The sequence below is a fragment of the Agrobacterium sp. OT33 genome, from assembly GCF_017313365.1.
Classification (GTDB): Bacteria; Pseudomonadota; Alphaproteobacteria; order Rhizobiales; family Rhizobiaceae; genus Agrobacterium; species Agrobacterium rhizogenes_A.
On sequence record NZ_JAFLMZ010000005.1, the window covers coordinates 1 to 57,671 of the forward strand.

Annotated in this window: 38 protein-coding genes, 12 pseudogenes and 1 other annotated feature (1 of these 51 running past the window's edge); of the genes and pseudogenes, 12 read left to right on the forward strand and 38 right to left on the reverse strand. The window is 56.2% G+C overall.

Annotated elements, in window-relative coordinates; translation table 11 throughout:
* The first annotated feature begins 304 nt into the window (after nucleotides 1–304).
* The 4 genes and pseudogenes from JZX88_RS12995 to JZX88_RS13010 form a co-directional block, all read left to right on the forward strand.
* Entirely contained in the window at nucleotides 305–1,453 is a 1,149-nt protein-coding gene (locus JZX88_RS12995) for an adenylate/guanylate cyclase domain-containing protein (protein WP_236771893.1), read from the forward strand.
* Nucleotides 1,454–2,180: 727 nt separating this feature from the next.
* A pseudogene (locus JZX88_RS13000) lies at nucleotides 2,181–2,414 on the forward strand (DDE-type integrase/transposase/recombinase); the annotation flags it as partial.
* Between the two features lie 195 nt (nucleotides 2,415–2,609).
* Entirely contained in the window at nucleotides 2,610–3,656 is a 1,047-nt protein-coding gene (locus JZX88_RS13005) for an IS110 family transposase (protein ID WP_206913827.1), read from the forward strand.
* Nucleotides 3,657–3,704: 48 nt separating this feature from the next.
* Nucleotides 3,705–3,818 (forward strand): annotated as a pseudogene (locus tag JZX88_RS13010) (IS3 family transposase); the annotation flags it as partial.
* 122 nt (nucleotides 3,819–3,940) lie between these two features.
* Here the strand turns inward: JZX88_RS13010 and JZX88_RS13015 are convergent.
* From JZX88_RS13015 to JZX88_RS13045, 7 genes are all read right to left on the reverse strand, one after another.
* Nucleotides 3,941–4,768, reverse strand: coding sequence for an ABC transporter ATP-binding protein (locus JZX88_RS13015; RefSeq protein WP_206913828.1), 828 nt, complete (start codon nucleotides 4,766–4,768; stop codon nucleotides 3,941–3,943).
* Nucleotides 4,765–5,790, reverse strand: a complete 1,026-nt coding sequence (locus tag JZX88_RS13020) for an iron chelate uptake ABC transporter family permease subunit (protein ID WP_077767867.1) — start codon at nucleotides 5,788–5,790, stop codon at nucleotides 4,765–4,767. The genes JZX88_RS13015 and JZX88_RS13020 overlap by 4 nt, the downstream gene beginning before the upstream one ends.
* 11 nt (nucleotides 5,791–5,801) lie before the next feature.
* Nucleotides 5,802–6,806, reverse strand: coding sequence for an iron ABC transporter permease (locus JZX88_RS13025; RefSeq protein WP_065116741.1), 1,005 nt, complete (start codon nucleotides 6,804–6,806; stop codon nucleotides 5,802–5,804).
* On the reverse strand, nucleotides 6,803–7,729 hold the full coding sequence (locus JZX88_RS13030) for an ABC transporter substrate-binding protein (protein ID WP_077767869.1): 927 nt from the start codon (nucleotides 7,727–7,729) through the stop codon (nucleotides 6,803–6,805). The genes JZX88_RS13025 and JZX88_RS13030 overlap by 4 nt, the downstream gene beginning before the upstream one ends.
* Nucleotides 7,730–7,745: 16 nt before the next feature.
* Complete coding sequence (locus JZX88_RS13035) at nucleotides 7,746–10,235, reverse strand: TonB-dependent receptor (protein WP_206913829.1); 2,490 nt, start codon at nucleotides 10,233–10,235, stop codon at nucleotides 7,746–7,748.
* 142 nt (nucleotides 10,236–10,377) lie between these two features.
* A complete protein-coding gene (locus JZX88_RS13040; protein WP_065116744.1) occupies nucleotides 10,378–11,304 on the reverse strand; it encodes a FecR family protein in 927 nt (308 codons plus the stop codon).
* A gap of 113 nt (nucleotides 11,305–11,417) precedes the next feature.
* A complete protein-coding gene (locus JZX88_RS13045) occupies nucleotides 11,418–11,924 on the reverse strand; it encodes an RNA polymerase sigma factor (protein ID WP_236771874.1) in 507 nt (168 codons plus the stop codon).
* Nucleotides 11,925–12,342: 418 nt separating this feature from the next.
* Between JZX88_RS13045 and JZX88_RS13050 the strand changes: the two are divergent.
* Nucleotides 12,343–12,914, forward strand: a pseudogene (locus JZX88_RS13050) (transposase); the annotation flags it as partial.
* Nucleotides 12,624–12,740 (forward strand) — a sequence feature (AL1L pseudoknot). Its footprint overlaps the pseudogene before it by 117 nt.
* A 118-nt stretch (nucleotides 12,915–13,032) precedes the next feature.
* On the opposite strand, the gene istB reads toward JZX88_RS13050, so the two are convergent.
* From istB to JZX88_RS13070, 4 genes and pseudogenes are all read right to left on the reverse strand, one after another.
* The gene (istB, locus tag JZX88_RS13055; RefSeq protein WP_065116746.1) at nucleotides 13,033–13,767 is read right to left on the reverse strand and encodes an IS21-like element helper ATPase IstB; all 735 of its coding nucleotides are present in this window, start codon (nucleotides 13,765–13,767) and stop codon (nucleotides 13,033–13,035) included.
* Nucleotides 13,700–15,268: pseudogene (gene istA / locus JZX88_RS13060) on the reverse strand (IS21 family transposase). The gene istB and the pseudogene istA overlap by 68 nt, the downstream one beginning before the upstream one ends.
* A gap of 114 nt (nucleotides 15,269–15,382) precedes the next feature.
* Nucleotides 15,383–15,673: pseudogene (locus tag JZX88_RS13065) on the reverse strand (DUF1612 domain-containing protein); the annotation flags it as partial.
* Between the two features lie 220 nt (nucleotides 15,674–15,893).
* Nucleotides 15,894–16,381, reverse strand: a pseudogene (locus tag JZX88_RS13070) (transposase); the annotation flags it as partial.
* 212 nt (nucleotides 16,382–16,593) lie between these two features.
* On the opposite strand from JZX88_RS13070, the gene JZX88_RS13075 reads away from it, so the two are divergent.
* The gene (locus JZX88_RS13075; RefSeq protein ID WP_065116748.1) at nucleotides 16,594–17,196 is read left to right on the forward strand and encodes a hypothetical protein; all 603 of its coding nucleotides are present in this window, start codon (nucleotides 16,594–16,596) and stop codon (nucleotides 17,194–17,196) included.
* A 27-nt stretch (nucleotides 17,197–17,223) separates the two neighbouring features.
* Here JZX88_RS13075 and JZX88_RS13080 read toward each other — a convergent pair whose 3' ends face one another.
* From JZX88_RS13080 to JZX88_RS13125, 10 genes and pseudogenes are all read right to left on the reverse strand, one after another.
* Nucleotides 17,224–17,934 carry a hypothetical protein gene (locus tag JZX88_RS13080; RefSeq protein ID WP_065116749.1) on the reverse strand — a complete coding sequence of 237 codons (711 nt, stop codon included), beginning with the start codon at nucleotides 17,932–17,934 and terminating at the stop codon, nucleotides 17,224–17,226.
* Nucleotides 17,935–18,057: 123 nt separating this feature from the next.
* Nucleotides 18,058–19,209, reverse strand: a pseudogene (locus tag JZX88_RS13085) (RHE_PE00001 family protein).
* Between the two features lie 473 nt (nucleotides 19,210–19,682).
* A complete protein-coding gene (locus tag JZX88_RS13090; RefSeq protein WP_065116750.1) occupies nucleotides 19,683–22,079 on the reverse strand; it encodes an aldehyde dehydrogenase family protein in 2,397 nt (798 codons plus the stop codon).
* A gap of 11 nt (nucleotides 22,080–22,090) precedes the next feature.
* Complete coding sequence (gene deoC / locus JZX88_RS13095; RefSeq protein WP_065117094.1) at nucleotides 22,091–23,050, reverse strand: deoxyribose-phosphate aldolase; 960 nt, start codon at nucleotides 23,048–23,050, stop codon at nucleotides 22,091–22,093.
* Between the two features lie 19 nt (nucleotides 23,051–23,069).
* A complete protein-coding gene (gene rbsK / locus JZX88_RS13100; protein WP_065116751.1) occupies nucleotides 23,070–24,008 on the reverse strand; it encodes a ribokinase in 939 nt (312 codons plus the stop codon).
* A gap of 25 nt (nucleotides 24,009–24,033) precedes the next feature.
* A complete protein-coding gene (locus JZX88_RS13105) occupies nucleotides 24,034–25,116 on the reverse strand; it encodes an aldose 1-epimerase family protein (RefSeq protein ID WP_065117095.1) in 1,083 nt (360 codons plus the stop codon).
* Between the two features lie 4 nt (nucleotides 25,117–25,120).
* Nucleotides 25,121–26,119, reverse strand: coding sequence for an ABC transporter permease (locus tag JZX88_RS13110; RefSeq protein ID WP_065116752.1), 999 nt, complete (start codon nucleotides 26,117–26,119; stop codon nucleotides 25,121–25,123).
* A 14-nt stretch (nucleotides 26,120–26,133) separates the two neighbouring features.
* A complete protein-coding gene (locus tag JZX88_RS13115) occupies nucleotides 26,134–27,111 on the reverse strand; it encodes an ABC transporter permease (protein ID WP_065116753.1) in 978 nt (325 codons plus the stop codon).
* A gap of 13 nt (nucleotides 27,112–27,124) precedes the next feature.
* The gene (locus JZX88_RS13120; protein WP_065116754.1) at nucleotides 27,125–28,624 is read right to left on the reverse strand and encodes a sugar ABC transporter ATP-binding protein; all 1,500 of its coding nucleotides are present in this window, start codon (nucleotides 28,622–28,624) and stop codon (nucleotides 27,125–27,127) included.
* A gap of 73 nt (nucleotides 28,625–28,697) precedes the next feature.
* Complete coding sequence (locus JZX88_RS13125) at nucleotides 28,698–29,744, reverse strand: autoinducer 2 ABC transporter substrate-binding protein (protein ID WP_065116755.1); 1,047 nt, start codon at nucleotides 29,742–29,744, stop codon at nucleotides 28,698–28,700.
* Between the two features lie 337 nt (nucleotides 29,745–30,081).
* Between JZX88_RS13125 and JZX88_RS13130 the strand changes: the two genes are divergently transcribed.
* A complete protein-coding gene (locus JZX88_RS13130; RefSeq protein ID WP_065117096.1) occupies nucleotides 30,082–30,813 on the forward strand; it encodes a DeoR/GlpR family DNA-binding transcription regulator in 732 nt (243 codons plus the stop codon).
* Between the two features lie 48 nt (nucleotides 30,814–30,861).
* Nucleotides 30,862–30,998 (forward strand): annotated as a pseudogene (locus JZX88_RS26110) (histidine phosphatase family protein); the annotation flags it as partial.
* A gap of 330 nt (nucleotides 30,999–31,328) precedes the next feature.
* Here the strand turns inward: JZX88_RS26110 and JZX88_RS13135 are convergent.
* The 7 genes and pseudogenes from JZX88_RS13135 to JZX88_RS26115 all read right to left on the reverse strand — a co-directional run.
* On the reverse strand, nucleotides 31,329–31,829 hold the full coding sequence (locus JZX88_RS13135; RefSeq protein WP_246753477.1) for a hypothetical protein: 501 nt from the start codon (nucleotides 31,827–31,829) through the stop codon (nucleotides 31,329–31,331).
* Between the two features lie 294 nt (nucleotides 31,830–32,123).
* A complete protein-coding gene (locus JZX88_RS13140; protein WP_206913831.1) occupies nucleotides 32,124–32,801 on the reverse strand; it encodes an ROK family protein in 678 nt (225 codons plus the stop codon).
* Between the two features lie 32 nt (nucleotides 32,802–32,833).
* On the reverse strand, nucleotides 32,834–34,219 hold the full coding sequence (gene zwf / locus JZX88_RS13145; RefSeq protein ID WP_206913832.1) for a glucose-6-phosphate dehydrogenase: 1,386 nt from the start codon (nucleotides 34,217–34,219) through the stop codon (nucleotides 32,834–32,836).
* Nucleotides 34,216–35,220 carry a phosphogluconate dehydrogenase (NAD(+)-dependent, decarboxylating) gene (gene gnd / locus JZX88_RS13150; RefSeq protein WP_206913833.1) on the reverse strand — a complete coding sequence of 335 codons (1,005 nt, stop codon included), beginning with the start codon at nucleotides 35,218–35,220 and terminating at the stop codon, nucleotides 34,216–34,218. The genes zwf and gnd overlap by 4 nt, the downstream gene beginning before the upstream one ends.
* Nucleotides 35,221–35,256: 36 nt before the next feature.
* Nucleotides 35,257–37,659 (reverse strand): annotated as a pseudogene (locus tag JZX88_RS13155) (glucan 1,4-alpha-glucosidase).
* Nucleotides 37,660–38,173: 514 nt separating this feature from the next.
* Nucleotides 38,174–38,392: pseudogene (locus tag JZX88_RS13160) on the reverse strand (type VI immunity family protein); the annotation flags it as partial.
* A gap of 12 nt (nucleotides 38,393–38,404) precedes the next feature.
* A pseudogene (locus tag JZX88_RS26115) lies at nucleotides 38,405–38,584 on the reverse strand (IS110 family transposase); the annotation flags it as partial.
* Between the two features lie 312 nt (nucleotides 38,585–38,896).
* Between JZX88_RS26115 and JZX88_RS13165 the strand changes: the two are divergent.
* Nucleotides 38,897–40,105 (forward strand): MFS transporter, encoded by a 1,209-nt coding sequence (locus JZX88_RS13165; protein ID WP_206913834.1) that lies wholly within the window; start codon nucleotides 38,897–38,899, stop codon nucleotides 40,103–40,105.
* Nucleotides 40,106–41,539: 1,434 nt separating this feature from the next.
* Here JZX88_RS13165 and JZX88_RS13170 read toward each other — a convergent pair.
* On the reverse strand, nucleotides 41,540–42,556 hold the full coding sequence (locus JZX88_RS13170) for a porin (protein WP_110760519.1): 1,017 nt from the start codon (nucleotides 42,554–42,556) through the stop codon (nucleotides 41,540–41,542).
* Between the two features lie 198 nt (nucleotides 42,557–42,754).
* The gene (locus tag JZX88_RS26295) at nucleotides 42,755–42,907 is read right to left on the reverse strand and encodes a glycosyl hydrolase 108 family protein (RefSeq protein ID WP_206913835.1); all 153 of its coding nucleotides are present in this window, start codon (nucleotides 42,905–42,907) and stop codon (nucleotides 42,755–42,757) included.
* 370 nt (nucleotides 42,908–43,277) lie between these two features.
* Between JZX88_RS26295 and JZX88_RS13180 the strand changes: the two genes are divergently transcribed.
* From JZX88_RS13180 to JZX88_RS13190, 3 genes are all read left to right on the forward strand, one after another.
* Nucleotides 43,278–43,523 (forward strand): hypothetical protein, encoded by a 246-nt coding sequence (locus tag JZX88_RS13180; RefSeq protein WP_206913836.1) that lies wholly within the window; start codon nucleotides 43,278–43,280, stop codon nucleotides 43,521–43,523.
* Between the two features lie 265 nt (nucleotides 43,524–43,788).
* The gene (locus tag JZX88_RS13185) at nucleotides 43,789–45,069 is read left to right on the forward strand and encodes a tetratricopeptide repeat protein (protein WP_206913837.1); all 1,281 of its coding nucleotides are present in this window, start codon (nucleotides 43,789–43,791) and stop codon (nucleotides 45,067–45,069) included.
* Between the two features lie 138 nt (nucleotides 45,070–45,207).
* The gene (locus tag JZX88_RS13190; RefSeq protein ID WP_206913838.1) at nucleotides 45,208–48,699 is read left to right on the forward strand and encodes an HAD family hydrolase; all 3,492 of its coding nucleotides are present in this window, start codon (nucleotides 45,208–45,210) and stop codon (nucleotides 48,697–48,699) included.
* 222 nt (nucleotides 48,700–48,921) lie between these two features.
* Here JZX88_RS13190 and JZX88_RS13195 read toward each other — a convergent pair.
* The 8 genes and pseudogenes from JZX88_RS13195 to JZX88_RS13230 all read right to left on the reverse strand — a co-directional run.
* Nucleotides 48,922–49,110, reverse strand: a pseudogene (locus tag JZX88_RS13195) (IS21 family transposase); the annotation flags it as partial.
* Nucleotides 49,111–49,416: 306 nt separating this feature from the next.
* Entirely contained in the window at nucleotides 49,417–50,724 is a 1,308-nt protein-coding gene (locus JZX88_RS13200; protein ID WP_246753478.1) for a capsular polysaccharide biosynthesis protein, read from the reverse strand.
* Nucleotides 50,725–50,727: 3 nt separating this feature from the next.
* Nucleotides 50,728–52,011 (reverse strand): RkpR, polysaccharide export protein, encoded by a 1,284-nt coding sequence (locus tag JZX88_RS13205; RefSeq protein WP_206913839.1) that lies wholly within the window; start codon nucleotides 52,009–52,011, stop codon nucleotides 50,728–50,730.
* Nucleotides 52,008–52,673 carry an ABC transporter ATP-binding protein gene (locus tag JZX88_RS13210; RefSeq protein ID WP_206913840.1) on the reverse strand — a complete coding sequence of 222 codons (666 nt, stop codon included), beginning with the start codon at nucleotides 52,671–52,673 and terminating at the stop codon, nucleotides 52,008–52,010. The genes JZX88_RS13205 and JZX88_RS13210 overlap by 4 nt, the downstream gene beginning before the upstream one ends.
* Complete coding sequence (locus tag JZX88_RS13215) at nucleotides 52,670–53,440, reverse strand: ABC transporter permease (RefSeq protein ID WP_206913841.1); 771 nt, start codon at nucleotides 53,438–53,440, stop codon at nucleotides 52,670–52,672. The genes JZX88_RS13210 and JZX88_RS13215 overlap by 4 nt, the downstream gene beginning before the upstream one ends.
* Before the next feature lie 127 nt (nucleotides 53,441–53,567).
* A complete protein-coding gene (locus JZX88_RS13220) occupies nucleotides 53,568–54,929 on the reverse strand; it encodes a polysaccharide biosynthesis/export family protein (RefSeq protein ID WP_371741122.1) in 1,362 nt (453 codons plus the stop codon).
* A gap of 2 nt (nucleotides 54,930–54,931) precedes the next feature.
* Nucleotides 54,932–56,242, reverse strand: a complete 1,311-nt coding sequence (locus tag JZX88_RS13225; protein ID WP_206913842.1) for a capsule biosynthesis protein — start codon at nucleotides 56,240–56,242, stop codon at nucleotides 54,932–54,934.
* On the reverse strand, nucleotides 56,239–57,671 hold the 3' portion of the coding sequence (locus JZX88_RS13230; RefSeq protein ID WP_206913843.1) for an LTA synthase family protein. Its footprint extends 163 nt past the window's final position; only the last 1,433 of its 1,596 coding nucleotides appear in the window; the start codon falls outside the window, past its right edge; the stop codon is at nucleotides 56,239–56,241. Before JZX88_RS13230 ends, JZX88_RS13225 begins: the two co-directional genes overlap by 4 nt.

Here is a 57,671-nt window from a genome sequence, read left to right on the forward strand (position 1 = left end):
AATTGCAGGAAGGCGCGAAAGTGCAATTCGTCGCCGAGCGGGTGAACGGCAAGCTGACCGTGACGCAGCTGAAATAACAGCAGCGATGTGATGGGACGCATCCAATCGTGAACACGTCCCATACTCGCGCCAAGCGGTCGGCGAGGAACACCAACTCACTTTTTTCTGTTCGGAGACGAAGAATATTACATCACCTTTGAATCCCTTGGCCCCTCAATGGGACACCGCTCGCAAAGTCCGTTCAATCTTTTTGCGTTTCGTTGCTTTCGTCATTTTACTCACCAACTTCATCCTCGGAGGCAGTATGGGAGCCGAACGCACCCCCCTCGCCGTCCCCGTCATCTATTTTACGATCAGCATCGCCTTAGTCGCAGCAACACGATTATTACCCAATCGTACATGGCTTAAAATCGTCTTCGTAGTTTTTGACGCTACCTTGATGACGTTAGTTCTCTACGCACATATCCTGAGCAGGCAAGCCAGCGAAAACCACAATCTTACAACCACCGGCCTGGTCATTGCGTTTATCCTGCTCACCCAGGTGGCCCTTGAACTTGATCGTAAACTGATCGTTATTTTCTCTGGACTTGTTCTTACTTCCTGGGTCGCCATGCTTGCGACCATCGCAGTCAGACACCGCACGGGTGATACCGCCTCCGTCATTGGATCGTTTTTTAATCGTGACCTTGGTCTGACAGTTAGCTTCGCATTCGCCGCCTTCGCAATTTACCTACTAGCGAGGGATCATGACCACACGCGCAAAGAAGGCCTCAGAGCCGACAAGCGACGCCTTAACCTTTCCGGGTTTTTCTCCCCACTTGTTGTTGAGCAACTTCAAGAGACGGGTAGCAATCTTGGCCTTGAACGCCGCGATGCAGCGATCATGTTCATAGATTTGCGTGATTTCACCCGTTTCGCAGAAACTGCATCTGCTGATGAACTGACCTTCACCCTCACAAAGTATCGTCAACTAGTCTCCCGAACAATCATCGAATATGGCGGGACCATAGACAAATTCATCGGAGACGGCGTTATGGTAGTCTTTGGACAACCACAGCCCAGCAAGTACGATGCAGATCGCGCAATTGCATGTGCCCTGGAACTAGTGAACGTATTAAGCAACTGGAGGAACTACTGCCTGGACAATGGCTATCCTTCCTTGGAAGCTGGCATCGGCCTGCACTACGGAACCGTGATCAGCGGTGTTTTGGATAGTGGCTGCCATAATGAGTTTACAGTCGTTGGCGACGCCGTCAATGTCGCTGAGCGGTTGGAATCTCTTGCAAAATCTCTCGGAGCGCTGCTTGTCGTTTCGTGCGATCTAATGCTTCGATTGAGGGTACCAATTCCTCCGGCCGAGTGGCTCTCACAAAGTTCTGTTGCCTTACCGGGGCGACGACTATTGATTAACGTCAGATACATTTGCCGCTTGCCGTACCAAAAATACCCGTAAAAGTTACGGTATGATCCAAGTAAACGACGCAGGCTCCATATGAATAGATGGTGTGGTTGTCGCTCTACCCACCCGACACGTTCTGTCAGAGGATAGTCGAGTTAAATCCAATGGGTGGAAGGATGGCAGCATGGCATACAACACGATGATTGGGATCGATCTGGCGAAGAACGTTTTCCAGGTTCATGGAACTTTGCTTTCCGGAGAGGTCAAGTTTCGGCGGAAGCTATCCCGGCAGCATTTTCGTAGATTTATGGCCGGGCAAGGCGCTTCGATCGTCGTGATGGAGGCGTGCGGGAGTGCTCATTACTGGTCACGCGAGATGACGAAACTCGGTCATGCAGTACGGCTGATAGCGCCACAGTGCGTGCGTCCATTAGGGTCCCGGAACCGGGCAAGGCGAAACCTGGCTCGTGTTTGGTCGCAATGAACGCGGCGGCCCTGTCGGGAAAGCGCTGCAACGGCTTGTCTCAAGCCCCAAGGCGCAATTCCGGTGGCGCAATCCGGAGGGAAACCCATACATCTTCCGGCTTGAAGACCGCAGTACCGTCACATCAAACTATCATGACGTTGCTATGGCCATGGGCCAAGCTTGAATAGAGAGCCGTATGCGCTGAAAGGTGCACGTACGGTTCGGGGAGGAGAAGCGCATCCGCGCTTCTTACTCCACTCCGGACCTGTGAGGGCTTCGCGTATCTGGCCCACGCGACAAATGCTTCGCATTTGCGCTGTTGTCATCGATCTCTATTCCCGCCGGGTGACCGATTGGGCAATGCAGAGCCGCCAAACCACCGACGTCGTGCTGCAGGCTCTGCTCATGGCGGCGTGGCGGCGCAAGCGGAAGAACAAGGTGCTGATCCACTCGGATCACGGCTCGCAGTTCACCAGCATGGACTGGGCCTCGTTCCTCAAGCACCACAATCTGGTTCATTCGATGAGCCGACGCGGCAACTGCCATGACTGTGAATGTGCTATAGCAGCCTGATGGCCTGACCCATGCTATGATTGATCGCGTGTCATTGCGTTGACGTGTCGTCCATCAGGTTGCCCCGGCAGCGGGCGAGACGTGACTTCATAGGAGCTTGACGGTCAGCGTACCATCACAGTCCTGCCCTCTTCGATCGGTGCCCGGGCTATTTTAACCGAAGGGCACCCAATGGATCATATCATCGTCGGCGTCGATACCCACAAGGCCAACCATGTTGCCGTTGCCATCAATGCACACGGCGCTCGTTTAGGCACCATCACTATACCAGCGACACGAAAAGGATACTCGAGCTTGGAGACCTGGGCATCCAGGCTCAGCCATATCAAGGCATTCGGCATAGAGGGGACCGGCTCCTATGGAGCAGGTTTGTCCCGGGAACTGTTGGCTCAAGGACATACGGTTCTCGATGTGATGCGCCCCAACCGACAAATCCGCTACCTTCACGGCAAATCCGACAGTCTCGATGCCGAAAGCGCAGCGCGTTCGGTTCTGAATGGTCAAGCCACAGCTTTGGCGAAAGCTCAAACAGGGTCATCGGAAATGATCAGGCATATCAAAGTCGCCCGCGACAGCGCTGTAAAGGCCAAGTCGCAGGCAATGATCACTTTGCGAACGTTGATAATAAACGCACCGTCCGATCTGCGTGATGCGCTCGACCAGATCAAAGGGCCAATCGCCTTGATCCGTCACATCGCCGCGTTTCGACCAGGCGAGATTTTATCGCCGAGTTCGTCGGCAAAAGTTGCCATGCGGGCCATCGCCCGTCGTTGGTTGATGCTGCACGAGGAAATTGCGGAACACGAGTGTGAGCTCGAACGCATGGTGATCAGCAAAGCTCCTGCATTGATGAAGTCGTTCGGCATATCAACGATAACCGTCGCCGAGATGTTGATCCTGATCGGTGACAATCCCGAACGCATCAAATCGGAATCTGCCTTGGCAAAAATGTGCGGTGTATGCCCAATTCCGGCCTCCAGCGGCAAGACCAACCGAATGCGCCTCAATCGAGGCGGCAATCGACAGGCTAATGCCGCCATTTATCGTGTTGCGGTCGTTCGAATGCGTGATGACGACAGAACGAAAACATACGCGGCGCGTCGAACTGCGGAAGGCAAAACCAGGCGGGAAATCGTTCGATGCCTAAAACGATATATCATCAGGGAGATATATCGCCATCTCTGCACGCCATCTGTTTCCCAGTTCTCTGGGCCTTGACAGATATAGGAGCATCAACGCAGTGGCCGAGACCTTCTTCAACCTTCTGAAGCTCGCCAGGACGTGTTCGATTACATCGAGATGTTCTACAACCCGAAACGCAAACACGTCAGAAACAGAATGCTGTCTCCGGTCGAGTTCGAGAAGCAGCAGAAAATTTAACACGAGGGGTGTCTACCAAACTCGGGGCTATTCAAAAAGACAAATAACAATCACCTGATTGACGACATATAAATTCCGATCAACGCTGCTTCAACGACCTGCTTTTCGCAAGGGCGATGAACTTAAGTGCTGCCGAGCTCATCGCCTATGGAAGGGCCACTCGTCGGTGCTCTGGGCAGGATGACCGGGGTCTGATAGTCTGGATCCGGCATGATGGCGCACCTCAATCCGAAGACGCGTTCGATTGTCGTTTCCGTCAGTATGTCCCAGGGTTTACCCTGCTCGACGACCGTTCCACGATGGACGATGGTTAAATGGCTTGCGTAGCGCGCGGCAAGGGTCAAGTCATGCATCACGGCGATAATCGTTCTGTTGGCGGTGATCAGGCCCCTGCAAATTTCAAGCATCTCGATCTGGTGGGCAAGATCGAGATAGGTGGTTGGTTCGTCCAGTAGAAGAATATCGGTTCCTTGGGCGAGAAGCATCGCCAGAGACACTCTTTGCCTTTGCCCGCCCGAGAGCTGGTTAACCGGCCGCAGCGCGAAGGGCCCGATGGACGTGACGGATATGGCCTCTTCCACGGCTGCCTCATCAGCGCAAGACCAGAGACGGAACCAACCGTGGTGGGGATGACGGCCGCGCCGAACCAGTTCCAGCGCTGTTGCTCCGTCGGGGAATTGCGCCTGTTGCGGCAGGAGGCCGACCCTTTTTGCGAAAGCGCGGCGCTCGAGGTGCACAACATCGGTCCCGTCGAGAAACGCGTGTCCCGAGGACGGGGACAGCAGCCTCGCCAGACAGCGCAGCAAGGTCGATTTGCCCGATGCATTCGGCCCGATAATCGCAGAAAAGGCTCCGCGTGGAAAACGCACATTGACGTCGCGCAAAACCGGGGTGCGGCCGGGTGCAGCAAAAAGGGCTTCGGTATGAATGGCAGGGCAAGAGGCGTTCATGCCGCTGCTCCTTTACCGTTTCTCCTGATCCACAACAGTGCGACGAAATAAATGCCTCCCAATGCGGCAGTCATTGCCCCCGCAGGTATAATGCGGGGCAGGAACAGAATTCGGCCGGCAATGTCGCTGCTGAGCAAAAACACGGCGCCGGACAGGCAGGAGGCGAAGAGCGGGATCGAAGCGCTGCCAGTCAGCCAAAAGGCAATCCTTGGTGCAATCAATGCCACGAACCCGACTGGACCGGCCACGAAGGTTGCCACCGCCGTCAGAGCCAGTCCGATAACGGCGATCTTCAGTTGCGTTGCCGCAACGTTTTCTCCCAGGCTGGCGGCCCTGTCCTCTCCCAGTTCGAGGATATGCAAGGGGCGTGCACAGGCCAGCGCCGCAGGCACAAGCAGGCACAGCATCAGCAGGCTCAGGTAAAGTCTGGTCCCATCTGCCCCGTTCAGTGATCCTGCTTTCCAGTTGGCGGCCGCGAGTGCCATATCGAGTTGTACGGTCATGACGACCCAGTCGTTCAATGCCATGAAGAACGCACCGATCGCTATGCCGATCAGAATAATGCGCTCCGTGTCGGTATTGCGGGGGGTGGCAAGACCATAGACGAACCCACCCGCAAGCATTCCTCCTGCCAGGCTTGCGATGGCGATCATCACCTGGGAGGCCCCCGCGAGCATGGCCAGCAGCGCGCCTGTGAAGGCGCCGGAATCGAAACCGAGAATGTCGGGGCTTCCGAGCGGATTACGCAGCAAGGTCTGGAACAGTGCGCCAGCCATGCCGAGCGCCATTCCGGCGAGGATTGCGGCAGCAACGCGTGGTGTGCGCCATTCAAGGACAACGAGCTTGATAGATGGGTCACCTTCGCCTGACAGAGCGATCACCACCTGCCGCAGGCTGGTCGGAAGCGTCCCCGTAGCCAACGCCACAATGGTCAGGCCAAGGCCCGCAGCGATAAAAAAGGTGCTCCATCCCGCTCTGCGCAGGGGGACCGGTGAAAAATGCCTCTCCGCAGGCTGCCGCATCGGTCCGTCCTCTAGGCCTGGCGCGTGGGCTGTCGCCGGCGCGCCATGAAAATGAGAAATGGTGCACCCAGCAAGGCGATCACCACGCTTATGGGGATCTCGTTCGGTGCGATGACAGTGCGTGCTATCGCATCCGCCAGAATGACCAGCTCGGCGCCGATGAAGGCCGTAACAGCGAGTGTGGCGCCTTCACCAGCCTGCACCGCCCGTCGTGCGATGTGCGGGGCGGCAAGTCCGATGAAGGCGATGGGACCGCTGGCTGCCGTGGCACCTCCCGCCAGCAACATCACAGTTATGAGGCTTATGAATCTCGTTCGGTGGACGGAAACGCCAAGCGATGCCGCCCGGTCGTCGCCGAGGGCGATCAGGCCGATCCGTGGCGCAATCCACAGTGCCACTAGAAAGCCGGGAACGAACACCCAGAGCGAGGCGAGAACGTTTTTCGCTGTTGCCGCCGCTAGCGATGCAGCGCGCCAGTTGCGGACCAGATCGAAACGGTCCGGATCGGTCAGGGCGATGGCCTGTGTCAGGCCAAAGCAGAAGGCGCCGACGGCGATGCCGGCCAGCGTGAGGCGCATCGGCGTGGGAAGGCCTGCCAGAGCCTGTACGGTAAAGGCGGCAAGACCCGCACCGATGGCAGCGAGCCAGAAAGGCGAGGAAATGATGTCGGTTCCCAGAGTTCCTGTTCCGATGATGATCGCCAGCCCGGCGCCGGCATTGAGACCAAGCAGGCCGGGATCGCCGAGAGGGTTACGGGTGACGGATTGTATGATGCCACCGGAAACGGCCAGGGCAGCTCCCACCAGTGTGGCAAGCGTGACGCGTGGCAGCCTGATATCCCAGAAGATCAGACTTGCCTCATCGTCGGCCCGGCCGCGTATTGCGTCGAAGACGGTCCCGAAAGGCATATGGCGGGCTCCGGTGGAAAGACCAAGTAGGACCGTTGCTGACAGAATGAGGCCGCAGCACAGAACGATCAGGATCACACGCAGTCTACTGCCGGCAAGTGGCGTCATTGCGGTTGCGCTCTCGCGAAAAGGCGGCGCCAGCCCTCGGCCAAGTACCGTGCCGTGTAAAGTGAACCGAACACGCAGTTTCCATTGATGAGATGAACGTGACCCGCGCAGACGGCGGGCAACCTTTGCCATAATGGCTCGGCGGATAACTGGTTTGCGCCGCCATTCCCAAAATCGATTAGCAGAATGGCGTCGACATCGCCTAAGACCTCGCCGAAACATTCCAGTGCCACCTCGCCATAGGGGCCGAGCCGGTCTGCGCCGATCTCCTGTCCGCCGAGTTCCGATAGCACCTGTGCCGGCATGACAAGACCGTAGCCGGTACCCTGGCTGCAAACCATCGCGCGTCGCTTGACCGTATCGTAATAGAGTGCGGCAAAACGCTGGAGCGACAGCGTATCGGCATGTTGATTGCGGATATCCAAGATCAGTCTGTCGTGTTCGCTGAGGCGCTGCTGCACGAGTTGTGTCTTGCCGAGCCAGTTGCCGAGGTCCTGCAGATTAACCTGCCAGCTATGAAGATGACTGGAGGGCAGAACAGGCGCGATGGACGACAACCGGATCAACGGCCACCAGTCAGAATTTGGTGAGGAGTCCGGACACAAAATCAGGTCCGGTGCCAGCGTTAGGATCTGTTCGAGGTCCGGCGGAGCCGTCAGCATCGGCACGTTGTCGGGCACGGGAACCCAAGGTCGCGCCCGGCTGTGGCTGTAACCGGCTATCGGCAGATCGAGAGCCAGCGCCAATTCCAGGCTGATCCGGGAATCGACCGCAAGTACGCGCTGCGGACTTGCGGGGATGTCCACGCGACCCAGAGATGTTTCCACCCTTCGTCGCCAGTCCGAGGCAGGCAATGCTGCTGCCGCAGGCAGGGCCATGGATGCGCCAGCCGCCAGAAATGCGCGCCGCGAAAAGTGAGACATCAGAAATTCGACCCGATCAAAACTTGAAGGTGGTTGAAATGGTCAGGGCACGAGATGCACTGGGGTACAGAAGATTGAATCCCGGGAATGTGCTCCAATAGGCCTCGTTGAAAGCGTTGGTGAGATTCGCCTGGAAGACGATGGGCTGGGCATTCTCCCGCTCCCAGGTATAGCGTGCGCCAAAGTCGAAGGTGTTCCATCCGGACATTTTCTGCAGATTGGCGGCATCGACATAAGATGAACCCGTGGAATTCATCCGTGCCGACAGGGTCAGGTTCGGAAGGAACTCGGGATCCCATTCGGCTCCCAGCGTGACGGTGTAATCCGGCGCGCCGGCAGCCTTCTTACCGTCATAGAGACCATTCGCCGTCTTTGTCGTCTCCGCGTCAAGAAGAACAAGCCCGCCCAGAACACGAAGCGACGACGTGATTTCGCCTGCCACGTTAAATTCAATGCCGCGATAAACCGTTTCGCCATCGGCCTTGAAAGTGTTGTTGACACTGTCGGCGACGCCGGAAGCCTGTGTGGTCTGGAAAATACTCAGTGTGGTGAGAATGTCGCCCCAGTCAACCTTCACGCCGGCCTCGTATTGTTCCGTAACATAGGGTGAAAGCGCCTCGCCGCCATTCGAATAGGTGTCGGGCACGGTTTGGCCGGCGCTGAGACCTTCTATGTAGCTCGCATATATTGTGGTGTTGTCCCATGGCTTCACTGACAGGCCGATGACGGGCGTCAGCGCATCACTTTCGTAGGAGCCCGTTTTCGCTCCTGTCACGATGTTGAAATTGTCGACCTCGACATATTGCTTGCGTAACCCGAGCGTCAGTTGCAGTCGTTCATCGAATGCGGAAAGAGTATCGGACAGTGCAATGCTGGTGAAGGTCGTTTCACTTTGCAGTCCAATCGGCGTGTCGATGATGGTTGGCGCCGGTGCAAAGACGGGGTTATAGATGTTGGACTGCGTTACCGACAAGACCCGGGTGGTCGCAGAACTCCGGTCGGCGCGGTAGCCGTTCACGGAAAGCGTGACGTCATGGGACACCGGGCCGGTGTCGAAATTGGCGCGCAAGCCTGCTTCTGCGGACCGGCGGTCTATATCGATCAGATATCGCCGACCTGTCGCGGTGAAATCACCATTCGGCAGAAGACCGGTTCCTGCCTCTACCGCCTGATTCCAATCCATGGAACTCAGGCCGCCCTTTGCGTAAATCGAGAGCTGATCGGAAATGTCAAATTCCGTCGAAACAGCAGCATAGCGGTCGGTGAAATCGCTGTAGTTCCAGGGTGATACCCAGCCTTCCTGAGGTTTTGGCGGGCGTGCCAGCGGAACGCCGGGCGCTGCTATTACCGTATTGCTCATCCGCTCGGTATCGAGCACCTGCTGACCCAGATCCACGGCAAAACGGAAGTGTTCCCCCCTGTAGTCCAGCGCGAGTGTTCCGTTGGACAATTCCTGCGCCTGGTCTGAAATCGATGTATCGCCGTTGCGATAAAGGATATTGGCACGCGCGCCCCACTCCTTGCCGTCGCCGAAACGGCGGCCGATATCCAGATGCCCGCCAAACTGGCTGTCGGTTGTGTAGGTACTTGTAAATTGTGTGAGCGGCTCATCTTCGGCGCGTTTGGGCACGAGATTGATCACGCCTCCGACCCCGCTTGGCGAAAGGCCACCGAGAAAAGCGCCCGGCCCCTTGAGGATCTCGACACGCTCTATGCCCGCAAGTGTGGTCTGGCTGTTGGGCGCCACACCGAACAGTCCGTTATAAGCGAGTGCACCATTGCCAACCTGCACGCCGCGGATGATGAAATAATTGCCGTTGCCGACGTTGGTCGGCTCTACGTTGCGGATGGCGGGATCGTTCTTCACAACATCTGCAACGGATTGTGCGTTCTGGTTCTCAATCAGTTTCGACGTATAGTTCGTAACAGTGAATGGCGTACTCATCACGTCACGATTGCCGAGAACACCGAGCGCTCCGCCGGTTGCGATCTGACCGCCGGCGTAGACGGGCGGCGAATTCCAGTTGTTGATACGTTCGATCAGGATAGGGTCAAGCAGCGTCGAGCCATCCGCACTGACGCCGCCATTGCCGGCCTGCGCGTTTGATCCGGTGATGGTTACGGTGCTGCCGTTGATCCGGTGGTTGAGGCCTGATCCGGTGAGCAGCTGCGCGATTGCCTCGTTACGGGTAAACGAGCCCCGGACGCCTGGAGAGTTCTTCCCCCGTGCGAGATTGGCGTCGAGGAAAAGCTGGGTACCGGTTGCGCTGGAATAAGCGACCAGCGCCCTTGAAAGCGACTGGGACGGGATATCGAACGAAATCCTGCGTTCACGTGCGGTCGTTTGTGTGGATTGTGCATGTGCCGGTAGTAAATGAACTGCTGAGGCGACGATGAGTGCCGCGCTGAGCATCAGGGACCGGGTAAGGAAGGATTTCCGCAGCCGTCGGGCAGGTGCGGAATTATCCATATCCTTACGGTGTCCCGGGATGTATTCGTTCTGCATCGCGCCGCCCCTGTGTCCGAAAACCCGCCTGACGGGTTTAGTTTTCGCTCGAGGGTCGCTCTTCGCTGTTGCCCTCATAATGTTAGACACCTGGGAAGACCGAGCTAATGATCGGTGTGCTGCATTTTTCTGAATTTTTTGTCTATCGGCGATAGATGACCGTTACGTAGCCATTTGCGTTTAAAATCCTGAGCGGCAAGGTTTCCGCGATTGTTTGCAACGCGATTTCGGTATGCCTTGTGTCAAAGATGGCCGTGACTGGAACGTCGCCGATCGATCGGTCCATCAGAATGATACGGCCGCGGCGGTAGCGTTCCAGTTCGGCAAGTACCCGCCACAGTGGAACATCCTCGAAAACGATCCGGTCCCGGCGCCAAGCCTGAACGGTGGCCGCATCTGCCTGTGTCAGCGGCCGGATGCCATCGGCGCCATAATCGAGCTGCCATCCGGACTGGACCACGACGTCATCCGCTCCGGGCGCCTGAACCACGACAGCATGTTCGATAACCGATACCGTTACCATATCCGGCATGATCTTGACGTCGAATTCGGTTCCGAGCGCCCGTATGCGACCGCTCTCTGCCTGAACAACAAATGGCCTGTTGATGTCAGCAGCCACCCTGAAGAAAGCCTGGCCGCGATGCAGGATGAGACGTCGTTCACTGCCGGAATATAGCATCGAAAGGGCGGAATAGCCGCCGAGTTCAACAGTGCTGCCGTCAGGCAGGGTGAATGAGTGACGTTCGGCGACATCAGTTCGGAAATCCGCAAACAGGTCTGCATGGGTATAAAGATATGCGACCGGTGCTCCAATCAGTACCGCCAGACCGCCAAGCAGGGCGCCGCGCCTGCCGATTGTCCCCGCCTGCCGCCGCTCGAACTCCGGTTTCACCATATCGAAGCGATCCCACAATGCCTGGGCGCGATCATAAGCACTGCGGTGAGACGGATGGGCGGCCAGCCATGTCTCGAAATCAAGCCAGTCCCTCTCGCTGACCTGCTCGTCCTTCATTTGGACGAACCATTCCAGCGCCTCCATGTAGATTGGATCAGTTTCGTCGTCCTGCATAGCAGCCTGTCGTTTCCCGATTTTATCTATCCATCTGTTGGGTCGGTTTCACGGCTTCGGATCACCAGTAACCTATAGGGCAGATGAGGAAGCGAAACCAATGGAAGCTGCGGTTATTCCGCACGCAGGCGACGATCGAGTTCCGCCATGGCCGCAACCACCTGCGTAATCACGGTGTTGCGGGAAATGTCCATGTGCCGGGCGATTTCGTCATAGGAGAGACCCTCGATCCTGTTGAGCACGAAAGCCTGCCTCCGACGCGAAGGCAACTGCGCGATAGCCTTGAGAAGCCTGCGGAGCTCGCTGCGATAAAGAGCAATCATCTCCGGTGAGGGCTTCGTATCCGGTATATCGTCCGTCACGGCGCCGGCAATCTCCATCTCTGCCCGCCGGCCTGAGTCCCTGAGGTAATTGAGGGCCAGATTTCGCACCGCCTGCGTGACATAGGCCGCGTTATGGGGTCTGGAACTGCCGCCGGAGCCGAGGATGTTCGTAAACACCTGTTGGACCAGATCTTCGGCCGTATCGGGATTGCGGACTATGCGCCGCACGAATGAGCGAAGCCGATCGTATTCAGTCTCGTAGAGCGTCGTCATGTCCAGCACGGGGCGGTCATCCAATACAGATTTCGCCGGTTCTATATCAACAAAACATGATAATTCAAGTCATCTTATTGTTATCGGCCGACCCAAGCGGTATGTCGCTCAATTTGGGAATTCTTCGGTTCCGGTTGCGTCCGATATTTTGTGCTGTGCTCCAATCGCCAGCTGATGAACACAATAACCAGTGCGCGCCCCGACCGCGATGCTCGCAAATTATAGGCTGCCATGAACATTCAAACGTATGGAAATCAAGATAATCCGCAACCACCCGACGTGGCCTTGACGATCGGCAGATAATATCAATGCTTCAGAGGCCGATCAGGAGGATGAATGTTGTCCCACGACTAAGAAGCACATAGTCACGATCACACGGCCGGAGCGAATGAACCGCACCGGGTTTGCCGGAGGCTCCAACTTCTGAGAGAGTGGAGCCGATATGAGCAAGACAACGAACAAGTTTTCACCTGAAGTCCGCCAACGCGCCATCCGCATGGTGCTGGATCACGAGGCAGAGCACCCGTCGCGGTGGGCAGCCGTTTCATCTATTGCGGGCAAGATCGGTTGCTCGCCAGCCACGCTGCATGAATGGGTAAAGAAGACAGAGGTCGACAGCGGCAAACGAGCAGGCTTGCCGAGCGACGCGGCCGAGAAGATGAAGGCTCTTGAGCGGGAGAACCGCGAGCTTCGTCAGGCCAACGAGATTTTGCGCAAGGCGTCGGCCTATTTCGCGATGGCGGAGCTCGACCGCCCCTTCAAACGATGATCTCGTTCATTGACGAACACCGTAGCGTGTTCGGGGTCGAGCCGATCTGCAGGCTTTTGCCGATTGCCCCATCAACCTACTACGAGAACGTCGCCAAGCGCCTGGATGTGGACCGCTTGTCGATCCGCGCCCGCAGCGATATCAGCCTGAAGATAGAGATAAGGCGTGTCTTCGAGCAGAACTTTCGCGTCTATGGCGTTCGCAAGGTCTGGCGGCAATTGCAGCGGGAGGGCTTCGACGCTGCCTGTCAATCGGTGTCGTAACGGGACCCCTTCCTCTGGTTGCCTTGGGTCAGCGCGCGTAGGCCCGGAGCTTTCCATTTAGCGCAGGGCCTTCGGGCGCGGGTTGTTTGTCTTTTCGGCTTTAGCTTTGAGAGCGGTTCTTGAAGCGCCAGGATTCATTTCCGGTTTCGATGATCTCGCAATGATGAGTGAGCCTGTCGAGGAGAGCGGCGGTCATCTTTGCGTCTCCGAAGACGGCTGGCCATTCGCCGAAGGCCAGGTTCGTTGAGACGATGATCGAGGTGCGCTCGTAGAGCCTGCTGATGAGATGGAAGAGAAGCTGTCCGCCGGCCTGTGCGAAGGGCAGATATCCCAGTTCGTCCATGATGACGAAGTCGAGCCTGGAGATGAAGTCGGCGAGCCGTCCCTGCTTGCCGTTGCGTGCTTCTGTTTCGAGCCGATTGACGAGATCGACGACATTGTAAAAGCGTCCGCGCATGCCGTTGCGGATCAGGGCGCGGGCGAGCGCTATGGACAGATGGGACTTTCCCGTTCCGGTCCCGCCGACCAGCACGACGTTATGCTGCTCAGTGAGGAATGCGCCTGTCGCGAGTTGACGCACCAGCCCTTCGTTGACGGGCGTGCCGGTGAAGTGGAAGTCGTCGATGTCCTTGGCCAGCGGCAGCTTGGCCAGCGTGATCTGGTATTTGATCGAGCGCGCCTGCTTCTCGGATATCTCGGACTGAAGCAGGTCACCGACGATCTTCGGCGGTTCATGCTGGCGCTTGATGCTGGAGGCCATGATCTCGTCATAGGCGGTGCGCATGCCGTAAAGCTTCAGCGAGCCCATCATGTCGAGGATGTGAGAACGTTCCATGTCAGCTTGCCCTCCTTAGGCTATCGTAACGGGCGCAGTCGGCTAAGGGCTCAAGGGTCAGGCGAAGCGCGTCGGGGATGGAAAGAATGGCGGCCGGCTGCGGGTCACGCTTACGGGCCAGAATGTTGATGATGACGGCGGATGAGAACACACCCTCATCGAGCGCCTCCTGGCAGGCCGCCTCGACGGCAAGAAGACTATCGATGCCGACGCATTCGAGGATCGACACCATCTGCCGATCACCGTCATGCATGGCCTTGAGCTTGCGGCGCACCTTCTCCATGGCCGCCGGCAGAACCCAGTCGTGGAATGGCGCACCGTTCCTCAGCGCACCCGGCTTGCGGGAAAGAACCGGCACGTAATGCCATGGGTTATAGATTGTCTCGCCACGACCGAAGCAGCGCTTGTGCCGGCCGATCTCGACGCCGTTTTGCCGGATGACGATGTGATCGGCATAGGCGTGGACTTCGGCCGGACGACCGACCGCGGTGGAGACCACCGAGTACTTGTTGTTGTCAAAACGCACGAGGCAGGTCTTGCCGATCGCAGCCTGCATGGCATGGAAACCATCGAACTTGCTAGGGTAGCTGACCAGGTGCGGCCGCTCTGCTTCAAATATCTCCCAGATCGTGTGCTGCTGTTGGTCGACATGCTTATGGGCGCGAGCATGAGCGATGCACCTGTCCAGCAGCCAGCCATTCAACTCGTCATAGGATTTGAAGCGCAGCCGTGGCGTGAAGAAGCGTTCGCGCACCAGGCCGACCTGATTCTCGACCTGCCCCTTCTCCCAGCCGGACGCCGGTGTGCAGGCCACCGGCTCGACAAGGAAATGGCTGCACATCTGAAGGAAGCGGCGATTATATTGCCGGTCCTTGCCAACAAAGACCGTCTCCACAGCCGTCTTCATATTGTCGTAGATACCGCGTGTGCAGGCCTCCCCGAAGAAGCCGAACGCCCGGTCATGCGCGTCGAAGACCATCTCCTGGCTCTCGCGGGGATAGGCCCTAATGTACATCATCCGGCTGTGGCAGAGCCGGACATGCGCCACCTTCACCGGCGTCGTCACGCCGTTCAAAACAACGATCTCGTGGCTCCAGTCGAACTGGTAGGCCTCGCCCGGCGCGTAGTAGAGCGGAACATAGGCTTGCGCCGTCACCGCCCCGCGCTCTTTCGACCAGGTCCTCGCATAGCGCCGGACGGTGTCGTAACCGCCTTCGTAGCCGAGATCGCGTAAATCCTCATATATCCGGATAAGCGTTAGCCGTTCGCGGGAAGACTTCGCCTCATTGGCAAGAAGTAAACCGTCGAGTTGATCGCGCCAGGGACCAAGCTTCGGCTGAGGCTGGCGGTGCCGTTCATATTTGAACGCCGTTTCGTCTGAACGCAAAACCTTGCGAACCACCTTGCGCGATATGCCAAGCTCCCGGCAGATCGCCTTGATCGACCTACCCTGAACATGGGAAAGCCGCCGTATCTTTAAAATTGTCTCCACAACAAGCATCCAAATAAAAAGCCTCCGATAAAACCGGAGGCTGTTGTAACCCCATTGTCAGAAGGGGTCCCGTTTGGACGCCGATCACCCCGCTAACGGGGTCCTTATTCCATGCCGAAGCACAGCCAAGATCAGCCGATCGTGCTCTTTCAGCCCAATCTCGGCCGTTGAAATCAAGCCCTGGGCGATGACAAGCAATCGGATCTCGCGATTGCGATGCCGGCGCCGATCGCCAGGGATGGTCTTGAGCCCGAGATTGATCGCGGCGAGATGGGCTCCGGTGGTAACGCCCAACTGCCGGAGGATCGAGGAGGCAAGCAACCAGCCAAGCCAGGGCCCGTGCTGCAGGCCGGAAATCTCGTTCCAAGTATCGAGGGCGACGATCGCCTGCAGCACCGCCGGCAGGTTTTCGGCCTAGCGCAATCGAGAAGCTGCGTTGGCATACTGCGACGTTGTATATCCCTCGAACATATGGCATGGCCGCGCCGGCGGCCTGCCCGCTTTGCACCTGAGGATTTTGGAATTTGTGTTTTATGACGGGGATTTAGCGCTTGATCGCAGTGCTATGGCGTATTGGATCGTAGTTTTAGGCTACTGCCGGATAGCATGTCGTGCTGTGGAGTGGTTGCGGGGGCCAGCCTTCGCGCTTGATAAGGATATGCACACGCCTGTAGCCGTAGCGTACCCGCGTCTGGCAGATGTCCTTGATCTTCAGCTTTAGTTCGGCCTGCTCACCGCGCCTAGACTTGTAGATATAGAGCGACCGGTCGACTTTCAACACCGAGCATGCACGCCGGATCGAAACCTTCCAATCCACTTTCAACGTGTCGACAAGCTTGCGCCTGCGGGCAGGCCTCAAAGCTTTTTTGAAAGCACATCCTGCAGCATGGCCTTGTCCAGCGACAGGTCCGCCACGATCCGCTTCAGCTTGGCATTCTCCTCCTCGAGCTGCCGCAGACGCTTCATCTCCGAGGGCATCAGACCGGCGTATTTTTTGCGCCAGTTGTAAAACGTTGCATCCGAAATGCCCGCCTTGCGGCACACCTCACCGATCGGCGTTCCATCCTCTGCCTGCTTCAAAACAAACGCGATCTGCGCTTCCGAGAACTTGGACGCTTTCATCGAATTCTCCTCTTCTTCCCATCAGGGATCATAAGTGGAAAATTCCAGTTCAAAATGGCCTAATTTGTTGGGGGCACGTCAAATGCCAAACGACAAACATCAAGCCGACGGCAGCAACAAATCCACACGCGGATGTAATTTATAAATCTATATTTACTTGTTAGAGAAATCGCGCGTAGAAGATGAATAGATTCAGTGGGCGGGCGAGGCAGATGGGCACATACACTTTCGCAAAAAGGTCGGTCGAGTATTCTGCCAGAGCCTTGGCTCGTATTTCGATTCATCATTCGGCTGTAATGGCCTACCGGTCGATCGGATACGTTGCCGCTCTTGCGACGACGGTGGTGCTCTTTAGCCTTTACACCGGGATCGCACGGCCAAGGACTTGGTGCCACGTTCCCAATTTCAGATTGGGTTACTTCTGGTATGATTTATCCCCGTATGTGCTCGTCACATCTTTGATCGTGGGGATTTTTGTGTCTTCATTTCAGGTTCTGCGAGCTGATGCCAACATAGGCCATAGATTTACTGTCCTCACCTTGATCTATGCGATGTCGTCCGTCGTTTTCGCGCTCATTTATTTCTCGTTCGGTATCACGATTGACGGCGGGGAAAATGCAGGACAGGTCACGCCCCACGCTTCTGATTATTTGTATTTCTCGCTCATGAATTCACTAACCTTTCATGAGGCAAAAGGCTTTGTTGAGTGCGATAGCCTGCGATTTATCGTGTTCTTTCAGAAAATCTGCGGACCGCTGTTTGGCTTCTTCTATTTGAATCTGGCAACAGAAAGCATTAGTGGTCGGAACTCATGATCGGACCTACGACGATGTGCCACTTCATCAGAAGTAGCGACCTACAATATTATCTCGTGCCTCAACCTCTTGAGAATTCAAGAACCACACGTCCTCCATTCTAACCGTCCCCAACGTTTCACTCTCAACGGACCCAACTAACGTGTTGACGCCATAGCCGATGTCCTCTTCAGAGAAGTTGGTATCAATTGACGTTATCTTTAAGTCAGAGACCGACCTGAACTCGTCAGGCGAGAACTTGGCATCCCCATTGTCGATCCAGAAACCGACCCCATCCAGCTCAACTCCATCGATCACGCCGTTCTCATTGGCGTCGAGAGCTTGGATCCTTACGAACCCATTTTCGACGGATCCGTCTATGCTATCTCCAAACAGCCATGTTCCATCTATGTCTCGAGGTGGCGTTCCCCTGCGGATATCTAGAACGAAAGCATCAGTGTTTACTTTCACCCAATCAATCTGATCGAGCTCTCCATCGCCATTGATATCGAAGGATACATACTTCCCCACTGAAAAAACCGTATAAAGCTTCTGTCGAGATTGAGTATGCCCCGTGATGTCTATCCGGCCGTTACCATTGAGATCAATTATCAATGGGCAGTCGCCCGCTCTGGCGATTGTCTGCTTCACTGTCGAGACGTAGATCACAATCAAGACAATAGGCATAAGCACAGTTAGTTTCAGGACCAACCGGTCCAGAGAATTAGTGAAGCCAATTCGGCCCGCTTTTACATGCATACCCAGACCCCCATCTTAGTTGTACGAAAGAGATCTGCATTTTGCCGTTCCAGTCAAGTATTTTGACTATTCTCCTCAAAAATGGCTTTGGCGACTTGGATCCTCTCCGATAACCTGAATCCATCAGAACAGCACATGGGTTTCGTTATAGGATTCCCCCGCTCGAAACCTCCCCCTCCCCGTCATCTCGCGCAGGCCCAACTCCGTCACGATCCGCCGCGCCGCCTGCGGCGTGACCTCGAGCGTTTTCGCTACCATCCCGGCCGACACCAGCGGTTTTGCCATAACCAGCTCAACCAGCTCCGGCAGTTTTGATGACGTTCGCCGCCCCTCCAGCTTCCGCTCGAACATTTTTCGCGCCAAGACCAGCCGGCCATGTTCCTTCATGCCGATCTCGGCGGCCGCCAGCAAACCACGGGCGATAGCAAGGAGCCGGGTTTCGCGGGCGCGATGGCGGCGCCGGTCCACGGGAATGGTTTTCAGGCCAAGATTGATGGCGCAGAGATGGGCGCCTGACGTGATGCCAGCCTCGCGCAGGATCGACGCGACCAGCAGCCGGCCGAGCTAGGGCGCATGTTGAAGCACGGACAGTTCGTTCCAGGCATCGAGGGCAACGCTCGCTTGCAGCACCGCCGGCAGGTCTTGCACCTGCCGTAACACGCCGCGCCATTCGTCCAGCCGCTCATCCTCATCCCAGTCGAGATCATAGATCATCGAATCTTTTTCGACCCCGCCGCCGCGGCCAGGTCTTGTCGCGCTTGCGATCGCCGCATCCGATCGGGCCAGCAGCGCATCGATTGCGGCATAGTCGACGCCGGGTAAATCTTTTTCCTCGTCACCATCATCCCCCACCCCTTCCGCGTCGATCGCCACCGCCGGCCGAGCAACCCCGACCGTCGTCGCCTCGTCCCCGCCGCCCGACCCAATCTCCGAGGTTTTCCGCAGCGAGCGGATGCCGTCGGCAGAGAGGACCCACTCCGGGGATTGGTCGGCGATCCGCCGGCGGGTACGCAGAACGTCGCGGGCAATGGTGAGCTCATGGGTGGGCGTGCGGATGTCGCGGGTGGCGTCGTGGAGGACGAGGTCTTCGAGGTGAACGAGTTCGCCGTCGATCCAGAGTGAGGCGCAGGCGTCTGCAAAGTTTTGACGCTCGAGGAAGCCGGCGCCGACGGGCGAGCGAGAAATTCGCCCGTCGAGACGCGTCAAAGCGAGACCGGCGTCGAAAGCTGGGTGCATCAGGGCTGTCATGCTGATTTTCGAAAAATCGTAAGCCATTGAAATCGTGGTAAATGATTTACTAAATGAAATCTATCTAAATATTGTATTTCGCCACACGGTACGGTTTTACGTTGCTTTAACAATCATCGATAATTCTTCAATATCAATAATAGATATTTATTTCACTATAATATTATTATAATTATATATCGCCGACTGAAAGCGAAATTTTTACTTTACACTCTCCATTCTAGATAAATTCGATCCGAAAATATATTCTCATCATCCAGCACCCATTTGCGAATCCCTCCTTTGAAGCCCAAGCATTCCTGAACATAATCGCGTGGAGAAGAACTCAGTTTGTCTATCGCTATTGCTTGAGTTCGCGTCTCGACCATCCTCCCAGCGCCCCGAGTGACGGCAATAGCGCGGAGGCGCGTCCGCAGGATTGATCGCACGCATAAAACCTTACGGGGGCCGCCTGGCCTCCGCAGACAAACTTGTCAGTTGTTGATCCGCCAAGATGCCGATCAGGCTCCGTAGGGCACCCAGATGTTCTTCACTTGTATGGCCCTGCGCAAATAGTCACGGCCCTGCCCTTGTGTACGGTCAAGCCAATCGGGCTGACGCCCGTTATTGACCCAAGTAGCCTTCAGGTTGCCCGCAGACGCCCGCTCTACCATCGCGCTTCCATCAGCCGAACCGAAATACCAGATTGCTGCAACGTCATCATGCTCGGCCAGCGTCTTTGCAAGCAGATCGCATTCGCCGGTGACAATGTTGATGACCCCGCCGGGCACATCCGAAGTGTCCAGCACTTGATAGAAATCACCGGCAATCAATGGATGGCGCGACGACGGGATGACCGCAACGCGATTGCCCATGGCGATTGCCGGCAGCACCAGCGACACCAGCGAGAGGAGCGGCGCCTCATCCGGGCAAACGATACCGACAATGCCCCACGGCTCGTTCATGGCAAGCGTGACGTGGCGCGACTTGGTGGAGTGTACCGCGCCATCGAACTTATCAGCCTGGGCGGCGTAATAGGAAATACGGCGCAGAGATGCGTCAAACTCGTCCTTTGCCTTCTTTTCGCTTACACCGGTACTATCGATGATGCGGACGACAAATTCGTCGCGACGCGCATCGAGGTTCTCTGCCAGATAATAGAGCACCTGCGCGCGGTTATGGGCGGTTGCGGAACTCCAGCCCGTTGCCTTGGATGCTGCTTCCACAGCATTTCGGATGTCCTTGCGGTTGCCTATTCCGGCCATGCCGATCACGGCGTTGCCCTTGCCGGCCACCGAATAGCTGTAGCCACCGTCGGGGCGGGTTTGCTTGCCGCCGATATAGTTCTTCATGGTCCGATCAAGGCCGTCGATCGCCATCTTGCTGTCAGCATTCGGCAATGCAGACGGCGTAAAGGCTTCAGCGGGCTTGTTGACCGGCAGGCTCTTTTCCCAGTCTGCCGCCAGATATTCGTAAAGCCCTTCGCGCGCACCTTCACGGCCGAAACCACTTTCGCGGTAGCCACCAAAACCTGCACCGGCGTCCAGCATATTAGTGCAGTTGATCCAGACCACGCCTGCCTTGACGCGGGCTGCCAGATCAAGCGCGACATTGATGTTTTCCGACCAGATGGAGGCGGCTAGGCCGTAGCGGGTGTTGTTGGCCAGCGAAACGGCTTCATCCGGCGTGCGGAATGTGGTTGCCGCAGCAATCGGACCAAAAATCTCAACCTGGCAGACCGTCGACGCCTGATCGACATCGGTGAAGAAGCCGGGAGCGACGAAATTGCCGGTGGCCGGCAGCGGGTTGGAACTCTGCCAGAGTTCACCGCCCTCCTCCACGCCCTTGCGGACCAGATCCGTGATGCGTTTCACCTGAGTAGCGGAAACAATCGCGCCGACATCGGTCGACTTGTCGAGCGGATCACCGATCCGCAGGGTTTCCAGCCGCTTTTTCAGCCGTGCATAAAATTTCTCGGCAATGCCCTCCTGCACCAGCAGGCGGGAACCGGCACAGCAGACTTCGCCCTGGTTGAACCAGATCGCGTCAACAACACCTTCAACCGCCGCATCAAGATCGGCGTCCTCGAAAACGATGAAGGGTGACTTGCCCCCCAGTTCCAGAGACAGTTTCTTGCCCGAACCGGCGATCTGCTCGCGAATAACGCGGCCGACCTTGGTCGAGCCGGTGAAGGCGACCTTATCGACGCCATCATGGCCGCAGATCGCAGCGCCGGTCGAGCCATCGCCCTGGACGACATTGACGACACCGGCCGGAAGGCCGACCTCGTGGCAGATTTCCGCAAAGGCGACAGCCGCCAGCGGTGTCAGGTCAGCAGGTTTCAGCACTACGGTATTGCCGGCGGCAAGCGCCGGCGCGATCTTCCAGGCCAGCATCAGCAGGGGGAAATTCCAGGGGATTACCTGACCGCAAACACCGACCGGTGAGAAACCACGGAACTCGTCTTCCACCATTTCGGCCCACCCGGCGTGATGGTAAAAGTGGCGGGCGACGAGTGGAATGTCGATATCACGGGTTTCGCGAACCGGCTTGCCGTTGTCCATCGTTTCCAGAACCGAAAGGAAGCGCTCGCGCTTTTGTATATGACGGGCGATGGCGTAGAGATAACGGGCGCGTTCGTGACCCGACAGCTTCGACCATTTTCCGAAGGCCGTGCGGGCGGCCTTGACCGCCTGATCCACGTCTTCCTCATTGCCGCAAATGATGTCCGCCAGCTTGTCCCCGTTTGCGGGGTTTGAAACGGCAATCGTCTTGCGGCCATCGGGAGAAACAAACCGGCCGTTGATATAATGACCGAACGAACGTCCGTGAGTGTCGAGCCACTGCTTCACATCACCATTGGCTTCGGGGGAAGGTCCATATTCCATGGTTTCCAAAATGTCCTTGATGGGTCGCATTTTTTCAGTCCTTATGCGGCAGCGTGATGATGAGCGCTGGAATAGCGGCCGGTTACGAAATGTTCGAGCTGCCGCTCGATATCGCCAAGCATCGAACTGGCGCCGATGCGGAACAGGTCTGGCTCCAGCCAGCGATTGCCCAGTTCCTCCTTCATCAGCGTCAGCCATGACAGCGCGTCCTTCGCCGTCTTCAATCCGCCTGCGGGCTTGAAGCCGACCATCTGGCCGGTCAGTTCGCCGTAATCGCGCAGCGCCCGCACCATGGTCAGACTGACCGGCAGAGTGGCGTTGACCTCCTCTTTGCCGGTGGAGGTCTTGATGAAGTCCGAGCCCGCCTGCATCGCCACCATCGAGGCTCGATAGACGTTGGTCAGCGTGTTGAGATCGCCCGTCGCGAGGATAGCCTTCATATGGGCGTCGCCGCAGGCTTTACGCATCGCGGCAATCTCGTCGTAAAGTGCGGTCCAGTTCTGCGTCAGAACGAACTCGCGGGTTATGACAATATCGATCTCCTTGGCGCCTTGCTCGACCGCATAGCGGATTTCGGCCAGCCGCTGCGGCAGCGGTGTCAGGCCAGCAGGAAAGCCCGTGGCCACCGATGCGACCGGAATAGCCGAGCCTTCCAGCGCCTTGACGGCGTGGGGCACCATGGTCGGATAAACGCAGACGGCGCCGGTGGTGATGCCGGCATCCGCAAGGCCGAGTGCCTCGAGAAGGTCTTCCCGGACCGGACGGCGCGCTTTCGCGCACAGGCGGCGTACGCGACCGGGCGTGTCATCACCAGACAGCGTTGTCAGATCGATGCAGGTGATGGCCTTGATCTGCCAGGCGACCTGGTATTCCTTCTTAATCGAGCGCCGGGCGGTGATTGTCGCTGCACGCCGTTCGGAGGCACTGCGATTGATCGATACATCTTCAAACCATTCCGGTTTGAGAGCGGTGCCGTTATTTCTGGGAAATGCTTCGCTCATTTTCTGTCCATTTTTCTGGTCAGGCCGCGGCATTGGCATGGTCGCGGCAAAAAGCCTCGAACTCTTCGATGCTGGCATAGGCCTTCTGTGTTCCGGGACGGGTGATGGAATGCGCCGCGTAAAGCGATGCCTTCTTCAGGGAGGATACGACCTCGCGCGTTTCGGCGTAAAAGTGGGCAAAGGAGCCAATAAAGGCATCGCCCGCACCCGTGGTGTCCCTGGGCGTTACCTTGACGGGTTCGATGTTGACGATTTCGTTGGAAGTAATCATGCGCGCACCACGCCCGCCCAAGGTAACGATGACGGTGCGAATGCCGCGTGCGATCAGCGAGCGGGCGGCGCTGACGATGTCTTCGTCGGTGTCGGTCGGTAACCCCGACAGCAAGGCAAGCTCGCTCTCGTTCGGCACGAGGAAGGTTACCTGACGGATGCGCTCAGGATCGAGATTGGCAGCGGCAGGCGCGGGATTGAGGATCGTCTCGATACCGTTCTGGGCAGCAAGTTCGATGGTATGGTAGACAGTCTCAACCGGCACTTCCATCTGCATCAGGATCAAGCCACACTCTTTCAGATCTGCGGCCGCCTTGTCGACCTCCGCAGGCAAAAGGTCGGCATTGGCTCCTTTGACGATGAGGATGGAATTCTCGCCTGATTGTTCGACGAAGATCGGTGCGACACCGCTGGATTTGCCAGCAACCTTCACCACATGACGCGTATCAACGCCAAAGCTCTCGAGGTTGCGGATGGTGTTATCCGCGAAGACATCGTCACCGACCCGGGTGACCATCATCACTTCAGCACCAAGGCGCGCCGCGGCAACCGCCTGGTTGGCACCCTTGCCGCCGCACCCCATTTCGAAGGTGGGCGCCTCAAGTGTCTCGCCCGGTCCGGGCATACGGTCCACATAGGTGATGAGATCGACCATGTTGGAGCCGACGACCCCGATTTTCTTACTCATGCCGATATTCCCCTGCTTATCTATTTTAAAGGGCGCTGATCCTGGCGCCGAACTCATCGGCGGCAGCGCGGTCGAGATAGCCCAGCCGTACCGGAAACACCCTGCGTTCACCCGGTGATAGTCTCTGCACATTGTTCTTGGCCTTTTCCGCCTGATAGCCTTCCGGCTCGCAGGTGGATGGCAGGGCGAATGCGGCAACCTGCGAATCCCCGTTGACCAGGATCCAACGCACTGTCTTCGGGAAGGCGGCGAGCGGATAGGAGATGGCAAAGCCATCTCCCTCACGTCGTTGCATCATCAGATGTGTCAGCCCCTCACCGTCTGCCTGCAGGCCATTGATGTAGAATACCTGTTCAGGGTCGTAACGTTGCGGTTCGTCGAGCACCTCCATGGCGGAAGGCTGACATGCCAGCGTCTCCAGCAGGGAAAAGTAATCGGGGGTTGGTGTGACGTGGCCGGGTACGGCAGTTCGCACCCTCACTTGCTCCGGCGTGTAGGGCACCGGCTGAACAATTTGCGCACCCTCGGCATAGGCAAAGTTCACATGGCACATATACATGAGATCCATAGGCGCTGAAGACAGGTTCTGGATGTCCATGACCATGTCAAAAAGCGTGTCTTCAGCACGCAAAGTCACGCTGGGGCGAGCCAGATAATTGGCACCAAAGCCCATGACATATTCGACTTCCCCGGTTGCACGCACGTAGGCGCCGCGGGAATCGTGTCCGATGACAAGACCGGCTTTGTCCATGACGGCACAGGGCATTTCGCCATGCAGGGCATGATTATCTTGCGGCGACGGGCAGCCGTTGCGCAACATGCCGCTATGGAATGCAAAACATCCGTATGTCTCGACGATTGAACCGGCTGGTCGCGGCATCGAAAAGCGGCTTCCCATAGTCAGGTCAACGCCGTTGAATTCAACGCTCCAGATCATCTGCCCCATGAATGGCAATAGGACGATCCGGCCGTGGCGGTTCTCCAGTTGCAGCGCTTCAACGCCGGTGGCATAGCGGAAGGTGGTAACCTTCAGCCCATCGGTTGCGGCTAAAAGATGCGGGACATCGGTGAAGTCTCGGCTGCGGAGATGAAATTCTGTCGCCTGCATGGGATCACCTGCCGGGGTTTCGCCATGCATTGATGGCGATCACGAGAATGAGGAATGCGCCCCAGATGAAGTCGATCAGGTGGTTGGAGAACCGCATCATCTGAAAGCCGGAAGAGAGCAGCATGAGGGCGACAAGCGCAATCGCAACGCCAAGAACGCGCCCTTTCCCGCCCGCCGGGTTTGTGCCCCCGAGAACGGCAATCAGCACCGCCTGCAGCAGATAGGACGCGCCGTAGTCGGATTTAGCTGCATTGGTCCGCCCAGACAGAATGATCCCCGCCAGTGACGCCAGCACGCCGGTAAGCATATATGAATACAGCATCATGCGATCCTTGCGGATGCCAGCAAAGACGGCTGCCCGCGGATTGGTCCCGATCAGCATCAGGTTGATGCCGAGCGTCGAGCGCGTCAGCAGGATCGCCACGATAATGCACACGGCGATGAACAGCAGGAACGGCGTTGCTATACCGAAGACTTTACCGTTACCGATCCAGTTCCACGCGTCAGGAAATCCGACAATTGCCGGACCGCCGGTCAATACCAGCGCCAGCCCCATCAGAATCTGACCTGTGCCGAGTGTCGCCAGGATCGGGGTAATGCGCAATTTCGCCACCAAAAGGCCGTTGATCAGACCGGACAGTAGGCCAACCACCATCGCGAGCACGATGCCAAGCCCTGTGTAGAACACGATGCCCGACGTGGAGGATTGCCCTGACTGAACCATGGTGGAATGGAAATAAATGCCGGCGACAATGCCCGCCAGATTGGCAATTCCCACCACGGACAGATCGATGCCACCGGTCAGCATTGCGATCATCATGGCGATGGAGAGGATCCCCAGTTCAGGCATGATGTAACTGATGGATTCGAAGTTGTAATAGTTCAGGAACTTGCCGGGGTTCATCCATGTCATCAGGGCAAAAACGATGATGGTGATCAAAAGCAGCTGAACGATGTTGTTGTCGTTGCCGAAAAGCCGACGCATATCGAACGAATTCTTCATGATGCGCTCTCCCGTCACGCTATGCTTTTACGGTCACGCCATGCCGTGATGGCAGTGGCAATGATGATAATCAGGCCGACAACAACGCGCTGCCAGGTGGTGTCCACCTTCATGATGATCAGGGAATTTTTGACCATCACCAGCATGAACACGCCCATCAATGTGCCGAGAACCGTGCCGCGTCCGCCAAAGATTGACGCACCGCCCAAAACCACGGCTGCGATCACGTCGAGTTCGAGCCCGACAAAATCGCGCGGGTTGGCAAGCCAGATCATCGAGGAATGCAGCAGGCCCGAGAAGCCCGCCAGCGCACCGGCGATGCAGTAGACAAAGAAGATCGTCGCGCCCGTATTGAAGCCAACGCGCTTTGCGGCCTCAGGAGAGCCGCCGTAGGCATAAACGCTGCGCCCGATCATGGTGTAGGTGAGGATGAGATGGATGACAAACGCCAGCCCCAAATAGACCAGGAACATCGCGGTCAGGCCGAAAGTCGATCCCGTGGCCGAGGTCAGAGAGATCACATCGGTCTTGCCGAACTCGATCAGCTCCTTCGGCATCTTGTTGATGTTGACGATGCTGGTGCCGACGAGGCCGAGAACAAGACCGCGCACAATCGAACCTGTCCCGAGCGTCACGATCAGCGGGATCATCCTGAAACGGTGAATAATGAAACCGTTAAACGCACCAAGAGCCAGTCCAATCAGCGTCGCCGCAACGAAGGGAATGAGCACGCCATCATAACCGAGATAGACCATGCTGCGCACAGTCAGATACATCGCGGCAATAGCGAATGCCGTAAAGGATACGTCGATACCGCCCGAAATCATCACCAGCAATACGCCGAGCGCCATGATGCCAATCACGACATTGGAGCGCAGCAGGCCGAAAATGTTGTCGAGCGACCAGAAGGCCGGATTTATGAGACCGATAATGACCATGGCCGCGAGCAACACGCAGGCGATAATGGATTCTGTGTTTCTCAGGAGTTTCATGACTTGCGGCCCCTCAATTCAGCATCTTGAGCCGGTCATTGACGGCGTCTTCAGTCATGCTCTCCCCCGACAATTCGTCAACGAAACGGCCGCGATGCATGACCAGCACGCGGTTGCAGTTCTGCACCAGTTCCGGCACATCGTCGGAAATCATCAGCACAGCTAGGCCTTCCTTTTCGGCCAGCCCGCGGATGATGTTGTGGATCTGTGCTTTGGAACCGACATCGACGCCGACGGTCGGTCCGTTGAGGATCAGCACGTTGGCGCCCGTCAACAGCCAGCGGGCCAGAACCACGCGCTGCGCGTTGCCACCGGACAAATGGTTGACCGGCGTGTGCGGCCCCGGCGCCACGATCTGCATGGCCGAGAACATATCGCGGGTCGTCTCATTCGCCTTTTTGCGATTGATGAAAAGACCACGGACAAATTTCTCAATCGACGTGACAATGATATTGCGCTCGATCGATTGGGTCAGGAATAGCCCCTCGGTCAGGCGGTCCTCCGGCACATAAGCGACACCGCAGGCAATAGCTTCTTGCACACTCCTCGGGTGTACCTCGCGGCCTGCAATGCGCATTAAACCGGTAAAATCGGGTCGCATTCCAAACAGCGCCAATGCAAGTTCGGTACGGCCAGAACCGATCAAGCCCGAAATACCGACGATTTCACCCGGCCTCAATGTAAGGGCGGCATTGTCCACGGAACCCGGAACCGTGAGATTGCGCACTTCCAGCACCGGCGTGTCGGCGCCCTCCGGGGCAGCCCACTGGTAGCTGTGGGCAGTCATTTCTTGTCCCGTCATCGCGCGGGTAATCGCCGGCTCGTCAAATTCGGCAATCGGTCCTTCGGCAGCCTTCTTGCCATTTCGGAAAACTGTCAGGCGCTCGCTGATTTCAAGCATTTCCCGCATCTTGTGGCTGACGAAGAGCACGGCGATGCCCTGCGCCTGAATATCGCGAACAATCTTGAAGAGGGCATCCACCTCATAGCGCGTCAGCGCCGTGGTCGGCTCATCCATGATGATCAGGCGCGCATCAGCCATCACAGCGCGGGCTATCGCCACGATCTGCTTCCCCGAAGTTGGCAGGCTTTCGACATCCGCATCAAGATCGATATTTACGCCCAGGCGGTCCAACGCTTTCTGGGCCAGCTGTCGAACCTGTCGCCAGTCGACCGTCTTGCGACCTTCCATCAGGAGGGTGTTGATCGCCAGATTCTCGGCCACCGTCAGGTTTCCAAACAACGAAAAATCCTGATAGATCACCTGGATACCGTGGTGAACGGATTTTACCGGATCGAGTTTGCCGACGGGCTTCCCGTCGATCAGAATCTCGCCATCCTCAGGCGTGTAAACCCCGGACATGATTTTAATGACGGTGGATTTGCCGGAACCGTTTTCACCTGCAAGGCAATGGATTTCGCCCGGGCGAATGCTCAGCGATACGTCGTCGAGCGCCTTCACGCCGCCAAACCGCTTGCCGATATGGCGCAGCTCGATCAGATTTTCAGTCATAATGGCCTCGTGCAAGCCTGGAAAACACGGGGTGTAAAAGGAGAGAGGGTTACCCCTCCCTCCGCGGTTCGGATCAGAAGTCGTACTTGTCCATGTTTTCTTTGGTTACGCCGACCCAACCTGCGCCATAGAGCAGATGCGGCTTGGAGGCGTCAGGCACCAGCACGCTTTCGTAACCAGGCAGGCCAAGGTTCAGGCCGGCCTTGATCTGCTCGTTCTTCTTCTCGAGAACCGCGACAGCCAGCATGTTCATGGCGTAACCGGCAACGGCCGGATCCCAGAACTGAATGTACTGGATATTGTCGTTCTTGATATATTCGCCGGCAACGGAAACAAGGCCCGTGCCCGAGAAGAAGACCTTGCCCGACAGACCGCCCTCGGCGATCAGACGACCCGCACCCGCGGATGTCGGCATCGGAGCGCCGAGAATACCGGTGATGTCAGGATAGGCGGTCATCGCCTCCTTAAGCTTGGTATAGTCGGTATTAGCGTCGTCATAGGTTTCCAGCCGCTCGGTCGCCTGCGACATCTCCGGGAAGTTGGCCTTCTGGTATTCGACGGCGCCGTCGATCCATTCCATCTGCGACTTGGACGTCAGGCTGCCAACGGTAGCGACATATTTGCCCTTGCCACCCATGGATTTGCCAAGTTCCTTCATAAGGTTCGCACCATAGGCCTTATTGTCGAAGGCTTCTATGTCGAAATCCACATTCTGGATGTTGGAAGCCTCATGGCTGATGACAACAATGCCGCGATCACGGGCTTTCTTCAGGACCGGCTCCACCGCTTCGACCGAGAACGGCACGATGGCAATGGCATCTACGCCCTGCGCGATGAGGTTTTCAACGATCTGCACCTGGGCGGCAGCATCAGCTTGGCTTGGGCCAACCATCCAGACATCATTTCCGGTATCACCCTTGAACTGCTCAACACCATCGCGCATGCGGTCAAACCATGCGATGCCATCCACCTTCACGACGGTTGCGATCGTGTATTTCTTGCCGCTGGCCGCGGTGATCAGCTCCTTGTTGACCTTCGATGTATCGACAGCGCTCTGCGCAAAAACAGCCGACGCGGAAAGCGTCGCAACAAGCGCGATGGTTGCGAAGATTTTATTCACGGATAACTCCTCCCTTTGAAATTGCAACGTGCCGGACTTCTATCAATCGCAGCACCCGCTATTGTTCGATCCCAAACGCCGGCGACCGCTCCTCATGCGTCCAACGCCTCCTCATTCTCCCGGAAAGGCTTCCCACGCCCTGGTAGCCGCGCCTCAATGTGGCCCAGAATCCTGTTGTTTTCCTCTCCTGATAATGCGAACTATCATGATACAATTCGATCATTATGTTTCGATCGTTTCATGTTTGTTATTCTTCTGTCAAGCGCAGAGAGTGGCGATTGCGAGCAAAGCGACACCGAAATGTGAAGAGCAGCGAGAAACCGAAAGCGAAAACAAAGTGAGCAAAATAAGTGCACGCAATGCCAGGTTGGACGCGCTGGCCAGGCTGGTCCAGGAAACAGGCGTCCTGAGGCTGCGGGACGCCGCGTCCCGGCTTGGCGTATCCGAAATTACCATTCGTCGCGACATTGCCGCCGATGGCGAACGATTGAGCTGTCTTGGCGGCTACATCATTCCGGTTCAGGACGGCGCAGTCAGCAGCGACTATGTGCTGGAGCAGGAAAAGGACAGCCATGCGGCGGCCAAGATGCGCGCATGCACGCAGGCTGCGGCTTTGATCGAGCCACATGACACTATATTCATCGACTGTGGAACGACGATGCCGCATCTGGCGCGGCAGATTCCGGTAAATGCACATGTCACCGCCATCTGCTATTCTCTCAATGTTGCCGAGGAGCTGGCAAGCAGAAACGATGTCCGCCTAATCATGCTCGGCGGACTCTATCATCCGGAGGCGGCCTCGTTCTCGGGGGATGAGGGCTTTGAGGTGCTGAAGCGCGTCAATATCAACAAAGCATTCTTGTCTGCAGGCGGCGTGGACGGACATCACGGCGTGACTTGTTCGCATTTTCATGAAGTGCCGATCAAACAGATGGTCATGCAACGCTCAATGCAAAAGCATCTTGTGGTTGACAGCAGCAAGTTCAGCAAGGTGCGGGCGGCGCGCTATGCTTCCATCGGCGACTTCAATTCAATTGTTTCGGATCAACCCTTACCTTTTGTAAAATAAGCGGAAAATGGCGCGCGTTTCCGCTGCTCCTCGAAGGAGGCATCGACTATTACCCATGGCCTTTTCGGGCGGATCATTCGGGGTGTTTTTCTCGGCCTCCCGAAGCGGGAAATGCTCGAACCTCCCCTGCCCAGGACGGGTTCTATCGATTCCATGATGGCTGGTACAATCTCATCGCAGCTTGACCAGTTGCGGACGTCGAGCTCCATGCCGGGGGAGGAGGATAACAATTAGCCAAAGATATCTATCTGGCTGACCTCGACCTCCACTTTCGTCAGGCGTTCCAGGAACTCGGCAGTTTCGTAAACGGCACCGTGGAACATAATGTCCGGCCGTCGGCACATAGGGCTATCGCGACATGCTGGTGAAGGTCTTACCGACATTATGATCCGGTCTGAGGCAAAGATCCTTGAAAGCTCCCCGTGCCGTCTAGCTGACTTTTCGACGCCCCCCTATCTGATGAGCTTACGATTTTTCTGCATAAACTCCTCCTGTCGATCAATCGGGTTCAGGTTTCAGTTCGCCGTGACAAGCCGGCATATCGAAGCGCGATAAAGGCCATGAGACCGGCAGCAGAGAACGCATTCAGATTGAGAAACGTTGCAAGATCGCCTGCCGACCAGGATTGCACCCCCGCGCCCAGAAATGTGCGCGAGCAGAAGAACTGCCATCGCATATTGCCAGAGTTTCTCGTCCGCACGGAACGAAATGGCCACCAGCATGATGCAGGCCGCAAAGAAAAATTCGGTGCCGGATGCATGGCCGAACATCGCCGTTTCAACCAGGGTATCGAGCCTTCCGACAAGAGGAAGCGCCAGGCGCGCAGCCAGATGTGATTTCTTTGCAAGAAACGGAATCGCAGGAAAAAAAGGCAGCGACAGCACGGTAATGAGCGATGCCACAGCAGCATCGGCGTCGACCAGATACCAGACATAAAGCGGATAAAACGGCTTGTTGAGGATGATGACCCAGGCAACGGTAAGTGTCGCTTTTGTCAGGTCATAGGTTACGGCCAAGCCCGTCCGCCTATCGTCCCTTCCAAGTTCCATCAGGCCGTCTTCTCCGTTAGCGCCAAGCAGGCTGCTGGCCTAGATACGAAGAAAAGACTGGTTTGGCTTCAGTCGCGAGACAAAAGTACGATGGTGGTTCCGTAAATCGACGCGCAAGCCGCGCCACTTTGGAAAACCGCACCGAGAATATCCGCTGTCATCAGAGAACCGCAGAAGCAATCAGCCGCCGCAAGCGGCTTTTCAAGGTATTGTCGCGGCTCGTCTTTATCGATCAGACGCTGATGGTAACTGCTGTGCCGCCTACACGACGAGATCCGGGTTCTTCCACAGGCGGAACCCGCCTTCGAAAGCCAGAGCGTTGTCTCCGCGTCTGCACTTCGGCGGCAGATTTTCGAGCTTCTCCACGTTGCCGCCGCCGATGACGACCTCATCCGGTTCAAGAGCCGCGCTCAGGAGCTCCACAACGTCTTGGACGCGCTTTTGCCATTTCGCGTTGCCTTTCTTTTCCCGATAAGCCTCGCTGACATAATGCTCGTAGGTTTTGCCCTTGCGGTAAGGAAGATGGGCGATCTCCATCGGCTGGGCAACATTTTCGACAATCATCGCGGCGCCCAAACCCGTGCCGAGACCGAGAAACAACATGCGTCCGCCCTTGTAAGAACCAATCGCCTGCATGAGCGCATCGTTGACGATGCGAACGGGACAATCGAAAACGCCCTCATAGTCATAGCCAACCCAGCCTTCGCCCAGATTGACCGGTTCCCGAAACGGTTTGTTGTGAACGACCGGGCCGGGATATCCCATGGCGATAACGTCATAGGTCATATCCTTTGCCATGGCGGTTACCGCGGCGACCATTTCCTGTCCCGTCATTGCCTTGCCGCTTTCAACCTTGCGCTCTTCGCCACCTGTGCTCAAGCGGATCTTCACGTGATTGCCGCCGATATCAATTGCAAGAACGGTTTGATCCTCTGCCATGTACTGGCCTCCGTCGACTATGCGTGTGGGCGTTACTCGGGATCAACCCATCCGCCTGGCGGGCCAAACCCTGCCATTTCCGCCGGACCCCAGCTTCCCACCTCATATGCAGGCGGCACGGCAGGATCATCGAGGATAGGCTCCACGATCTTCCAAGCCAGTTCCGCCGCATCCTGACGGGTGAAGAGCTGTCGTTCGCCGGCCATCGCATCGCCGATCAGCCGCTCATAAGGCGCCATATCACCAATACCATCATCGACCGCGCCAAGTTCTACGGCCTCGCCGCGCATACCATCGCCAGCAGCCTTGCGGCGCGCGCCGATTCCAATCGCGATATCCGGCCCCAGACGGAAGCGCACATAATTGGCGGGCGTTGTCTCGACATCGCCAAAGAGCGCAATTGGCGGCCGTTTCAAGCGGACCAAAACTTCGGTTGCATGCGCTGGCAGGTTCTTGCCGGCGCGGATGAAGAAGGGCACGCCATTCCAGCGCCAGGTGGCGACGCGAAAGCGCACGGCGGCGAAGGTTTCCCGGCTAGATGCCGGCGCGACACCCGGCTCGTCCAGATAGCCTCTGAACTGTCCGCGCACCACATCGTTACGAGTGAGCGGCGGCATGGCTTTCAGTATCTGTACTTTTTCATCGACGAGATCATCCGAGGCGCTTGTGGCCGGCGGCTCCATGGCCAGCAGCAACAGCACATTGATCAGATGGTTCTGGATCACGTCGCGGATACATCCGACCTCGTCATAAAACTTGCCGCGCCCCTTGATGCCGAAATCTTCGGCCATGGTGATCTGTACGCTTTCGACATGGTCGCGGTTCCATACGGGCTCGAGAAAGGCATTAGCAAACCGGAAATAAAGAAGGTTCTGGATGGCCTCCTTACCGAGGAAATGGTCGATGCGGAAAATTGCATCCTCTGCGAAAACCGCGTGCAGCGCTTCGTTCAACGCTTCGGCGGAGGCAAGGTCACGGCCGAAGGGTTTCTCAACCATCAGCCGCGCCGAAGCGGCGATGCCCGCCTTGTTGAGGCCGGTTACCACGGTTTCGAAGAGAGACGGCGGAATGGCAAGGTAATAAAGCGGATGCTGGTGCCCGCCAAGCGCCGTGCGCAGCTTTTCGAATGTCGCTTCGTTGCGATAATCGCCGGAGACATAGGTCAGCTGTTCCGCGAATTTTTCGAAGACGGCTTCATCGATCTTGTCCACATGGTTGGCGACCGCATCGCGGGCCCGCGCTATCAGCTGCTCACGCGGCCAATCGTCGAAAGCGACGCCAATGATGGGCGTTTGCAGCGCGCCGTGTTTCACCATGGCGTAGAGAGAGGGAAAGATCATCTTATAGGCAAGATCGCCCGTGGCGCCGAACACCACCAGCACGTCCGATCGCTGCCTGTCCGTGGCTGAGGTCTTCATTTGGCTTTCTCCAGATGGCCACCAAAGGCATTGCGCATGGCCGACAGCACCTTACCGGCGAATTCGGCCTCGCCGCGCGAGGAAAAACGCTCGAAAAGGGCCGATGCCAAAACGGGGGCCGGCACGCCGGTTTCGACGGCCGCCTGCAGGGTCCAGCGTCCTTCACCGGAATCCGACACGCGCCCGCCATATTGATCGAGGTTCGGGTCCTGTTTCAGGGCCTGCGCCGTGAGGTCGAGCAGCCACGAGCCGATGACCGAGCCGTGCCGCCAGACCTCCGTAACGGCGGGAAGATCAATATCGAACTGGTAATATTGCGGATGGGCGAGAGGGGCGGTTTCGGCGTCCGCCTCGCGGTGTTGTGTGCCCGCATTGGAGGCTTTCAGGATGTTGAGCCCCTCCGCATAGGCGGCCATGACACCGTATTCGATGCCATTGTGGACCATCTTGACGAAATGCCCGGCTCCCGACGGACCGCAATGCAGATATCCCATCGGTGCCGTTCGGGTGACCGGGTCGGCGGCGATCCCCAGACCTGCGCCGGGCGCAAGGGAGGCGAAGATCGGGTCGAGACGCTGGACCGCAGCCACCGGCCCGCCGATCATCAGGGAGTAACCACGCTCCAGCCCCCAGACGCCACCGGATGTGCCGGTATCGATGAAATCGATGCTGTGAGGCGCAAATTCGGCGGCGAGATCGATCGCGTCGCGGTAAAATGAATTGCCACCATCGATGATGGCATCGCCTGCCTGAAGTTTGCCCGCAAAGTCCCGCGCGATTTTCGGCGTGATCGCGGCGGGCAGCATCAGCCACACGGCGCGTGGCGGTGAGAGGCTGGCGACGAGATCGTCCGGCGAGGTTGCGCCCGTTGCGCCTTCTTTCACCAGCGCCGCGACATTGTCGGGGTTGACGTCGAAAACCACGCAATCATGCCCGTGTTTCAAAAGGCGGCGCACCATGTTTGCGCCCATCCGCCCAAGCCCAACCATTCCAATCTGCATCCTGACACTCCTTTTGTGCAACTCGCTATTGCTGGTTCATTCACCGAGGCGAACGGTAAAGTCCTCGTTTTCCCACACTCCAGCATCTCGCCAGTAGAAGGTGAACACAATCGTGCCGCCGGCCACCAGTTGCTGCACGGGCAAGTCCGCAAAATGCGTGCCGAGACCGGAGGCCGTCGTGCTTGTATCTGTGGTTGTCGCCCAGCCGTCAGCGCTCCAGTGCACGATGGCATTATCCGCTAGGTCAAGCCGCAGAACCTTGCCGGCGGGCATGGCTGATATCTTGTTGTTGAAGCACCAGATTCGAAGATGCGACGGCGTCTTGTTGCGGATGTAGCGCTCCACACCCTGCGGCGGCATGTCGAAAACGGAACCATCGGCAAGCGAACGCAGAAGCTTGATATGTTCTGCATGCGCCCAGACCAGCGGCATTGCGCTGCCCGACGGGTGGCCATAGAACAGCTCCCTGTCGGGACGATCGGGTTGATCCCAGACCTGCTCGGGGAAAAGGCCGCTCTGCCCCGCCGATTTTTCCATGGTCGTCAGCAAGGCTTCCGCCGCCCCGCGTCTACCCGCAGCAAGTTCGTAATGGGCACGCTCGCCGGTCAGAAGGGGCCATGGCCTGCCCTGACCCGTGCCGTCAAATGCTGTTCCATCAGCATGCTCACCATATCCGTCGCCCGTGTACCTGTACCAGACCGGCCCCTGCGGCAGGTCGGCGCGCAGGCAATGATCGATCGCCTTGACCGTTGCGACAATATGGGGATCGTCCGGTGCGCGCAGGCCGAAGCGGACCAGCGCGAGTGCATCAGGGCTGATGACATCGCTTGTTGGCAGGAAAGCGCGATCCGGTGTCTGGTTGAGGATGGGCGTCATGCCCGAGGGCTGAACAGAATCGGTGGTACCAAGAGAGGCGATGCGAACATAATGGCCCGAAATACCAAGCTGCGCGCACAGGGTCTGGTCACCGGCAAATGTCCACCTTTCGATTTGCTCATTCCAGCAATCGGCTGTCTGCCGCAGATGCGTGGCTTCGGCCGCAGCGCCCTCCATATCCAGCAGATCAGCGGCGGCAAGCAGCGCGGCGATCTCGACGGCAAGCGTGAACGGGCTATAGCCTGCATCCTCCTCCCACCTGTCCTCGCCGGTCGTTGGGCCGTTTGCCAGAATATAGGCCGCAGCGCTGCGGATCATCGGCATATAATCCGCCCTTGCGGCGTGGTCGAGGTGGCCGTGCCGATGCAGGATATCCGCAAGCAGGATTGGAAAGGCGCATTCGTCCATCTGAACGCCCGGCTAATAGGGCTTGCCATCCAGCCAGAGATTTTGCGGCCACCGCCCCGAGGGCTGCTGCACCTGGCGCAGATAATCAAGGATGGCCAAAGCCTCATCGTGATCGCCGGCCGCCAGAAACCCGCCAGCGGCTTCCACCAAATCTCGCGGCCATATTAGATGATATCCGCCAAGATCGTCATCGCCCTTGGAGGCTCCCCATGGGATCGACAAACTGGCCACGACAGCTCCGGGCCGGTCTGCGGCACGATGCGCGGCAAGCACAGCGGTCGAGACGCGATAGGAATTAACGCCGTGATGGGTATCGCGGTCGAGGGGGCCAAGACTGTTCTGCCAGCTACGCCAGTTGTCGATATAGGTATCGTGCGTGCGTCTGAAGCCGGACTTCAGGCTTGCGACAGCACAGGCTGCAGCTTCATATTCAGTCTGGCCGAAACCGAGCGCCAAGGTCGCCGTATCGTGGGTTTCGCTAAAATCGATTTCCGCAGCCAGCGAAACATTGCCGTCATCCGCCCGCTGGTACTCCTCAATAAGGCGCCCGTGCCGGCGCAATTGTTGCCAGCCATCGGAAACGCCAACAAAACCCGCACTTGCAGCGCGCCAGGGACGATTGCAGACCAGAGCGAGATATCGTGAGCGGCCGACCGCAAACAGGACCCGACGCCCCTCATAATCCCCTATCCAGGCGGAGTTGAGATTACCGGCATTGACCAGATGCGGCGCCAGAAGGACGCTTACACGATAATCCCCTTTCTTTCCGTTCAGTGGGAAGAAGGAGACATGCTGAAGAACACAGGCCCGCGCCGGATCGGTGATGACCTGTTTTTCGATCCGGTAGGCTCCATCTGTCGCCGTATTGGTGATGTGGAACGCGGGAATTCCACTCTCGAAAGGGCAGGTAACGGAAGTACAGTCTCGTTTCTCTTCCGAAAAATATCCGTCGTCTCTGGTGACCACAAGACCGAGATCGCGGGTGCAGGCACTATCGATCCGCGGGTAATAGACCTCGTTGAGGATGCCGTGGCTGAGCGTAAACCAGATCGGTGAATTTTTCGACAGCGCGGTTCCCACGCCATTCTTGGCGCTCGACGTCCAGCGTGCGTCAATGCCGGGTGCGCCGGGTGCGAAATCAAGTGCGGCACGCATCGTTACATGCCTCTAGCAGGGAGATGATGAAGGCGAAAGTGAATGTGTTGTCGTATTGAAAACTCATGGCGGAGATCTCGACCTTGAAGGAAGGGTCTTTCCGGGATGAGACGGAGACGGGATGCGGTTCCCGGCTCTAATCTCAAATCCGATACGGCCTCGTCATTAAGCTAGGTATTCGCGAAGGGGTGCACAACTAAAGATTTGGTAATTGAGCGTGTGGCGAATTCCTTCCTATCTGTGGCTCGCTATATGGCCCGGACGCACATACCCTGCTTTAGTGCTAGCGAAAATGACAGCCTCTCCGAAACCCTTACTGCCGAACCGAGCTTGGATTGGCGTATCTGATGCGCTTCCCCATCGGTAAAATAGAACCCGGATGTCGGCCCGAACACCCATTGGAGGGCATTACCAGCCGGCAATCCGATTTCATCCAATTTGTCGAGTTTACCGCGTTCTTCGAGGATCGCCATCGTGGTGGTGAGTTCGTTTAAATTCATGAGGCTTAGCAAGCTTAACGTTCACCATCGTCAAATCGATGCGTCCACCATTGCGTATACTCCATCTCATCGACACCGTAAGGCGCTTGCAGATAGGGATAATCCCAAGCCTCGTAACGCAGGGGCTTGAGAAAATCGTTGACCGCGCGGTACGCCGCAGGCACCCGCCCCTTGTTCAAGTCGCCGAGCACAGGCCGTTCACCCGCCTGGAAAACGACGCCGCCCTCGTAGGGATGGAGGAAAAGCCGACCAAGGTAGTGAGTGCCGCAACATGCTTCCATAGCAATGACACAAGTTGGCGTCTTGCTGGCAAACTCAATGGGCGTCTGCCGCCGCATCGTTCGACGGATGATCACTGCACCGTGGTCGTCGACACCGACAACGCTGCAGCTATTCTTGCCTATGTCGACACCCAAAATTGAAATCGTCTTGGGTCGGCTCCTCTTCCTTCAATGACGGACCATCATACTCCATGTCCTCTGAAGGGCGGGCCATCCCATAATCAACAGCCATGGCGTTTCTTTTCGCTCTCCGCAAATACAGAAAGCGTAGCATATATTGTCAATATTCATTACAGCGTTACGAAGCTCGCGCACCCCATACACAGTCACGTACATGCACATCCGGCCATTGTGCGACGCACAAATTTCGGAGGAATAGGCATGAAATTCGGATTTTTAGATACATATCATCCGAAAAAATTCGTCTAAAACTCTCCCAACTCAAGGAGAGAGACCATGACGGACACGACATCTGAATTTGATGGGTCAACAATTGCCCTGGAGGCCGCCGAGGAGCCCGCATGGACAGCTGCGACATGGTTCGCGGTTCTTTCGATGGCGGCCACCAGTTTTGCGCTGGTATCGGCCGAGTTTCTGCCTGCGGGATTGTTGACGCCCATGGCGCGCGATCTCGGCATTACCGAGGGTACAGCCGGACAGGTTGTGACGGCGACAGCTTCCGTGGGCGCCGTGACGGCTTTGCTGAGCAATGTTCTCATCGGTAAACTGAACCGCAAGACCGTGCTTGTCGGCCTTAGCGCGCTGGCGATCGGCTCCAACATTCTCGCATCGGTTGCTGCCGATTTCTGGCTATTGTTATTGGGCCGGGCCGGGTTGGGTATTGCGCTCAGCGGTTTCTGGGCGCTTTCGGTTGCCGTTGTGGCGCGGCTCGTCGGCGCGAATTCGACCGGGCGCGGCATGGCTATCGTCACCCTCGGCGTTTCGCTTGCCACCATCGCAGCTCCTTCGATGGGCGCCTTGATCAGCGACTGGCTGGGATGGCGCATCGCCATGTCAATGACGGCGGGACTTGCCGTCATTGCCATGCTGCTGCAGATACTCAGCCTGCCATCGCTGCCGGCAAGTACGAGCAACAGTCTTTCCGATGTTCTGCGGCTGACGCGTCGGCGCAGCGTTCAACTGGGGATGCTTGCAATCCTGTTGCTGATGACGGGGCATTTTGCCGGTTCGGTCTATGTGCGTCCCTTCCTCGAACAGGTGACGCTGCTTGAGACCACGCCGATTGCCCTCGCCCTGCTCGGCTTTGGCGTCGCCTCCGTAATCGGCAATGTGCTGGGGGGCCGGATGGCTGACACCAGTATCCGCCTCGCGCTCATCGTTACCGCCGCTCTGATGGCATTTGCGACGATCGCCCTCGTTGTCTGGGGTGTTCATACCGGTGCCGCATTTGCTCTCGTCGCCCTTTGGGGTCTTGCCTTCGGCATGGCGCCTGTGGTGCTGCCGACCAACCTTTCCCGCGGCGCACCCGACGCGCTGGAGGCAGCAGGCAGCCTGATGGTCGTTTCCTTTCAGGTGGCCATCAGTATCGGTGCGGTTTTCGGCGGTTACATCGTTGATTCCTACGGTGCTACCGCTCCGTTGGCGCTGACCGCGATACTGGCTGCATCCACGGTCGCTCTGGCCTTGCTGCAACGTCCTGATTGATCGTTGCCTTTTTCTCCTTTTGCCGCCTGAAGGCAAGGCGCTCGGGCGCATCGCGGAAAAGGCTGATCTCGCCACAGGCGTGATGAGATTTCCGAGCGGCCGAGCGCCGCGCGATGCTCTGAGGCAAATGGAATATCTGCCCAAAGTGCTTTCACAGCACCAGAGAACCGCCTTTCCGTGGGCAAGGCAATTGCCGCCTATGGGTGGCGGCATGCTGGGACCGCAACCTGAACACGGGTCAAAAATCAGGAGCGGTCCTGCCTTGCGTCAGTCCACCTTTGCGTTACGCTTGCGCAGGGATTTCTTATGTTTGGATGCGCCTCTCGATGCAGGAAGCCTCTTGCTGCTTGAATGAGTAATCGGGTGCATACATGTTTCAAACCTCGTATTGCGGCCATGACATGTCGTGGGCCGGTATGGTGATACGCAGATCCAACTCCACATCAATGGACCAAGCTCTCGCCCCCTTGAGAATTACTGGTTTATCCGATCCCGATCTGATCGATCATCTGCCCATGCGGATATTATCCTCCTCACATCGCCGGCACTCCAATCAGAACAGCTGCCGTTCGCAGACCGCACCGATTGGATCCCGGCAATCTTGATTGCGCGTGAGCCTTGCCCGAACGATCCGCGCCTGTCTGTTAGCCATTGCGATCACCACTAGAATACGAGGCTTTTGGGCCAACATACTGGATAGCCAAGACCCCCGGCCTTCCGCCACCTCGGCCCTTACAGTGAGCGATGGACATCGTGCCAATAATCATAAGCCAACGAGTATCGCGCCGCCCATCTTCGATGGTATGGCCGAGGCTTTGGTCACCACCACTCGAATGGTGTCGAAAAACGAGGCCAAGCTAGGCAGCAAAGGCACGTCGCTTCGAAACTTCTCTATCGATGGCGCGAAAGTTGTGATTGCCACAGCACAGACGGGCCTGATATTTGGCATCTTATGGAGCCGTCGCATGATATCGTTTGTTTTGCTTCAGCAGCGACACGACGATCGATTTTTCTGATCTCTGGCAGATCTTGTCAGAAGCAAAACCGTCTTGCTTCAATAACACACCAGCCAAACGTTTCCGGTGGTGCGATGCATCCAGAATCATATTTGACAATGGGGCTTACAGTTGGCGGGAGCTTCCTATCTACGGCAGCACAGGCTCCAGGTACCCTTTAAAGAGCGCCCTCCGACCACGAGGTCGGAGGGTATGCCGGAGGTCAATCGTACGACGTCCCACTTTCGTCGATTCGTCCAACACATAACCTTCTGATCTGGTTACGTGAAATAAAAAGATAACAACAACACAATCCTGGGTCTACATAAAATATGTGGAGAATTCCGATTGTGATTAGCCACACTGAAATTGAACCACCCATCAAAAAACCCGGCTTTGCAGCCGGGTTTCATATTCTCAGAAATGTGGCGCTGGCAGCTTAGAACGTGCGCTGCAGACGAACAAAGCCGGTAACCTGATCGTCGCTATTGTCTTCATCGTAATAATTCGCAGTGATCTTCGTCGTAAGACCGTCGGTGATCTTGTAATCAACCGTCAGACCAGCAGTCCAGGCGTCATTGTTGGTCCAGTCAGCGTTCAGGTTACCCACAAAATTCGGGGCAACGTTGCCGAGATACTGGAAAGCAGGCGTGATCGTGAGACGATCGGTTGCCTTGATCGCATATTCTGCGGCAACTGCCCATTCCGATTCCGCATAGTATGCGTTCGCACCGGAAGCCCAAACACCGGCGAGGCCAAGCGTGCCAGGACCTACATCAGCGAAAACAATAGCGCGGATTGCACCTTCTTCGAGGTCTGTATCATAGGAGCCAACGATGGTCGCTGCGAATGCGCCAACGTTCGCGCCAACTACAGCCGTGATGCCGACATTGTTGTCCTTGGAGGTCAACGTGCCTTCCAGCTCATCAACAGAGAGGGTCGCCTTGAACGAGCCGGTATCATAGGTATAGGCAATCGAGTTGAACAGGGCGTTGGTGGACAGGATGTCCGTTTCACCGTTGAGGTCGTTATCCCACTCGCTGTAAAACTTACCGACCCTCAAACCACCAAGCTCGATGAAAGCCTGATCAACGTGAACGCCAGATGAAGAGGACGAGCCGTTGTCAGCGTTGCCGCGGAAGCCGATGAAGCCACGCAGAGCGCCGAGCTCGGTGTCGGTGCGGGTGTCAACTTCGAACTGAGCGCGCGTGAAGGAGTTCCAGTCAGACGTGCCGGAGCGGTCGCGACCGAAGTCGGTCTGGAAGCGGATGTAACCGCCGAACTTCAGGCAGGTTTCGGTGCCGGGAATGTAGAAAAAGCCGGTGCCGAAAGCATCGCAAACGCGAACGTACTCCAGGGGCTCTGGCTCGGCAGCGACGATAGCGTCAGCGGCCTGTGCGCCGGATACTGCTGCGAGAGCTGCAGCGGAACCAATCAGAAGGCTCTTGATGTTCATTCGGGAACTCCATTGCTAGTTTCATTAAAGAGTGGGAACGCGACGCCCACCCGCGTCTTAATGTTGGCTTTAGACAACCATCGCTGGCGTCGATCAACCTACAGGGTCAAAAAAATGGTAGATGCGTATTTTATGAAATTGCTCATGTTGCCGAAGCAACACACTTTGGAGCGTTTCAGGGCAAAAACGCCCAACAACTTAACAGGGTATTAATGACCTGGACTCGACCTGTTCGGCAATGACACAGGCAACACCGCAACGAGCAGCGAGGGTCTTATGGGTAATGCCATACTTGATCGGGCCACCCCGATCCGTCGTTGCGTTCACGTGGCCGCCCTCGTGACGAAACATAAGGTCGAGAGCAACGGGAAGCGTTTCCCGAGCATGGTGTTCTCCTGATTTTCAGATTTTTGATGACCCAAAGCTACGCCGCGCGCCACAGCACACGCCGCCAACTGCGGATGAGAATGAAATCCTTTTTAGGGTCTGTTCAGGTCAGGTTAATTGCTGCCCCGTCACTCTCAGACCATTGGAACTGCAGACCTCAACACACGTTATTGTCTGTTATTCGGAGATGAGATTATGAAAATACTCACTGCAGCAATCTGTCTGGTTTCGGTCGGCATCCTAAGCGGCTGCGTTGACGACCCGGGATACCGAAGCGGCGGATACTATACGAGCGGCGTCTACTACCGCACCTACGATAGAAATCGCCACTACCGTGACTATGATCGCCGGGATTGGCGTGCAGATCGTGGCCACTATGGGCGAGATCGAAGGGAATGGCGCGATAGACGCTTTCGTCCGGCTGGCATCTACACTGAGTACGGGGTTGGTGTCCGATAAGAGATCATCGACTACTGCGCGACAGGTGCCACGTTATGCCAGCGGCCAACCGATGGCGCTATTGCGCCGTCCTTTCTTCACCAAACAGCGTTTTGTCGATCTGATGAAGAAGCGGCCATAGTTCATGGTCGCCTCCCGATTGTGATGAATTATGGATTGCTGGCACGGGCCAGCGAGTTTACGAGTTTAAGAGAACCGGTCGCGCTCTGTGGACGGTAGCGCGACGCAGAGGCCTGACATTTGTGGTAGAGTGTCGGGCCTCTTTTTATTCGGACGTCGGGTTGCGTTACTGACGATTAAGCTAGGGTAGTGCCATGCCATTGCGCGAACTCGATGGCTGCGTTACCACCGGAAATTATTTATCTTGGGCATAAGACGGGGGGCAAATGCACAACAAGCAGACAATTAGATCCGGTCAGCACTTTAGTTTTCATGAGTCGCCCGATGCAAAAACTCTGGCAGTCGTCTTCTCTTCGAGAAACACGCGGCCGCCCAAGTTCACGTTCTGGAAAACATTTCAACAACTCGATTGCCACACCATCTATTTCAACAGCCCAGTTCCAGAATGGTATCGTTGTGGCATACCCGATATCTCGGGGGGGATAAGAGGCGCAGTCAAAGCGATACAGGACTTCGCGGCCTCTGTTGGAGCGACCCGCATTGTTACGGTTGGCAGCAGCATGGGCGCCTATGGAGCCCATCTTCATGGTTCTATGGCTGGCGCTGATCATGTGCTGGCGTTCGGATTTGAGCCGTTGCTTGGAGTTCCAGGCGGGAAAACCGAGATCACCATCAACGAGTACCAATGGCAATATCCTGATATCTCGGGAATGCGCCCGAAAAATCTCTCCGTCATATACGGAGAGATGGATATCAATGATACCTTAGGTGCCGGTCTCCTTTATCAGCGGCAAAAGCCCCACATCATCTCTCTGCCCCATGCGCAGCACGACACCCCCGATTTCCTTGCCAGAGACGAAACCTTTGCAAACATGCTATCTGCTCTTGTCACCGGAAATCCTATAGGCCCAGACCTGAGTACCGACGGCCCTCACCTTAACAATGATCTCTGCAAGTTTTTATGGCGCTTGAACGCCCCCCTCGTTGCAAAGAATTGGAAGGCTGTTGATGAAATCATCAAACAAAATGTAACCCTTGCGGAGCAATCCCGGCTGGCAATGTATATGTGGGGCGTTGCCGATTATCGACTGAACCAAATCGATCAAAGCATCACGAAATTCCAACGCATCATTGAAACGACGCCGCTTTTTTGGGAAGCGTGGCAAAGCTTATCTGCCAGCCTCAACAGGAAAAGCGACTTTGAAGCAGCCATCGAGGCTGGGCTAAACGCCATTCGACTGCGCCCCCATCGATCAATTGCCCACCTGCACCTATCTCATGTATATGACCGCGCTGGCAAAGCGGATGAGGCCCTTGAACACGCTTTGTGGGCGTGTCGTCTAAATTGGTCCCGTGACGAGTATCGAACTTGGCTTTTGAATGCATCAGATAAAGCCGCAAAACCCGTGATTGAAGACAAGGACATTTGGATTAAGTGTTACGACGATAACGTCAAACTGGCTCATAGTACGTTCGGTGCATATGATGTTATGCAGAAATTGCCATCGAAGCCTTGGCCGTTGGCCCAACACGCAATCCATGGATAGAATTTATCGCCACCCGAAAACTTTTCGCACCGCAGCGCTTGACGCTATAGAAAATGACGTGCGACTAAAAATATCCATCCTGCAGTTGCAATTCTGATCACTGCCTCACATGCAGATACTAATAAGGTTCACCGCGACATGACGCCGACAGCAAAGACACGAGTTCTCCTTCTCTCCAACTTAGACGTTGAGATTGGAGACCCGTATTTTCGAGCCGGCGCCTATAAGAATTATCTCCTTCCAATTGCGCGCGCCCTTGGCGACACCCGGGGATTCGAAACTCGATTTGCGCTCAATCAGCACATCTTTTCATCGCTGTTCAAAGAGGGAGTCAATTCGGATTCGTGTTTCGTTTTCGACCCGAAATCCCGCGACCACCTCAATTTCGGTCGCCTCATGACCTCATCCTATACGTCTATCTCCGAGCCAGACATGAACTGGGCGGCAGAGTATGCCCGCACAATGGTCAGAGGCTGGCAGCCAGATCTGATCCTATGCTGGGAAGCCCCCACGGTGATTTTGCGAACAGCCTTCCCTTCCGCTGTTGTTGTCGATTTGATGCCCAGCATGTTTGCTCGACCGCCTTTTCCTAAATCAATCTCGATCGATCCTGTGGGTCTATACAAGGACGCCTGGTTCTCCGCTCCCGAACCCGCTCTAGAGCAGGTGGCGAAACCTGATGTCAAATTGGTCGAAGACCTGAGGGACCTCTATCTAAACCACTTCAACGGGCTAGACTGCGAATCTCATTTCCGCGACCTCTTGGCTATCCCTAAAGACAAGCCTACATCGCTGACGCCTCTGCAAATAAGCAAGTACTTCGGATTTAAACAGAACTGCGAATTCTCGGATCAATACGAGTTTCTCGAAACCGTCATTCGTTCCAATAGCGATGAAGCAATCATTGCAACTCAATATGTGGGCGGCCTCGTTTCCGAAGTAGCTATCAACGACAGCAATATTCGGTATCTGCAAGATCACGTGGGCGACGTCAGGTACAGCAAGCAGTTTGAAAAAGTTGATAGCGTTTCACAATACATCGTCCCCTGGGTGGACAAAGTCTATTCCGTATCAAGCACGCTTGGACTCCAGGCTAAGTTCTTCGGAAAGAAGCTCGTCTCCCCGTCTAGATCCCACCTCAAATATCTTGCGGATTCGACAGAGCTTCACGGGGAGTGCGAAAATCGAAACCAAGATTCTCTTATAGCTGCGTACCTTACGCGTAGCGTAATCCTTTTTGACCGGATTGTTGGTGAGCGCGGTTACTTTGCGACCGTCATCAATGATATCCTATCAAGGCATTCCCAAGGCTTGTCGGGGTCAAATCTGCTTCCAAGCCAAGGCGTCGTTGACAATTCTTTCAGCAAGTTCGCGTCCCTCAGCAATTTCAAGCGGTCGGAAACGAACTTACAAAAGATTTTCCCTTCGGCATCGACGGAATTTTCCTCCACGACGATGCCGCCTTCCGTGGCCAAGGGAATCTCAACGGATTCCGTCCGCGTGGTATCGTTTGATATTTTCGACACCCTCGTACGCCGTACCGTGTACAAGCCGGAAGATGTGTTCGAGCTAATGCAAAGACAACTCCCCGGCACCAATCTCTTGCCGGAATACGCAGTCACCAGGTTCGCAGAGATGCGCCAAGGCGCCGAGAGATTGGCGCGGCAGAAGCGCGATGTGGCACTTGCTACAAAGGGGAACCAACTCCCCGAAGAAATTACTATCGAGGAAGTTTATCAAGAATTCGCTCGCTGCGTGCGCGTTGAGGATATCAACATTGATACGCTCATTAAGCTTGAACAAGAGATTGAGCTATCTGTTCTCCGCCCGCGACGGATCGGCCGGGCTATGTTCGACCATGCACTTACGAACAGTAAACGTATCATTCTGGTATCAGACTTCATTCACCCGATTGAATTCATTGACCGAGTTTTGCAGCAATGCGGCTACGAAGGTTACGAGAAGCTCTATCTTTCCAGTGAAGTTGGAGCAAAGAAGCACAGTGGTGAACTTTTCGATCACGTCCTAAGCGAGTTCGGTGTCCCCGCTGATGCAATCCTCCATATCGGGGACAATCCAATTGGCGATGTTAAGATGGCCAGAGACAGGAAACTTCGTGCGCTAATGGTTCCGTCAGGCCGAGCTCTTCTCAAAAAGGCCCTTGAAGAAAGAGGGGCGAATGAAAATGTTCTCAACAAATCATTCTATCTTCGCACAATCGCCGGCCTCTTTGCCAACACCTACCTGTATTCAGATGCTCCACGATCAAGAGATATCGAGACAAGGGCAATTCCTAAAAAATTCCAGCTTATTTCTACTCACGAGGAGCTTGGCTTTGCCGTGATAGGCCCCATGGCGCTCGGATTTGCTCAATGGATCGTAGACGAAGCAGTTGAAAACCAGTGTACACAACTCGTTTTCTTCGCGCGCGATTGCCACCTTCCATACTTGATGGCAAAAAGCATCGTTCGATACAGAGGCTTGGAAGACGAGATCAGCCTCGTCTATGCGCCAACCTCTAGAAAAATTGTTTCAGGTTTTGACTTCTTCTCCCCGGAAGATATGTTCAAAGTGCGCATTGACGACTTTACGGCGTCAGGCTCACTTGAAAAACTGTTCGCTGAACGATTCCTGCTACAGTCAGAATTTATCGATACAGACCTCATGGGGAAATGGGGCATAGACAACCTCTCCTCACAAAAACGATCTGTTACACAAGCCGCAATTTACGGACTGGCCTACGATGTGGCACATCGCCATTGGCAAAGCCTTCTGCCGATTTTCGATAATCGCAGGCAGGCATTTGCATCATACCTTGAGGCAAACACTCCAGTAAACTTCTCGGCAAAAACGGCAGCGGTAGATTTTGGCTACCAAGGATCTATCCATCGGAAGATAGCCGCCCTTTTTTCAAACCCAATTCAGCCACTCTTTTTCATGACCTACAGCAATGGTTTCGGGGAAGAGCCAATCCCAGGGGCAAAGGCTTTCTATGCGGAGAATCGAAACTCGGCCACGAGATCGAATGTCTGCATTACGCACAATCTGCTGCTCGAAACACTGATGAACGAGGGCAAAGGATCCGCTGTCGGCATCGCCAAGCTCGATAGTGGGTCTTTGCATCTAATGACCGATGACGCAGTGACAACCGATCACGCTCGGGCAATTAACGCCATTCACAATGGAGCTATGCTTCTATGTGAGGAATGGCTCAAGGAGTGCGGAACACTTCACGCGTATGCAGCGCCAGAGCGTGACGCTACTTCGTTCTTCTTCTCTCTCACGGCGACGAAGCCCACATTGATAGAAGTTGCTTTGCTGAGTAACCTCGTATTCGACAATGCATTCGCTGGCATAGAAAACTCCAAGCTAGTTCATAGTCCTGCGTTTTGGCCTGAAGCAGCAAAAATTGTCGCCGATAGAAACAAGAAAAAGCCGCAGGCTATCCTGCCAACAACGTCGAAGCGAACGACGGTTCTGAAGCCGATCGTCCGACCATTTGTTCGCGCGATTGGGAACAGACCCGATGATGTGACCAAATTCAATGCCGATCCGCGCGGATATTTTGCAAAGCTAAAGAACCCGCGTTATAGGTTGGTCGGAAAAGTGTTGTTCGGGACCCCGAAGTAAAAAAATCCATTATCACAAGGCGCAGAGTTGCGCCGTCGATCCAACGATGGGTTTACGCCAAAGGCTGGCACGCGACGTCAGCCTTTGGTGTTGTCTCGTGCCTTGCCTTCCCTTCTTCCCCGTCCCCTACTGCCTTTTCTTTCTCGCGGTGGGGGTGCAGCCCCAAGGGCTGCATCGATTCGCTTGAGCAATTCATCTTCCCAATCGAGAAGGTTCGGAGAGAAATGAAAAGCTGGCGATCGACCAACCGAACACCGTCTCCTGGCTCCCCCGCATATAGGCCCACGCGAACATCATCCGGCTATGGCAGAGGCGGACACGGGCAACTTTTATCGTCGTTGTTACGGCCTGGATCAGGAAAATCTCGTGGCTCCAGTCGAACTCATAGGCCTTGCCGGGCGTAAGTTGAAGTCGATCTCAACGCAGCCGTCAATCAGAAAGCGCTCGAAGACTTCCAGCGCTTGATGGCGTGCCGGAGAGCTCAGGCTATAACGCCAGGTGGGGTCAACTTGCTGGCTTACTTTCAAAAGCCCGCCTCGCGGGATTTTATGCTCAGCCAGCAGACAAGCCAGGTTTCAATGAAGCCGCGACTCCCTGAAAAGACAGCGTCAGACACCAGGTAATGCTATAGAAATAAATAATAAAAACCAATAAGGAGAAAAACGTGGCCGAGAAGCCAGATATTGTCAGGTGATAATTTCACTTCACCCATGATGATCAGGGATTGCCTAACGGGTATATTATTCGCCCAATCATCCGGAAACGAATATCAGACAACTCTCTAAAGAACCCAGCCGGATTACTCCGGTATTGCACGGCATCCCGTTCATTTCCCACCCTTGCGACCATGCTGGCAACAATGGGGGTCAACAAATGACGCCAGCCGAGCAGCCCATAGGTGCCGTAAGGTTGCCACTTGACCCTTCCGGCCAATGATACGCGGGGCTTCAGCAACGGATCCGCAAGGCTATCTATCGTTTCCTCAAACGTGGAGGCGCGACCGGTGCCGGGATCAAAATACATGGGATACAAGATATAGGCTGCGGCAAACAGCGCCTCCACGGAGAGCGTCCTGCCACGGCGGGTCAGAGGCTGCCTGTCATCCGTCAAACCCCAGCCAGCATAAAAAGGTGCGCCGACAGTCGTGACTTTCTTTCCCCGCATCAAAGCCTCAAAACCCGCAAGAGACGTGATGGTATAGATGTGGTCCGCATGCTCCAGCGCATCCGGCAAAGAAACCTGCCCCTTCATGATGGTGCACAGGTGCGCCACCTCATCCGGGTTCGAGACCTCCCGGCGCATCCGGCTCAACACATCCGGGTGTGGCTTGTAAACGATATCCGCATGGGGGTTTTCCTGCGCAGCCAGACGCACGAGGTCATTATTCGTAAACGGACGATCGCATCCATAAAGAATGGAAGCATCCTCCTCCACCTGGCCGACAACCAGGACCTGGGGGCGATGGCTCTGGCCGCTATTCTGTTGAGCGGCGGGCGGCGCCAGGCGGCCGTTATACTTCGTCAGCTTCTGCTGCAATATGCGCCGGATGCCCTCCCGTGCACGCTGGATCAGCGCCGGGTCACCATCAAAGTCATGATGCAGAAGAAGCTGCTCCAGATCACTGGGGCCACGGCTGTCGAAATACGGCCGGAGGCTATCCAGTGACAAAGAGAATGGGACCGAATAGCCCGCATGCGCTTCCAGCGAGCGTATGAAGCCGTCCTCCATGAAATATACCTGAAGGCCAAGGAGCTCGATCTCATGCAGCGCGAAGGAGGGAAGATTATTGCTCCACACAAGGACTACCGGCTTCTGTGGCGCTGCCATAAGCGGCAATATCCTGCGGCGAAAATCGCGCTCCGTGATCCGGAACGGGACGAAATGAAGCTGTTTGTGCGGAAAAAACTGTTGCAGGAAGGGGTGTTTCCACGCCTTCATGTGAAAGGCGATGACTGGACCTGGCCGGGTGAGCGCCTCCGCGCGCACCGCAAGCGGACTACGCCAGTTGTTCAGGGAAGCATCCATCGGTCAGTTGCGATCGCGAATATTATAATAGGCCATGGTGATGACGCCCCACAGGAACAGACCGCCCAGGAACACCAGTGCCACATTCATAAGGCGTGAGGGATATTGCGCCAGTTGCGACAACGTCGGCTCAATGAAAGTCGCGAGATATCGCTGCTGGTTGTTGGCATCCATCCGGGCCTTTTCCAGCCCGCCAAGCGCGGCGGTATAGGCCTTTTCCGCAAATTCGCGTTCCGTTTCCAGAGATTCATATTGCAGGATCCGGGTAGCGACATCGCCGGACTGATTGCCCCCCGTATTGCCGCCGCCGAAACGTTGTTTTTCCTGCTCCAGCTGCTTTTCCAGACTTTCGATCTGCGTGGTAATGACACGGATGCGCGGCGAGTTCGGCGCCATTCGCGTCAGCGCGGCCGTCAGTTCCGCTTTCAGTTGCGTCAATTGCTGCTCCAGGGAGCCGACGAGCTGCGCGGCAAGCTTCGCGGCTTCGACAGGGTCAGCCTCCTGCGACACATCCCGGAAATTGCGCAATGCCACGCGGGCCGCGGAAAGACGACCTTCTGCAAGCGCAACCTCATCCTGAGACGCCTTCAGAACGCCGTTTCGCGCATTGAGCGACAGATCGTTGATCAGTCTCTCGCTCTCCATAATCACGGCCGCAGCAATGGTTTTCGCCGTCTCGGGATCAAATGCCTTGACGGTGATATTGAGGATCGATGACGTATGGTCATAATCGACCTTCACCATATCCTTCCAGTAAACAAGCTTTTCTTCGATGGGCAAATTCGGCTCGAGCGCATAAAAGAAATCCATGCCGCGACGCGCAAAAGCCTTCTCGAGATCGATCGTCTGCGAAACGGCCTCGATCATGCGCTCGCTGCGGATGTAATCGAGCAGCATATATGAATCTGCACCGGTCGTGCTGCCGCCCGCGCTTTGCGTGAACATGCCAAGAATATCGCTGCTCGCCTTGCCATCGATGCTGCGCACGGCGAAGGCCGCGGAGCTGTGATATTGATCCGCCGCGACGAATGCCATGTATAATCCGGCGACCGTGGTGGGAAGCGCAACAGCGAGCAGGAAACCGGCGCCAATCACCGCATGGCGAAGCTTGAGGCCCTTAAGCTTCTTCCGCTTGTTCGGCGACGCTTTCGCCTGACGTGATGTGTTGTCACGCTCAGCCTTCAGATCAACCTTCAGCAGATTATCAATCACCGTGGTATTGAGGCGTTTTGCCGGAAGCTGAGCGCTCTCCACCTTGTTGCTGGAACGCTGTTGATCGTCGCTCATTTTCCACTTCCTTTCATATTGCGGTCATGAACGCGGATCGCATCCTCGACATCATCGAAATATGTCAGTTTTCCATTTTCGAGAACGACACCGCCCTGGCAATAATCGCGGATCGTTCCCGTGCTGTGAGATACCATTATCACATCGGAGTCCTGCAAGCGATGCTGGAAAACCTCGTGACACTTCTGCTTGAAGTTGGCATCGCCAACCGCCGTTATTTCATCGACCAGATAATAGTCGAACTTGACGCCCATGCTGACGCCAAATGCGAGCCTGGCCTTCATTCCCGAAGAATAGGTGCCGACCGGCGCTTTGTAAAAGGCTCCCAATTCGGCAAATTCTTCGACATATGCGACCAGTTCTTCGGTATCGACCCCATAGATACGCGCCACGAACCGGACATTCTGTTCACCCGACATGCTCGGCTGGAAACTGCCCTGGAAACCGAGCGGCCAGGAGATGCGGCCGCTGCGGACAATCCGCCCCCGGTCCAGCTGCAGGGAGCCGGCGATCAGCTGCAGCAAAGTCGATTTGCCGGCGCCGTTGCGGCCAAGCAAACCAATGCTGCGGCCACGATTTATGACAAGCGACGCGTTCTCAATGATCGGTTTCTTGAAACCTTTGACACGCGCATATTTTGTTGCCTGTTCCAGTCTGATCATCGGCTCCTCAACACGGACGCTGAGCGGGTGAACAGAAGAAGACCCATGAACAGGATCGTCAGAGCGAAGGAATAGAGATAGGTCATGTTCATCATGTCCGCCCGGTATTCCGGATAAAACCCTTTTCGGAACAACATGACGACATGAACCAGCGGATTGAGCAAAACAATATCGCGGATCGGGGCGGGAAGCGCGTCAGGCAGGAAAAAGACGCCGGAAATCAGGAACATCGGTCTGTTGATGATGTTGAAGACCTGCTCGTAAAGCGGAAACCGCAACGTTGCGACATTGTTGAATATGCCGATCCCCAGGCCGAGCACGGTCGCCGCGAAAGCCGCCTCGATAATCGCGGGCCAATTGAGATATACCGGCTGATCGACCGTCAACAGGATCACGCCGAGGACGCAGAAAGACACGACAGAGGTCGTTCCCGCCTGCAGAATATAGCGGGCGACGATGGTGTCGATCGGCGCGACGTTGGGATAGCTGAGCAATGTCCGGTTGGCTTTGATCGCCCCGTTCAGGAAACCTGCCATCGCCGCGTAGAACTGAAAGGCGAGATAACCCGTCGCAAAAAAGAGCGCAAAACTTTTCCCGAGAGCGGGCGTATGCGTTATCGCCATGAAAATCAGCGACATGAATGCTATGTGGCCGGCCGGGTCAATGACTGCCCAGACATATCCGCCGGGCTTGCTGCCAAATCGCGTCGACATCTCGCGGATCAGGAGCGCACCAACCACGCGGATATGAGCCTTCAGATAATACACTCCCGGCACCTCCGCATCTCACTCAAACCGCAGAAAAAAGTGCCCGCGATGGGCAAGAGTCGCGCGCCTTTCGCATTCCTGGCACGATCTGCGGTATTTATGACACTCAACGGCAACGGAAGAAAGCTTAATCAACCAGATTTCTAACCTGGTATGCGGTTCCTATCGGCCGCCCGACGAGCTGCAGGAAGCGATCCAGATCAACCACGGGGTGACGAGAAACATAGATAACATCGCGGCTCTTGATCGGGAACGTCTGCCCAACGATGAGACTGTCGGCGCGGGTCATGTCCAGGCGATAGACCAGCGGGTAACGCCCGTCATTATTCGGGTTCATGCCCTTGTCACGCAGCTGCCGGAAACGCTCCGCACCAAGCAGATCCGCCACGATTTCGGGTTCTTCATAACGGAACACAAAATAGCCGGCAGCATTGGAACGATCGGAGGCTCCACCTCCGGCCATGGCCACGGCCTCCAGAATATTCAGGTCGTTGGCCCCGAACTCGATCCGGCTGTTCTTGCTGACCTCTCCAAGGACGGTAAATGTTCGTGGATCCTTGGTGACGAATATCTGGTCACCGGGCTGGACGTAGATATTCTCAGACGGATTTTCGATGACCGTCTTGAGGAGCGCGCTGCCGGTCGCACGCCCGCGAACAAGGGTAACATAGGATTCATAAGGCTGAGCACTCGGACCACCGGCCTTTGCGATCACCTCGGTAATAGTCTCACCTGTGAGGCTCATCGGCACCATGGAAGGGCGCCCCACGGCACCGGAGACGGTAACGTTTCTGGAACTTGTGCCAATACTGGTAACAAGAACGTCCGGCTCTATCGCCTTGTTGGTCAGGCCCGAGAGAATCTTCTGGCGCGCCTCTTCAAGGGTGGCGCCTGCGAACTTGACAGTGCCGACATAGGGAATTGCCGCGGTACCGTCTGGCTGCACAACCACGTCCAGAACCGTCTGCTTGTTCTCGGAACTTGAAAACAGCCCGTTCGCACCGGCTTCGAAAATGGAAATCTTGAGCTGATCACCGACGCCAATCACAACACGCTTGGCTGCCCCGCCAATACCGAAGCGCCTGTGGAGTGTCGTCGTGGAGAAGTTCGCAACCATCTGCGCCGAACGATGGCTCACATCGACGACATCGAAGACCGTGGAAACGGAATCGCCTTTCACCATTGCCGGCTTGCCGGCCTGTGACTTTATCTCATCAGCAGTGGGCCCGGCGCTTGGCAATGTGTCACATCCGCCAATACCGATTGTCGAAACGACGATAAAGCAGTTGCGAAAAAGTTTCGAATTCCCCAGAAAACGCAAACCAAATATCCCCAGAAATGCTCGTATTCCAACGCGAACGCCGCCCTGTCCAGGCACTCGACACAGTTGCATAAACCCATGACCTTTTAACCTCAACACGAGATTAATGAAGACCACAAAATATGACACAGCAACTCGCCGCCACTTCTTTGTTGCCGCATGTGCCATTGTTACAACGCTGCCAATTCTCTGGCTTCATGTCGCTTTTCCGGGCGGCGACGTGGGACTGACCCACAATCCCCTCCCGGGACGTTGATCTCGTTCCGCAGCAATCTTCCGGCGATTGCGGCCGCTGCGGCGGCTGCCCCTTCCCTCGAATAAAAGTTTCCCCGGACGTGAATGGCTGCGGCCAGAAGCTTAAAAAAATCCTCGACCAGCGCCGTGTCCGGCCTTTCAGGCGCCCGCCAGAAATCATCCAGTGCCCCCTGATAGGTTGCACCGTGGACATCATATACCGCGCAGCCGAGGACCTTGACCGGAATTCCCTGCCGCAGACCATGCAATACCGCGGTTGAATTCACCGTCACCAGACCACGGCTAACCTCGGTCAATCTGAGAAGGTCGCCACCATCGACATAATGAACCCTGGCTTCGACACCGTTCAACTTTGCCGTTCGAGCAACCACATGACGCCACTTCATCAAGCCGTTATCAAGCGGGTGGAGCTTGACGACCAGTTCAGCGTCATCTGGTGCATATCGTGAGAAGGACGCGATGATCTCCTCGATCGCTTCGCTCTGCGTCGAATACGGCGAGTGTGATCTCAATTGATAATCCGTCTCGAGCTGAAGCGGATAAACAAAGAAATCGCGGCCGGACCGAACAACCGCCTCCACGAGCTTCTCGGCCCTGCGACGCCCCCTTGGTGACGTCAAAAACCGTCCGACCCAACCCGCATATTCGGCGATGGGATGAAAAAGGCCGTGGCGGCGATAACCGGGATACAAGGCGGAGAGAAACACATTTGGAAGATTATAGGCAAGATCGAGCAAGGCCTCCGTCAAGAAGCTCTGACTGAACTTTCGCGAAAAATCCGGCGCAGGAAGTCCCTGCGCCACGCGCCTGATCTCGGCGGGATCATTCGGGAATCTGGAGTTCGAAGACATGCCGTCTTTTTCGACGGTAACCCAATCTGGCCGAAGATACCCCATCTCGATAACGGTCACGGCGACATTCAGCGTTTTGGCAGCATCGATTGCCGCACGATGATAGGGACGCTCCTCGCCCAAGAGGATCAGATCGGTAACACCAAAGTCACGCAGAAAGCCATGAATGTAATCCGACCAGTCAGGCCAGGTTCCGCGATAGTTGATAGCCCCCGACCGTCTCCAGAACAGCCAGTCACCTGCGTTGAGATTGATGCGCAGACAGCGGTGGCCGGCATGTTCCAGACGGCCTGCCAACCTGCAAAACAACGAAGAAGACGGTCCCTGCAAGAACAGGAATACCCTCTCCTTCGCTTCTGGGGACTGGTCGTTCATGCAAATCGCTCTTTGTATAACTTCGCATGAAGCAGGATCGTCTCGATCAAATTCCAGGGCGCCTCCTCCCTGACCTGCACTTTAGAACCGTCATTCTGAGCTGCCGCTCCCAACGGAACGACAAAGTAATCTGTACGAGGGTCCGGGAACGGGTCCGCATAGCTTTTGAGCAGCGGCGCGTGATCACCGTAAAAGGCAAGCCAGACAGGCCGTTCCGAGGTGTCGAGCGCCGCAACCAGAGTTCCAAGGGCATCGTCGGCACGCTGCAGAAGCTCACGATAGATCTCCACGGGCTCAGTCAAGCCTTCACATCGACCAGCTTCCCACGGTCCATGGTTCGCCATCGATGCAACGAACACAAACGTGGGCTTGTCGTCATCGATGTCTTCTATCGTTTTCAATACTTTATGCGTGAGATCATGATCCGAGACGTAAGGGTCGGCAGTTGTCGGCTGGTGATCAAACTCATCCAGCATCGTCAAATGTTCGAAACCCAAAAGCGGCAAGGCTTTATGACGCATGAAAAACGTGCGGTCGTAGGGGTGGATGAACTGCGTGTGCCAACCGTTCCGCAACAATTTATTCGGCCATGCCAACTCGGCGTAATGTCCCGCGCGCAAATACGGGTAGGAGGCGTCGACATGAACCTCCTCGGGTTTCAAGCCGCTCAGAACGGCAAATTCCGTTCGCAGCGTGTAACCGCCTTCAAACACATTGGTAAGCCTGCCCGATTGCGCCGCCCGCTTTTTCAGCCTGTCGATGGTTGGCAATTCAAGTTGGTTATCACCCAGGTTGCGCAAGTCATAGAAGGATTCCGACTGCCAGACGACAACCAGGGGAGCGCCGTGATGCTCGCCATCGATCAAATCGTGGATCGCGCGATGCAGGCCATCAGAAATCTCTTTGACCAGCGTGTCACGATTTTTTCCGAGCCAGACGAGGAAGTGCAAAACGACAGACGTAAAGGTTCCAAACCGGACCGTGTTTGGCCTCACTTTAAGAGTGACGAGCAGGGCTTCCGACAGGCTTGCGGCAACGCGGTTCACCCGCCTGACGAAGAGAAGACTTAACAGGCCGATGTAACCGACACACCCGAATATGACCCAGAATGCCTTGTGCCTTGAGGGCAGCACGGTCGGCTCAAAAATCATATACAGCGCCGAGACGCCGAAAACATATAGGCCCGCGAGAATCCAGAAGATAATGTTGAATTTCGTCGCGTAGAAAATCGTCTTATATTTAAAAACGTCGAGGACCAGAGCTATGTCGGAAAACAGCAGTGGCTCGCGAATAAACGCAAATTTGACACGTGAAATCGCGGTAAAAATAACGAAATAGCTGGCAGCCGCATGCGCGGCATAGATCGGGCGCCAGGAAATCACAAAAAAGAACGCAAATACCAGAGCGATGACCGGCAAGCGAGCGCAGT

Coding starts and splice junctions, on each gene's coding strand:
- JZX88_RS12995 (WP_236771893.1), top strand. CDS start 305: ATGGGAGCCGAACGCACCCCCCTCGCCGTCCCCGTCATCTATTTTACG.
- JZX88_RS13005 (WP_206913827.1), top strand. CDS start 2,610: ATGGATCATATCATCGTCGGCGTCGATACCCACAAGGCCAACCATGTT.
- JZX88_RS13015 (WP_206913828.1), bottom strand. CDS start 4,768: ATGAACGCCTCTTGCCCTGCCATTCATACCGAAGCCCTTTTTGCTGCA.
- JZX88_RS13020 (WP_077767867.1), bottom strand. CDS start 5,790: ATGCGGCAGCCTGCGGAGAGGCATTTTTCACCGGTCCCCCTGCGCAGA.
- JZX88_RS13025 (WP_065116741.1), bottom strand. CDS start 6,806: ATGACGCCACTTGCCGGCAGTAGACTGCGTGTGATCCTGATCGTTCTG.
- JZX88_RS13030 (WP_077767869.1), bottom strand. CDS start 7,729: ATGTCTCACTTTTCGCGGCGCGCATTTCTGGCGGCTGGCGCATCCATG.
- JZX88_RS13035 (WP_206913829.1), bottom strand. CDS start 10,235: ATGCAGAACGAATACATCCCGGGACACCGTAAGGATATGGATAATTCC.
- JZX88_RS13040 (WP_065116744.1), bottom strand. CDS start 11,304: ATGCAGGACGACGAAACTGATCCAATCTACATGGAGGCGCTGGAATGG.
- istB (WP_065116746.1), bottom strand. CDS start 13,767: ATGGAACGTTCTCACATCCTCGACATGATGGGCTCGCTGAAGCTTTAC.
- JZX88_RS13075 (WP_065116748.1), top strand. CDS start 16,594: ATGGGCACATACACTTTCGCAAAAAGGTCGGTCGAGTATTCTGCCAGA.
- JZX88_RS13080 (WP_065116749.1), bottom strand. CDS start 17,934: ATGCATGTAAAAGCGGGCCGAATTGGCTTCACTAATTCTCTGGACCGG.
- JZX88_RS13090 (WP_065116750.1), bottom strand. CDS start 22,079: ATGCGACCCATCAAGGACATTTTGGAAACCATGGAATATGGACCTTCC.
- deoC (WP_065117094.1), bottom strand. CDS start 23,050: ATGAGCGAAGCATTTCCCAGAAATAACGGCACCGCTCTCAAACCGGAA.
- rbsK (WP_065116751.1), bottom strand. CDS start 24,008: ATGAGTAAGAAAATCGGGGTCGTCGGCTCCAACATGGTCGATCTCATC.
- JZX88_RS13105 (WP_065117095.1), bottom strand. CDS start 25,116: ATGCAGGCGACAGAATTTCATCTCCGCAGCCGAGACTTCACCGATGTC.
- JZX88_RS13110 (WP_065116752.1), bottom strand. CDS start 26,119: ATGAAGAATTCGTTCGATATGCGTCGGCTTTTCGGCAACGACAACAAC.
- JZX88_RS13115 (WP_065116753.1), bottom strand. CDS start 27,111: ATGAAACTCCTGAGAAACACAGAATCCATTATCGCCTGCGTGTTGCTC.
- JZX88_RS13120 (WP_065116754.1), bottom strand. CDS start 28,624: ATGACTGAAAATCTGATCGAGCTGCGCCATATCGGCAAGCGGTTTGGC.
- JZX88_RS13140 (WP_206913831.1), bottom strand. CDS start 32,801: ATGGCAGAGGATCAAACCGTTCTTGCAATTGATATCGGCGGCAATCAC.
- zwf (WP_206913832.1), bottom strand. CDS start 34,219: ATGAAGACCTCAGCCACGGACAGGCAGCGATCGGACGTGCTGGTGGTG.
- gnd (WP_206913833.1), bottom strand. CDS start 35,220: ATGCAGATTGGAATGGTTGGGCTTGGGCGGATGGGCGCAAACATGGTG.
- JZX88_RS13165 (WP_206913834.1), top strand. CDS start 38,897: ATGACGGACACGACATCTGAATTTGATGGGTCAACAATTGCCCTGGAG.
- JZX88_RS13170 (WP_110760519.1), bottom strand. CDS start 42,556: ATGAACATCAAGAGCCTTCTGATTGGTTCCGCTGCAGCTCTCGCAGCA.
- JZX88_RS26295 (WP_206913835.1), bottom strand. CDS start 42,907: ATGTTTCGTCACGAGGGCGGCCACGTGAACGCAACGACGGATCGGGGT.
- JZX88_RS13185 (WP_206913837.1), top strand. CDS start 43,789: ATGCACAACAAGCAGACAATTAGATCCGGTCAGCACTTTAGTTTTCAT.
- JZX88_RS13190 (WP_206913838.1), top strand. CDS start 45,208: ATGACGCCGACAGCAAAGACACGAGTTCTCCTTCTCTCCAACTTAGAC.
- JZX88_RS13200 (WP_246753478.1), bottom strand. CDS start 50,724: ATGGATGCTTCCCTGAACAACTGGCGTAGTCCGCTTGCGGTGCGCGCG.
- JZX88_RS13205 (WP_206913839.1), bottom strand. CDS start 52,011: ATGAGCGACGATCAACAGCGTTCCAGCAACAAGGTGGAGAGCGCTCAG.
- JZX88_RS13210 (WP_206913840.1), bottom strand. CDS start 52,673: ATGATCAGACTGGAACAGGCAACAAAATATGCGCGTGTCAAAGGTTTC.
- JZX88_RS13220 (WP_371741122.1), bottom strand. CDS start 54,929: ATGGCACATGCGGCAACAAAGAAGTGGCGGCGAGTTGCTGTGTCATAT.
- JZX88_RS13225 (WP_206913842.1), bottom strand. CDS start 56,242: ATGAACGACCAGTCCCCAGAAGCGAAGGAGAGGGTATTCCTGTTCTTG.